The sequence below is a fragment of the Arthrobacter bussei genome (genome assembly GCF_009377195.2).
GTDB lineage: Bacteria > Actinomycetota > Actinomycetes > Actinomycetales > Micrococcaceae > Arthrobacter_D > Arthrobacter_D bussei.
This window is the reverse complement of the sequence record NZ_VJXX01000001.1, coordinates 1,471,266-1,525,523: the sequence shown is the minus strand read 5'-3', so window position 1 is coordinate 1,525,523 and position 54,258 is coordinate 1,471,266. Positions and strand designations below refer to the sequence as shown.

The window sequence follows — 54,258 nt, the reverse complement described above, 5'->3', positions numbered from 1 at the left end:
GCCTACGCCGTGGCGCCCGTCCTCAACAACTTCGCCCGGGTGATGCGGCCCGTGATCTGGCTGCTGTCCGTGTCCACCAATGCGGTGGTGCGCCTCCTCGGCGGGGACCCGACCCGCACGAGCGAGAGCATGACGGAGGAGGAACTCCGGGACATCGTCACGAGCCATGAGGGACTGCCCGAGGACGAACGCCGCATCCTCGACGACGTCCTGTCCCTCCGCGACCGGCAGATCAGCGAGGTCATGCGACCGCGCCCCGAGGTCGTCGCCATCACCGGTGCGGAATCCGTCGGCGATGCGGTGGCGCAGATCGCGGGCCTGCCGTTCTCCCGGTATCCCGTCGTGGACCAGTCGATCGACGACATCACGGGGTTCGTGCACGTACGCGATCTCTACGAGGCTGCGGCGCTGGATCCGGGCACACCGGTCACGGAGGTCATCCGCTCCATCCCCTATCTGCCGGCGACGGCCCGCGTCCTGCCGACGCTGACCATGCTGCGCGCCCGCAACACGCATATCGCCGTGGTCATCGACGAATACGGCGGCACGGACGGCATCGTCACCCTCGAGGACCTCGTGGAGGAGGTCGTCGGCGAGATCTTCGACGAGTACGACACCGATGCCGCGCCGGCGAAGATGGCGGAAGGCGGAGGGGTGGTCGATGGCCGGCTCAACCTGCAGGACTTCGAGGAGGCCACCGGCATCGAGCTTCCCCGCGGCACCTGGGACACCGTTGCCGGTTTCGTCCTCGAACGCCTGGGCCGGCTCGCCCGCCAGGGTGACGTCGTCGAGGTGGAGGGCGCGACCCTCCAGGTCACCGGGATGGATCGTCGCCGCATCGCCGAGATCCTCGTCCTCCCCGCGGACGATCCCTCCGACGAGGACCCTGCGTCCTGATCACGTCCCGGCGGACAGTGCGGGACCGGCCGCCGGCCGTGCCGACCTGTCCGCGGGGCGCGGGGGTCACGACGTCGTGAGGACGGTCTTCAACCAGCCCTCCTCGCGGCGGTCGAAGGTCAGGTAGGCGTCGACGACGTCCGAGATCGGCTCGTGCTGGGTGATGAACCTGGTGGGGTCGAAGACGCCGGAGGCCACGAGATCCAGAAGGGGTGGCGTGACCGAGCGGTGGTCGCAGTTGCCCATGCGGACGGTCAGGTTCTTGTTCATGGCCTGTCCGATGGGGTAGGACATCATCTGCGGGCTGTACACGCCGATGATGCCGATCCGCCCGTACTTCCGCACCGTCTCGACGCTCCACCGGGACACCTGTGACGGCGCGTTCCCCGGGACCCAGTTCTCGCCCTGCACGTTGGTCGAGGGCGCCACCTGCGCGACCTCCCGCGCGAACTCGTCGGCCTGCTGTTCGCCGTGGGCGGCCGCCGGTCCGGAGGAGGGGCGCTGCGCGTCGACGCCGACGGCATCGATCACGGCGTCCACCCCGATGCCGAGGGTCGCGTCCATCAGTGCCTGCACCGGGTCCTCGCGGTTGAAGTCGACGACGTCGGCGTTCTGGTCGAGTGCCTGCACGAGGCGGGTCTCGACGCCGTCGATCGCGAAGACGCGCGAGGCTCCCTGGCGGAAGGCGGACGCGATGGCGAACTGCCCGACGACGCCCGCTCCGTACACGGCGACGGTGTCACCGCGCTGGACCCCGGCCAATTCCGCCCCGAACCAGGCGGTGGGGAAGATGTCCGACAGCAGGATCGCCTGCTCGTCGCTGACGGTGTCGGGGAGCGCGGTCAGCGTGTTGGAGGCGTAGGGGATGCGGGCGTACTCGGCCTGCAGGCCGTTCACGGGGCCGGTGGTCTGCGGGCCGCCGAAGAAGCAGGTCCCGGCCTGGGGGCCGTTGGGATTCGCGGTGTCGCACTGCGCGGTGTGGCCGGCGCGGCACTGCCAGCAGACGCCACAGGACATGGTCGAGGACACGACGACACGGTCACCGGGGGCGAAGCGGCGCACGGCGGCGCCGACCGCGGTGACTTCACCGACCGCTTCGTGGCCGAGGATGGTGCCTTCCTTCATGCCGGACATGGTGCCCCGGATGAAGTGAAGATCGGTCCCGCAGATCGCGCTGCGCGTGATGCGCACGATCGCGTCGTTCGGGTCGAGGATGGTGGGATCGTCGACCGTGTCGAGGCGGATGTCACCTTCACCGTGCCAGACGAGAGCTCTCATGATCCGTACTCCTTCTGCCGTGCTGCGTGGGCGTGGCCTTCGATGGTCCTCACGCTAGGGACGGCTCTCGGCGTCACACAAGCACCCGTCCCTGCGGTCGGTCACCTTGACAGCCTCCAGCATCGCGGGCACCCGATCGCCGATGCCGCCGCGTGCCTGCGGCGGGAGTCAGCCGCGCGTCGGCTGATAACGGGGCCGGTCGAAGGGATCGAGGTCGATGGTCAGGCTCATGGTGTGGGGGACAGGGTCGGCGCACAGCAGGTCGTGCATCACGGCCAGCCACTGGAACGCGGCCGCCCTGTCCTCGAAGTACTCGGCCGGGTAGGCGGCGTGCGCGTACCCGGCGGCCATCATGCGGTCCACGGGCGTGCTGCCGAGCATCGAGGCGGCCAGGACGTGCCGTGCGGAAGCGAGGACGCGGCGTGCTCCGGGGAGGATCTCGACGACGTCGTTCAGGTCGACGAACACCACGTACGGTCGGTGGTCGGTGAGCTCGAATCCCCGGCGCAGCATCATGAGCGCATCGACCTCCGTCACGGAGACCGGTTCCCGGGCGCGGACGGTCACCGCGCACCTCTCCAACCGGCTGATCTCGTACGTGGTCTCGAAGGTATAGGCGGGTCTCATGCATCTCCGGCAGCAGTGATGGGCGGGACGCCATGGCGCGGACCCGGCGCGAACGCCGTGAGACCAGCCGAACCGAGGCACGTCTCCACAGGATAGGCCGTTCGGCTCCCCACCGCACAGCGTCGTCCTGCGGCGGCCGCCCTGGTCCCGCCGCGCCGTCGTCCCGCCCGTAGGGCGCCCGGCCGGATGCCGGTCCATCCCGCCTCGGCGCGTGGTCACGGTTCGGCGCTGATGCGGGGCGGGCCATGGCCGGAAGGGTGCGGGTCGTCGATCATGGGTGCATGACACGGTCGGTGCACGTCGGAGTGCTGGTCCTCGCAGCGGTACTGCTCAGCGGCTGTGGGGCGGATGGCGGCGCCGGTGCAGTCGTCGGCGGGCCGGCCACCTCACCGCGCGCCACCACCGGTCCATCGGATCCCGCCGACCCCTCGACGTCCCCGGTCCCCACACCCGCAGCCTTCGCGCCGCCGCCCGCCGACGGGCCCGTTGCCGGCCAGGGCACCGTCCTCCAGATCGGGGACGCTCCGCCGCAGCTCTGCCTCGGTGGTGTTGCCGAGTCCTACCCGCCGCAGTGCTCGGGTCCCGAGGTGGCGGGCTGGGACTGGGGGCTCGCGCAGCAGGCCGAGACGGCGTCGGGCGTGACCTGGGGCGCCTACGCGGTCACGGGGACGTGGGACGGGAGCGTCTTCACCCGCACCGGCATCCCCGTCCCGCTCTCCCTCTACGACGCCCTGCCCTTCGAGGATCCCCTCGCCGGACGCCAGGGCACCACCGACCGGCAGGAGCTCGACCGCATCCTTCCCGAGGTCTATACCGGTCACGAGGGCTACGCCGTGACCGCCGGCGTGGACCGCGGCTTCGTCAGCCTCATGGTGGTCTACGACGACGGCTCCTTCCAGGCGCGGATGGACGCCGAGTACGGGTCCGACGTCGTCGTCGTGCAGTCCGCCCTCCGCCCCACTGCCTGAGCAGGCGCGCTGCCTGGGCCGGCCCGCCACATGGGCAGGCCCGGGTGAACGAGCCGGTCCGCCCACCGCGCCCGCCCTTCACTGCCGGACGGAGCGCCGGCCTAGTGCGGGCCGAGGTGCATGGAGATCTGGTACCGATCGGAGCGGTAGGTGGAGATGGAGTACTCGATCGGCGTCCCGGGCTCGTTCCGGCCGCTGAAGGAGCGGCGATGGAACAGCAGGACGGGGGCGCCCGGCTCGACGTCGAGGAGCCGCGCGATCCTCTCGGGGGCGGCGGCTGCCTCCACGGTCTGCTCCACGCGCTCCACGGGGTAGCCGCTCGCGGCCAGGACCCGGTAGAGCGAGCCCGTGAGGTCGTGGTCGAGGAGGCCGGGCAGCAACGACGGCGGGAGCCAGGACTCGTCGACGCTGACCGGGGCCCCGTTGGCGAGGCGGAGGCGGGCCACGAGGTGCGCCTCCGCATGTGGTGGAAGGCCGAGATGATGGGCGGCCTCCCGTGGCGGTGCTGTGGTGGTTGCCGTGATGACCCTGGTGCTGGGCTCGAAGCCTGCGGCCCTCATGTCCTCGTTGAACGAGGCGAGGTGCAGGGTGGAGCGGACCATCCCGTGCGAGACGAACGTGCCCTTGCCCTTGACGCGGACCAGGGCGCCGTCCTGCACCAGGTCCGCGATGGCACGGCGCACCGTGATCCTCGAGACTCCGAACTCCTCCTCGAGTTGGCGCTCGCCGATCAGTGCATCGCCCGGGCGGAGGCTGCTCGCGGCAACGAGCTCCTGGATCTTCCGGCGCACCCATACGTGCTTGAGCTCACCGGCCCCGAGGTCGTCCACATCGGGCTCCATGGTCAGGCGGTCGCCGGCGGCAGGGTGAACAGCAGACCGCCCACGGCCACCGACGCGCCGGCGGCCGTGCCGGTCACAGCGCCGGCCGCTGTGTCGAGGACGACGACGGGGCAGCAGGGGTCGAGGCCCTTCGAGCGGATGAACGGGACGTCGACGCCGACCATGGCATCGCCGACGGCGACCACGTCGCCCTTCGCCGCGTGCACGGTGAAGCCCTCACCCTTCAGGTGCACCGTGTCGATCCCCACATGGACCAGGACGGCAGGGCCGCTCTCGTGCTGGACGATGAAGGCATGCGGCATGATCTTGACGACGCGGCCGGCCAGCGGCGCGACGGCGGTCAGCACCGCGGCGTCGTCGTGCGGTACGACGGCGACGCCGTCCCCCACGAGGGCTGAGGCGAAGACGGGGTCGGGGACGTCGGCCAGGGCGATCACGCGACCGGGCAGGGGTGACGCCACCCGCAGGGCCGCGGGAGCAGCCGAACTCACATCAGGTCCTGGATGTCCTCGGCCAGGTTCTCGGCCTCCGGCCCCACGACCACCTGCACCACAGTCCCGGCGACCATGACCCCGTGTGCGCCGGCTGCCTTGAGCGCGGCCTGGTCCACGAGCGAGGCATCCGCCACCTCGGTCCGCAGGCGCGTGATGCACCCCTCGATCTCCTCGACGTTCGCTGCTCCTCCGAGCGCCGCGAGGATGGTCTCTGCTTTGGACATGTCTGCTCCTTCGGTCCTGCGGTCAGGGCTCGTCGTGTGCGTGTGATCGTCCCCGTCCCCGTTGTTGACAGAGATGCGTTCGAGGCTTCAGAGTGATCACACTCACTGGTTATAACCAGCTGGAGCAGACTCTACTGAGTCGGCAGCACAGCCACAAGCAGGCACCACCAGACCAGCACTCAGCACCGACGCAACCCGTCCACCAGCTACACCGGCGTACCTGTCCCGGCGAGCCGTCGGACACCCCGCACACCGAATCGAGGAGCACGATGACCACCGACCAGACACCGATGCCCGGAGGTTCCGGCGCATCCTCCGCGTCAGCCCCCGGAAAGAAGAAGAGCGAGGGCAAGGCGCTCCAGAACCTCCAGCGGTTCGGGCGGAGCCTGATGCTCCCCATCGCCGCCCTCCCGGCTGCAGCCCTCCTGCTGCGCCTCGGCCAGGACGACCTCCTCGGCAGCTTCGAAGCGCTGACCACCGTGGCCGCCGTGATCGGCGCGGCGGGCAACGCCCTGTTCGCCAACCTCCCGCTCCTCTTCGCCGTCGGCATCTCCTTCGGCTTCGCCCGCAAGGGGGACGGCTCGACGGCGCTCGCGGCCGTTGTCGGCTACCTCGTCATGACCGGCGTCTTCGAAGCCATGGCACCCGTGGTGCTCGGGGCGCCCGCCGAGGGCGAGGACCCGCCCGTCATCAACTACGGCGTGCTCGCGGGCATCATCATGGGTCTCACCACCGCACTGCTCTGGCAGCGCTACCATCGCATCAAACTGCCGGACTGGCTCGGCTTCTTCGGCGGGCGACGCTTCGTCCCCATCATCACGTCCTTCGCCGCCATCATCATCGGTGTCCTTCTCGCGCTGGTGTACCCGATCTTCAACAACGGCCTGACGGCGGTCGGTGAGGCCGTCTCCGAGAACACCGTCGCGGGCAGCGGCGTGTACGGCTTCCTGAACCGCATGCTCATCCCGCTCGGCCTGCACCACATCCTGAACTCCTTCGTGTGGTTCATCCTCGGCGATTACGAGGGCACGAGCGGCGACCTCAACCGCTTCTTCGCAGGTGACCCGACCGCCGGGGTCTTCATGACCGGCTTCTTCCCGATCATGATGTTCGCCCTGCCCGCAGCGGCGCTCGCCATCTGGCAGGAGGCCCGGCCCGGCCAGCGGAAGATCGTCGGCGGCATCATGCTCTCCACCGGCCTCACGGCGTTCCTGACGGGGATCACCGAGCCCCTGGAGTTCTCCTTCATGTTCGTGGCCTGGCCCCTGTACGTCATCCACGCCGTCCTGACCGGCACCTCGATGGCACTCGTCAACGCCCTCGACATCCATCACGGATTCGGGTTCTCCGCCGGGGCCATCGACTACGTGCTGAACTTCGGGATCGCCGAGAAGCCGCTCTGGCTCATCCCGATCGGCCTCGGCTACGCGGCCGTCTACTACGTCCTGTTCCGGTTCGTCATCCGGCGCTGGAACCTGAAGACGCTCGGCAGGGAGGACGAGGGGGCGCCCTCGCTCGCCACCCCCGACGCCACCTGAGACCGACCGACCAGACGACGAAGGGACGGCCGTGCAGATCATCCTCTGCGAATCCGCGGCACAGGTAGGGCAGCGGGCCGCCGACATCATCGAGGCCCGGGTGCGGCAGGGGTCCGCCGTCCTCGGCCTCGCGACGGGAGGCTCGCCGTCGTCCACCTATGCCGAGCTGATCCGGCGGCACCGCGAGGAGGGCCTCGGCTTCGGCGACGTCACCGTGTTCACCCTCGACGAGTACGCAGGGCTCGCCGCCGGTCATCCGCAGTCCTACCACTCGACGATCCGGCGCGAGTTCGTGGACCACGTGGACGTCACACCGGCGCGGCTCCACACGCCGCGGGGTGACGCCACCGACCCCGTCGCGGAAGCTGCACGCTACGACGCCGCCATCGCGGCGGCGGGCGGTATCGACGTGCAGCTCCTCGGCCTGGGAGCCAACGGGCACATCGGCTTCAACGAGCCGACCTCGTCCCTGACGTCCAGGACGCGCGTCAAGACCCTCGCCGGAGCGACCCGTGCGGCCAACGCGCGCTTCTTCGAGGACGACGGCGAGGAGGTACCGAAGCTCTGCCTGACCCAGGGACTCGGCACCATCGGGGAGTCACACCAGGCGGTCCTCGTCGCCCTCGGGAGCGTGAAGGCGCACGCGGTGAAGGCCATGGTGGAGGGTCCGCTCAGCGCGTTCTGCCCGGGCTCCGTGCTCCAGTTGCACCCCAGGGCCGTCGTCGTGCTGGATCCCGAGGCGGCGTCGAAGCTGACGATGCTCGACTATTACCGCGAGGCCCAGGCACTGGCGGACGGCCTGGCATGACGGACTACTGCTGGTCCGTTCCGCGCTCCCTCTCCGTGCCGGGATCCCTGGTGAACGAGGACGCCCTCGCCGTATCGGGATCCTCGCTCGTGATGATCGACGGCGCCTCGGGGCTCGGCGCAGGGCGCATGACCGGCTGGCCGAGTGACCCCCACTGGTTCGCGCACTCGCTCGCGCCCCTGCTGGTCGAACGGCTGGCGGACGGCAGGCCGGTCGCCGTCGTCCTGGCCGCGTGCCTCGCCGAGCTGCGGGCGGAGTACGGCGAGGGGGACGACGGTGGACTCGGCCCCTCCGCGTCCGTCCTGGTCGCACGCATCACGGGGGCGGAGGTCGAGGTGTACTCCCTCGGGGACTGCCTGGCGCTCGTGGGGCTCACCGACGGCTCGGTCCACGCCGTCCGCGACGGCGCCGTCGGCGAGCTGGATGCCGTGGTGGTGGAGCGCCTGCAGGAGCTCCGGCGAGGCACGGCGCTCACGCCGGCCGATGCCCGTCCGCTCGTGCAGGACCTGCTGGTCGGCAATCGGAGGCTCCGCAACACGCCGGAGGGCTATTGGATCGCCGACCTCAGCGGCGCCGGGGCGCCCCACGCGCTCCGCAGGACCTATGCCGCCTCCGAGCTCCTCGACGTCGCCCTCATGACCGACGGCTTCGCCGCGGCCCTCGACCTCGCGGCCGTCGTGGCGACGCCGGAGACGTTCCTCCAGGACCTGCGGCTGCACGGGCCCGGACCGACGATGGACGCCCTCGTCGCGCGGTTGGCCGCCGACGCGGACTGCACCCGCTTCCCTCGCCTCAAGCCGATGGATGACAGCTCAGTGGTCGTCGCCGCGCTGCATGCAGGATCCGGGCTCCAGCGCCAGTGCTGAATCCGGCGCGTCGTCCGGCGCTCACGGGTGCCAGAATGGTGGCAGTGCGACGGCCCGGTACCCGGGTGGCCGCCCGTGGTCACGAAGCCGGCCGCGGGAGGTGCGCGCTCCGCTGCCCGGTGGCGGCAGCCCCATCCGGCTTCCGCAGAGGATCGCCGGAGGACACCGCCGCATGCAAGGACACCACACCCGTCTCGCGATGCAGCACGCGGGCCTCTCCCTCGCGACGGTCTGGGAGCATTTCCTCAACATGGGCGGGTGCATCGGCCATCTCGAGGTCGACGGCTATCTCCACGGCGTGATCACCCTGCCCGCCGACGACGGCGACTGCGTGACGCAGGCGGTCAACGAGTTGCTCGACGACCAGGCGAGGGTGGGCCTCCTGTCCTGCTGCCGCGCCCCGTACAGCCGGGCGGGAGTGCGCGGAGCAGTCGGAGCGCGCACGCTGTTCCGGGCCTGCACGGCTGCCGGACCGCATCCTGTCGCGGACGGGATGGCGGAGGCGGCGCCTACCGGGACTGCAGTGCGTCGAGCGCCACGGCCATCGCCGCTGCAACCCGTCCGTCGAGCCGTGCGCCGGGAACGGTGACCAGGTACCTGTCCCGCAGGGACTGACCGCGCTCGGAGACCAGGACCGTCTGCCCTGCCGCGTCGACGAAGTCGAAGTGGAACCGGAAGGGGGACGGAAGGGCGTCGACGATCGGGACCATCTCCCAGATCCGCCGCCCGATGGCGGTCGCCGCGCTCCGCTCGCTTCCCCTGGCTACGGCACCGGGCGCCTCGAGGTGCCACGTGGAGCGCAGCAGGGAGGCGCCGAAGTCCTTGCGGAAGCTGCCGATCGGCACACCCGCGGCGTCCAGCACGTCGTACGTGGCGCCCAGGTCGAGTCGCTGCCGCGCCCTGAAGGAGAAGAGGGCGGCGGAGCGCGACTCGTCCCGGTAGAACGTGACCTGTTCGCGGAAGGCGGTCCGCTTCTGCTGCGCGAAGGCCAGCAGGTCGCCGGGCGAACCGTCCCCGGCCGCCGTCCTGATCTCGTAGCGGTTGACCATCAGCGTGACCTTCTGCGTCACGGTGAAGCGTTCGACGCCCTGTGCCAGATCCATTGCCGTCCTGTCCTCGTCCATGTGCCGGTCCGCTGTCGCAGCCCGGCCCCTCGTCGAGCCTAGCCACAGGTGGGCACGGGGGCATCGTCCCCGTGGGGGACGCACGCGTCACTCGTTCGGACGAGTCTCCAGAGCGGAACGCATCTTCCGCAGGCCGTCCCGGATGCGTGTCTTCGCCGTCGGTACGGGGATGCCGAGGCGCACCGCGACCTCCGCGTAGGTGAGGTGTGAGAAGTAGGCCAGGGAGATGGCCTCGCGCTGGACGGCGGACAGGACGGCCATCCCGGCGTGCACCCGCGACGCCTCGTCCCGCCCGACGACGGCCTCCGACACCTCGTCGAAGGCACTCGACTGGTTCCGGCGTCCCCACTTCTCATCGCGCGCGCCCCGGGAGACCTCCGAGCGCAGGCGGTCGATCGCACGGCGATGCGTCAGGGTCTTCAGCCACGTCAGCGGGTGCCCGAGCTCGGGCCGGTAGCGGTCGCCCTGCTCCCAGACGAGCAGGAAGACCTCCTGCGTGACCTCCGCGCTGATGTCCGGGTCGAGGAGGATCCGGCGGGCCTGCCCGAAGACCCGGCGCGAGCACGCGGTGTACAGGTCGCGGAAGGCCGCCTCGTCCTTCGAGCCGGCGGACGTCAGCAATTCCACGAGGTCGGGCCCGGGCGCGTCCGGCCCGTCGTCGTCGGACAGGGTGGGACGGGCCCGGGGAGCTGCGGTCGCGGGGGGAGGGGAGGCGACCGCCTGGGGGAAGGAGGCGATGGTGACGCTTTCTGGCTGAGACCGGGGCAGAACCATCCCCACCGCGGGTGCGGGAGTCGTCGGGTCGGCGTGCCACCAGCGGCATTCCGGCCCTCCTGAGGACACAGGGCGCGGCCCTGTGCCCTGAATCTAACCTGTACTACCCCTCCGGTCCAGCCTCCCGCGGCATCCGTGGTCCGGCCGGCGGACGGATGCGCAGGGGATTGCGGCCCTGGGGTCTAATGGATGGAGCCCGAAAGGTGCCCCGATCGTGCGGGCACCACGGGAACGACGACCACAGGACGGCAGGGCGGATGACCGACGGACGGCCCCAGCGGGCGCTCATGATCGCCGCTGTCGGCCGTGTGGGCCTGGCTCCGGAGGATGTGTGGCGGACAGGTCTGCTGCTCGGAGGGACCCTGTCCCTCCCGGACGTCAGGGAGTACCTCCATCAGCGCCTCGATCTCCCTGCCCCCGAGAGTGACATCCTCGCCGCAGCCGTGAACACCCTGCTGCGGGGTACCGGGATGAACCTCGCGGTACCTCCCATGGCCGAGGATGCACCGGAGGGATCCGGCGGCGGCATCGGCGACCTCGGTGCCGATGCCGCCTTCCTGCTCACCGACGAGGAGCAGGAGCAGCAGCGGCTGGAGGCGGTCCGCCGAACGAGCCTGCTCGACACGGAGCCGGAGGAACGCTTCGACGCCATCACCCGGAGGGCGCACGAGCGCTTCAGGAGCAGCTCGGTGATCGTGACGCTCCTCGATGAACACCGGCAGTTCCTGAAGTCCGCGATCGGGCCCGTCGAGCAGAACATGCCCAGGACACGGTCCTTCTGCGACACCACCATCCGGGAGTCCGTCCCCGTCATCGTGGAGGACGCCTTCGACGATCCCCGGTTCCGGTGGAACCCGCTGGTGCTCGGCGATCCCTTCATCAGGTTCTACGCCGGGCACCCCCTCAGGAGTCCCGATGGATGGGCGGTCGGGACCCTCTGCGTGATCGACCAGGAGCCACGCACCTTCGACGCCGAGGACGAAGCGGACTTCCACGCCATGGCCCTCGAGGTGCAGGCCCAGCTGAACGCGTGAGACAGGGCCGGAGCGCCGGCCTCCCCGCGTCCAGCCCGTCCCTGCCCTGGTTCTGCCCCGTCTCCCCGTCTCCCCGTTCCCCCGGTATTCCTCCGGATGCGCTCTCGCAGTACTCCGGGCTGGACACGGCGTGGTGAACTAGTAAGTGGGCTTACTGGTTGGTCAAGGAGCGGCCGACACAGCAAACCCCCTGATGGTGCCCGCGCCCGGCTACGGCTGCTCGGGCACCATCTTGCTGTCCGCAGCGCCGCGAGGGGACTCCGGCCGCCGCCCTCACGGCGCATGCGGGGGCGCCTGGCCGATGGCGATGAGTGCTCCGACGTCGTCGTCCCACCGCGTCCACGCACGCAACCCGCCGGCAGCGAGGATGCCGAGGCAGGCCGCTTCCTGGTCCTCGCCGATCTCCACGAGCAGATGGCCCCCTGGCGCCAGCCACTCCCGCGCCTCCTGCACCACGCGCCGCTGGACCTCCAGGCCATCGCCGCCGCCGTCGAGGGCGGCCCGCGGCTCGTGGAGCCTGGCTTCCGGCGGCAGGTTCCTCACCTGGCCGCTCGGCACGTACGGGGTGTTGCAGAGCAGGGTGTCGACGGTGCCCCGGAGCGCAGCGGGCAGCGGCGCGAAGAGATCACCCTCGTAGCAGCGGGCGCCGTGTCGGGTGAGATTCCGGCGTGCGAGCGCGACGGCCGCGCCGGAGACGTCGGCCGCGTGGAGGCGGAGGCCCGGGACCAGGTGTGCGAGGGCCGCTGCGAGCGCTCCGCACCCGCAGCAGAGATCCAGCACCGTGGCACCCGGCGCCGTCAGGTCGGCCGCGGCCGTGACCAGGAGGGCGGACCGCTGCCGCGGCACGAAGACACCTGGTCCGACGAGGAGTCGGAGCCCGCAGAAATCCACCCAGCCGAGGATGTGCTCGAGCGGCAGGCCCGCCACCCGCTGTTCCAGCATCTCCAGCAGGCGCTCGTCGCCGGCCCCGCTCGCCGCGAGGAGTCGCGCCTCGTCCTCGGCGAAGACGCATCCGGCGGCGCGCAGGCGTGAGGTCATCGAGGCCTCGGTGGGCCGTGCGGAGTCAACGGGGTGCTGACGGTGCGGCATGGGACGGCCCTTCGGCGGGGGAGGCCTGGCACCACGAGGATAGCCGCGATCAGGTGTCGGTGGATCCGTGCGCCATGGCCACCGGCTTCGATTCCACGCTCCCCCGCTCCCGGAGATAGACCGAAGCGCCGATCATCAGCGCGATCACCATGAATTCGCTCTGCCAGTTCTGGAAGGACTCGAACCAGAACCGCGACGTGCCCAGGTACTCGAGGACCGTGGTCCCCGGGAGGCCGTGCGCCGCCTGCTCCTCGCTGTAGGCTGCGCTGCCACCCGCCGCATGCAGGAGGAAGGATGCGGCGAAGAGGACGAAGAACATGATCGACAGCGAATGTTCGTACAGTCGCATGACCACGCCCCCGCGGCGCACCGGCCACGGAGCATTGCTGTCTCCGGACGCGTCGCGCGGATCGTCGTCCTGCGGTTCGTGCCGGCCGGGCAGCTTCGATTCCGAGGACCCCCGCTGGAACAGGTACGCCGTCAGCACGACATACATGCCCATCTGGAGGAACTCGGATTCCCAGTTCTCGAACGTCGCCTCGACGAACTCGCCGGTTCCGAGGAAGCCGAGGACACCCACCGTCGTTCCCCCGTGGGCCTGCTGGTCCGCGTCGTAGCTCAATGCTCCGCTCAGCACCATGCCGGCGAAGGAGATGACGAAGAGGGCCCCGTTCACGAGCAGCAGGCCGTGGTCCCGGATCCAGTGCTTCATGTGCCTCCACCTTCGTGTATCGATCCGGCCCGGATGTTCCTCCTACGCTAGGAACCGGCGGCGGGAGCCCGCAACGGTGACGAAGCACGCGCAACGGGTTGCGCGTCGGCGGCGTCCATGTCCAGCGGGCGGCGGCGGCGGGCACGCGGCTCCGGGATAGCCTGAGGGGATGCAACGCGTGGCGGTGATCTCGGACCTGCACGGCAACGCCACCGCCTTCGAGGCGGTCCTGGCGGATCTCCGACGCCGGGGGGTCTCCACGATCGTCAACCTGGGCGATGTCGCCGGCAAGGGCCCACGCGGGTCGGAGTGCGTCCGGCTCAGCCGCCTGCACTGCGCCGTGACGGTGCGCGGCAACTGGGACGACTTCCTGCCGAGCGAGACGCCCGAGCGGCGCGACGATGCCGGCTGGTGGTGGCACAGCGAGCTCAGCCCGGAGGACCGTGTGTGGCTGCGGTCCCTCCCGCTCTCACACGACATCACCCTCAGCGGCCGCCGCATCCGGCTGTTCCATGCGTCCGCGAGGAGCGTGTACCACCGGGTGCACGCGCAGCACACGGACGAGGAGTTCGCGGGCATGTTCGCGGCGACGGAGCTCACGGGTGACGGGCCGCTGCCCGACGTCGTCTGTTACGGAGACATCCACGACGCCTTCATCTCCACCCATCGCAGCAGGACGCTCGTGAACGTGGGCAGTGTGGGTAACCCGCTCGACGAGCCGCAGGCGTCCTACGTGATCCTCGAGGGTGAGCCCGACGGCGACCGCTCGGCCCCGTTCGGCATCCAGTTCGTGCGGGTCGCGTACGACATCGACGCGGAGATCGCCCTCGCCACCGCGCTGGGGATGCCCGCGCTCGAGGCGTACGCGATCGAATTACGGACGGCGATCTACCGCGGACACCACGAGGCGGCGGGCCTGCTCGGGCAGGACGACGGCCAAGCGTCGGTCAGGAGCCGGCTGCTTGACCCCTGACCGACACCCCATGCCCGTGCAAGCACATCGATGTATTCATCGTCGGTCCGCGGACAGGTCCGGGCCGTCGTTGCGTGTCCCCAGTGTGCGCCCGGCTGCTCAAGGTGCGCAGTGACGCCGGTCAAGATCCCCTCAGCTTGACAGGACGATGCCGCGGGTCGGCGGGTCACGGCGTGTAGAGGCAGAAGGGGTGGCCCGCAGGGTCGAGGCAGACACGGACGTCCTCCTGCGGCTGGTGGTCCGCCAGATCCGCTCCGAGTGCGGTCGCCCGTTCGACGGCGGCCCCGAGGTCCTCGACGGCGATGTCGAGGTGGAGCATCATCTGCTGGCGCCCCGGTTCCTCGGGCCACACGGGACGGACGTAGGCGTCCTCGGTCTGGAAGGAGAGCCCGGCGCCACCGCCGGGCGCCGCCAGCACCACCCACCCTGGCTCGTCGGCGCGAACCGTCCACCCGAGGAGTGCCCGGTAGAACCGGGCGAGCTCCCGGGCGTCGGGCGCTCCCAGCACCGTCGATGTGAGCGCGAACCGCGGTGATTCTCCCATCGCACGAGCGTAGCCGCCCGGACGATCACCGTCCGCGGGCGTCTCCACCCGGCGGCAGAATTGGGTAATATCTCCTAGGTCGTTTAGCAGCAGGCGGCTCCTCACCTTCTCCTTGCCCAGCATCACGCGTGGTCGGCCAGGGGCGGATGCAAAGGTTCATCTGTTGTCCGAACATCCTTTTGACAAGGGCCGGGCTGTCTCGGGCCTCCTCCAGGACCTCGTCCTCGACAGCGACGACGTCGAGGAGTTCCTGACGAAGCTGGTCACCATCGCCGGGCACAGCCTGTCGCACGAGGATGACGAGGTGCTGTGCGGCGTGACGCTGCTGAGGGCACGCACGAAGACGACCGTCGCGAGCAACAGTCCCGAAGCCCAGAAGATGGACGAGGTGCAGTACGAGTTCAACGACGGCCCATGCCTGAGGGCCGCCCGCCTGGGAGTCGCCCACTATGTCAGCGACTTCGATGCGGAGGAGCGTTTCCCCGAGTACAGCCGGGCGATCGCGGGACACGGCATCAAGTCCGCGCTGGGTGTGCCCATCCGCCTCGAAGGCGACGCGACGGCTGCACTCAACTTCTATTCACCCCTCGTGGACGCGTTCAGCCCCGAGGCGGTCGAGGCGGCGGAGGGATTCGCCGCGAAGGTCTCGGCCTCGCTCCGCCTCGCCGTCCGGATCGCGAAGCTCACGGAGTCGAGTGCCGACATGCGGGCTGCGATGGAGAGCCGCACCACGATCGATCTCGCGGTCGGGGTGATCATGGGGCAGAACCGTTGCTCCCAGGATGCAGCCATGGCCATCCTCAAGACGGCCTCCAGCACCCGCAACGTGAAGCTGCGGGAGGTCGCCGCGTCCGTCCTGGAGTCGCTGGGCCAGGGTCCGGCCAGCACGCACTTCGAGTAGCAACACCTCCGGCGATCATGGAGCACTCGAACCAGCACGGCCGGCACCGGCACCTGGCAGAGGGGATGCGGCGGTCCGGGTTGTCCGTCACCCAGGCCTGGATCGGCTACTTCGCGCAGGGCGGCACCCTGTCGGAGGCCCGGGTGGCTGCCTATCTCGAGGGGCTCGGCGGTCTGCCCGCGGTCGAGTCCGATCTCCTCGCGGAGGTCGTGCATGGAGCGGCGGGGGAGGGGACGACGGCTACGGGCGCGGTCGTCGTCAGTCGTCCGGGCGACGGCCCGGCCGATCCACGGGAGGCCCTGCGGCCGCTGGGCGCCGCAGGGGCAGCGCTGCTCGACGAGGCGTCCGCCGAGCGCGAGCGCCTGCACTCCCTCGATCAGTTGAACCTCCTGGACACGCCGCCGGAGGAGCGGTTCGACAGGATCACCCGGCGGGCGGCCGAGCGATTCCGATGCGAACTCGCGACGCTCGCCCTGATCGGCGAGCATCGGCAGTTCATCAAGTCCGCCGTGGGCGACGCCGACCAGGATCTCGAGCGGACGCAGGCTTTCTGCAACGAGACCATCCGCGCGGCGAGTCCCCTCGTCCTGACGGACACGCTGCAGGACGAACGCTTCCGCGGGCACACCTTCGTGTCCGGTGCACCGTACATCCGCTTCTACGCCGGGTGTCCGCTGCGCGGGCCGGGTGGATGGCTGGTCGGGTCGCTGTGCGTGATGTCCACCTCGCCCCGCGCATTCAGCGACGAGGACCTCGAGGACCTCGAGGAACTGGCGCAGGACATGCAGCGGGAGGTGTACCCGGGCTGGAAGGCCTGGCGCCTGCTCTGACCGGCGGACCCAGGCTTCTGTGTCCGCGTGTGACGCATCCGGGAGAGTCGGTCGGGCGCCACACCTATCCTCTGAGCTACGGCCCGCCCGGGCCGGCAGCACATCGAGTGACACGTCGAGGAGTACGCCATGGCGCAGACCAGCATCGAGTCCGAGGTAGCCCGCTTCAACGAGGGCTTCGAGGCGCAGATCGGCCCGGACCTGGCGGGCACGTTCGCGCAGGAGCAGGCCGACCTCCGTTCGGTGGGCACCCCGAGCGGGGTCGTACGGGCGGGCGACGCACTGCCCGACGCCGCGCTGCTCACCGCCCGCGGCGACGCGGTCCGGCTGTCCACGGTGCTGGGTGGAGGTCCTGCGGTCCTCGTGTTCTACCGTGGTGCGTGGTGCCCCTACTGCAACATCACGCTGCGGACCTACCAGCGCGAGCTCCTGCCGCCCCTCGCCGGTCAGGGGGTCGCGCTCGTCGCCGTCAGCCCGCAGCACCCCGAGCGGAGCGGTGCGACGGCCGAGGGCGCCGAGCTGGGCTTCGACGTCCTGTCCGATCCTTCGAACACGCTTGCGGGAGCGCTCGGCATCGTCACCGAACCGAGCACGGAGGCACGGCGTGCCCACACGCAGCTGGGCTTCGAGGTGTCGGACAGCAATGCGGACGGTACGGCGGCAATCCCCTTCCCGACGGTCCTCGTCGTCGACGCCGGCGGGACGGTCCGCTTCGTCGACGTCCAGACGGACTACACACGGCGCACGGAGGTCACGGCGATCCTGGCGGCCGTCGCGCACCTCTGAGCCTCAGCGCCTCCCCGGTGCGAGGGCCGTCATGCGGCGGGAGGCCTGTGCGCGCCCGGCGCGGGACGGGTGGTGAACCGCCTCCGGTACGCGGTCGGCGTGGTGCCGAGCGACCCCGCGAAGTTCTGCCGCAGCGTGACCGCGTTGCCGAAGCCGCAGTCGGACGCGATGCGGTCGATGGGCAGGTCCGTCGTCTCGAGCAGCCGCCGGGCCGCGTCGAGACGCCGGGAGCGCACCCAGGCCGACGGCGTCGTCCCGGTCGTCGCGCGGAAGGCGCGGACGAACGTCCTGCGGCTCAGGTGTGCCTGCGCGGCGAGCCTGTCGATCCCCAGGGGCTCGCCGAGGCGCCCGAGCGCCCATTCCAGCAGGTGGGCGATGCGGTCGTCACCGGAACCCTCGGGCACCGGGTGCTCGATGTACTGGGCCTGCCCGCCGTCCCGGTGCGGGGCGACGACGAGGCTGCGTGCAACCCGGTTCGCCGCATCCGCGCCCAGCCGCGCGCGCACCACGTGGAGGCAGGCATCGAGCCCGGAGGCAGTTCCCGCACTGGTCAGGACGTCTCCGTGGTCGATGTACAGCACGGACTGGTCGATCGGGATGTCGGGATGCCGCGCCGCGAGGGTGTCGAAGGCCTGCCAGTGCGTCACCGCCTTCCTCCCGGCGAGCAGCCCCGCGTCCGCGACGGCGATCGCACCGAGGCACAGGCCGAGGACGGTCACCCTCCGCGCGTGCGCGTCACGTAGTGCGCCGAGAAGGGCGTCACCGAGTTCCCGCCCGTCGTCGAACCATGAGGGGATCACCAGGATGTCTGCCGAGGAGGCCGCGTCGGGTCCCTCGACCCTCGTGAGCCGGTAGCCCTCCGCCGTACGGACCGAGCCGGGGCGGTCGCCGAAGAGCACCGTCGTCCAGTCCGCGAGGCCCTGGCGTCGCACCTCGTCGAAGACCATCTGCGGGACGGCGAGATGGAACAGGGTCGCGTCATCGAACGCGTAGACCGCGATACGCATCGGACACCTTTCGTTGGCCCGAATCCATCGTATACCGGCCTTCGGGCCACTGGTGGGTCGGCACGGGAATCGGGAGGATGGACGTGATGCCGCATCGAGCGGTCCCCTACCTCCCAGGAGCAGCCACATCATGAACACCCCTCGCCGTGCCCTCGTCCTCGTCGACGTCCAGCAGCAGTACTTCGACGGACTCCTGGAGATCCAGTTCCCGCCCCACGGGCAGTCGCTGGGCCGGATCACGGCCGCCATCGACGCCGCGACCGCCGCGGGCCTCCCGATCGCCGCCTTGCAGCACTCGTCCGGTGAGGGCGCGCCCGTCTTCGCGCCCGGCACCCCGGAGTTCGAGCTCCACCCGGAGATCGAGAGCCGACGGACCGACGCCTGGAAGCTCATCACGAAGCAGTACGGCTCCGTCTACGCGGGTACAGACCTCGCCGCATGGCTGCGGGAGCATGACGTCGACACGATCACGCTCGTGGGCTACATGACCAACAACTGCATCCTCGCCTCGGCCGTGGAGGCGGAGGCCATCGGGTTCTCCACGGAGGTCCTCTCCGACGCCACCGGCGCCATCAACCTCGCCAACAGTGCCGGCTTCGCCGATGCCAGGACGGTCCACACCACGCTGATGGCCCTGCTGAACTCGAACTGGGCCGCCGTCGCGGAGACGGGTCAGTGGATCGCGGCCCTCGAGGCGGGCGAGGCCCTGGAGGGCAGCGACCTCGGAAGTTCGGCGGCGACGGGGTCCGAGCGCGCCGTCACGGTCTGACGGCGGCCCGGGACGCCGTCGGCGGAGGAGGTCCCGGTGCCGTCGTCGGTCGCGGGTGGCAGACCTCGCGTCAGCGGGCGGCCGTAGACCCAGCGGTCAGCGGTCGGCGGCGGGACGGTCCTCGAGTCCGACGTCGACGGTCCGGGTCCCGGACCCTCGACGGAGCTCGACCGAGACGGTCTGCCCCGGGTCCCGCTGCCGCAGTGCCGCGAGCAGGTCCTCGGGGGCTGCGAGTTCCTCGTCCTCGATGCGCGTGATGATGTCACCGGGCCGGATCCCGGCCTCGTCAGCGGGTCCTCCCTCGGACACCGAGAGGACGGCGACGCCCGCCGTGTCCTGCAGGTTCAGCTGCTCGGCGATCTGCGGCGTGATGGCGCCGGGCGCCAGCCCCATGAAGGCGTGCTCGGCGGTCCCGTCCTCCCGGAGTTCCTCGGCCACCTCCACGGCCGTGGGGGCCGGGATGGCGAACCCGAGCGCCACGGCTCCCTGCGCGGGCGGGATGTAGGCCTCGCTGATGCCGATGATCTCCCCACGGCCGTTGACCACCGCGCCGCCGGAGTTGCCCGGGCTGATGGCGGCGTCGGTCTGGATGAGGTCCACGAGCGACTGGCTCGACGACGCCGAGCCCGGGATCTCCCGGTGCAGGCCGGAGATGATGCCGGACGTCGCGGTGTTCTCGAACCCGAGCGGGGACCCCAGGACGACGGCGAGTTCGCCGATGCGTGGCAGCCCGGACTGGAAGGTGGCTGCCGGGAGGTCGGTCCGGTCCGCGCGGACCAGTGCGAGGTCGGAGACGGCGTCGGAGGCCTCGACGGTGCCGGAGACGCGCTGGCCGTCGGCGAAGGCCACCTCGACGTCCTCGTTGCCGCGGATGACGTGCTCGTTCGTGAGAATCAGGCCGTCCTCCGTGTAGATGACCCCGCTGCCCAGGCCCTCCTCGGTGAAGATGGTGACCACCGACGGTTCAACGGCCTCGACGATCTCGGGGATGCTCATGTCCGCGCCCTGCGCCGAGCGCGTCCCGCCGCCGGACGACGCCGGAGGGGCGGTGGCGGACGTCGACCCCTCCTGCGCCTGGGCCGGAGCGCTCGCCGTGGGATCGGACCCCCCGGTGGCGGTGCACCCCGTCGCGGCGAGCAGCAGGGCGAGAGCGACCGTGGGCGCCCGGAGGGGGCGGCGGGTGGTGGACGTCATGAGCGGGCGCTCCTCGGGTGGCCAGGGTGGATCGTCGGTGTCACCGGCGGACTCGCCGGCGCTCTTTCCCCTCGACGATACGATCGCGTCCGGCCGCGCAACAAGCGATGACGCGGAGGGTCGCGGATGTGGACAAACGTGGACAGGCGGCGGGCGACAGGGCGTGGCGCCGGGCCGATCGGAGGACAGGGGCGCATCATCGTCGGAAGGATCGGGCGGGTCACGCTCGCGCCCCCGACTCGACGGAAGAGCTCCGATGCCGCACTTCGCCGTTCTCATCTACGCCGACGAATCCCTCCATGCCCTGGATGCGGTCGACGCCGAGCTGGCGGAGAACGACCGGCACGCAGGCGACCTGCAGGATTCGGGGTCGCTGACCCTGGCGTATGCCCTCACACCCCGGGCGGCGGCCGTCTCCATCCGCCGGGACGGCACCGCCGAGGGACCGTTCCTGCAGGCCGATCAGTTCGTGGCGGGCTTCTACGTCCTCGACGCCCCCGACGTCGATGCGGCGGTGGCGCTCGCCCGCCTCAATCCCGCCGTCCGCACGGCCACCGGAGGTGTCGAGGTCCGGCCGGTGCACAGCGGCGGCGTCACCGCGGACTCCGCGTAGCCGGAACGTCCCGGCCCCTCCGTCGCGACCCGCCCGGTGAGGGAGCTGCGGTCCTCAGGCCCGTCCGTCGGGGTCGCGGCGGCGCAGCGGATTCTCCCGCCAGGACGCCTCCGTCGACGGGTCCGCCCCGTAGCCGGGGCGCAGGAGGGGCTCGTCCGGATCGTCCTCCGGATTCGCCGTACGGGCGCCGCCGACGCGGTGGGTGAGCCAGTAGCCCCAGCCGATGCACGCGGCGGCGGCGAGGATGATAAGCAGGCCGATCGCCAGGAGAAGAGGTGCCTCGGCGGGTACAGGGGTGTCCGTGGACTCGGCCCGTGCGAAGTCGGAGACGGCCTGCGGGACGAAGAGGGTACTGACGAACAGCAGGACGAGTCCTGCCAGGTACTGCTTGATACCGAGCTTCATGGCTCCCCTGGGCGTCGTCGCGACCGGGACGGACCCGTCACGGTTCGTTCCCAGCTTAGGCCGTGCCGCCCACACGCCTACGCTGGTCGGGTGCATGAGACCCTGCCCGGCAACCGCCGGCTCAGCCGCAGTATCCTCCGCCTCGCGGTGCCCGCCCTCGGCGCACTCATCGCCGAGCCGCTGTTCCTGCTCGCCGACTCGGCGATCGTCGGCCACCTCGGCGTGGACGAGCTCGCCGGCGTGGGGCTCGCGTCCACGGTGCTGCAGACCGCCGTCGGCCTCATGGTGTTCCTCGCCTACTCGACCACGCCCGCCGTGGCGCGCCTCCTCGGCGCCGGTCGGCTGCCCGAGGCGCTGGCGGCGGGGCGTGACGGCGTGGGCCTCGCGGTGCTCCTCGGCGTGGCGCTGTCCGCCGCCGGTTGGGCCACGGCGCCGCAGCTCGCGTCACTGCTGGGCGCCGAGGGTGCCGTCCACGCCTTCGCCGTCGACTACCTCCGCTGGTCGATGCCGGGGCTCACCGCCATGCTCGTGGTGCTCGCCGCGACCGGTGTGCTGCGCGGGCTGCAGGACACGCGGACCCCCCTCGTGGTGGCCGGCGCGGGGTTCGGTGTCAACATCGTGCTCAACTACCTCCTGGTGTACGGCGCCGGGATGTCGGTGGCGGGTTCGGCGCTCGGGACGAGCCTCGCCCAGTGGGGCATGGCTGCGGTGTACCTGGTGATGATCGTCCGGGCCGCCCGGCGGGAGCAGGTGACGCTCCGCCCGACGCTGCGCGGCATCCGCGGCACCGCAGGCGTGGGCTCCTGGCTCATGCTCCGCACGCTCTCCCTGCGCGCGGCCATCCTGGCCACGGTCTTCGTGGCGACCGCGCAGGGTCCGCTGAGTCTCGCGTCCCACCAGCTGGTCATGACGGTCTTCACCTTCCTGGCCTTCGCCCTCGACGCCCTGGCCATCGCCGCCCAGGCGCTCATCGGCAAGGAACTCGGCTCCGGGAATGCGCCCCTCGCCCGCGCCCTGACGCGGCGCATGCTCGTGTGGGGCGTGGGCTTCGGCGTCGTCACCGGTGCGTTGCTCGCCGCCGTCGCGCCCTTCGTCGGCTGGATCTTCACCACCGACCCCGCCGTGCAGGCCGCCTTCGCGGCCGGGCTCTGGGTCCTCGCCGCGTCGCAGCCCGTCTGCGGTTTCGTGTTCGTGCTCGACGGCGTCCTGATCGGTGCGGGAGACGCCCGCTACCTCGCGCTCGCGGGCCTCGTGAACCTCGTGGTCTACGTGCCGCTGCTGGTCCTCGTGGCCCGCGCGGACCTGACCGGCGGAACCGGGATCGTCTGGTTGTGGCTCGCCTTCGGCGTCGGCTACATGCTGGCGCGGGCCGCGACCCTCGGCTGGCGCGTGCGCGACGACCGCTGGATGGTCACGGGTGCCACACGCGGCGGGACCGCGTAGCACTCAGGAGGCCATGGGCTCCCGCGCCCGGTCGCCGCGGGGCACCACCGCGCAGGGATCGGCCGCACTGATCTCCGCCCACACGGCGTCGAGGGACAGCCCGACGACGACGGCGACGGCCGCGATGGTGGGGAAGGCCGGCGTCGCGACGCGACCCGATTCGATCTTCCGGAGCGTCTCCGGCGAGACGCCCGCATCGAGGGCGGTCTCCAGCACGGACCGTTCCCCGCGGGCGGCACGCAGGAGGGCGCCCAGGCGCTGGCCGCGTTCGACGTCGGCGGGCGTGAGTGGCAATCTGACCATGCCCCCGATGATAGCCCGGGATAGTATTACCGGGATAGTTATTGGAAGCAGCCGGAAGGTACCCCATGATCGAGATCCTGACTCCCGCCGAACTGGACCGGGCGCGCGTGACGGGCAGGCTCGTCGCCGACATCCTGCAGTCGCTGCGGCAGCGCGCCGTGGTCGGGACGAACCTGTTGCAGATCGACCGGTGGGCGCAGGAGATGATCGTGGCTGCGGGCGCCCAGTCCTGCTACGTCGACTACGCCCCGTCCTTCGGGCGCGGACCCTTCGGTCACTACATCTGCACCGCGGTGAACGACGCCGTGCTGCACGGCCTGCCGCACGACTACGCGCTGGCGGACGGCGACCTGCTGACGCTCGACCTCGCCGTCCTCAAGGGCGGGATCGCCGCGGACTCGGCCATCAGCTTCACCGTCGGGCGTGCACCGTCCCCGAAGGATACGGACATGATCGCGACGACCGAGCGTGCCCTCCGAGCGGGCATCGCCGCGGCGCGTCCCGGCGCCCGTATCGGGGACCTCTCGCACGCCATCGGGTCGGTCCTGAGCGCTGCCGGCTATCCGATCAACACCGACTTCGGCGGGCACGGCATCGGCTCCACCATGCACCAGGATCCGCACATCACGAACACGGGGCGCCCGGGCCGCGGCTACACGCTGCGGCCGGGCCTGCTGCTCGCCCTGGAACCATGGATCATGGCGGACACCGCGACGCTCGTGACCGATCCGGACGGCTGGACCCTCCGCAGCGCCACGGGTAGCCGGACGGCTCACAGTGAGCATACGATCGCGATCACGGAGACCGGCGCGGAGATCCTGACGTTGCCCACGTCCGCGGCACAGTAGGCCCGGCCGGCGGTTGCACCACCCGGGCGGGCGAGAGCGTGGAGGGAAGGAACCGATGACGGTCGACGAGGTACTCGCCGAACTCGCCGCGCTCGAGGACCCGCGCATGCGTGCGGTCAACGAGAGGCACGGTGACGACCACGGGGTGAACCTCGGCGCGCTCCGGGCACTGGCCAGGAGGTTGAAGACCCGGCAGGACCTGGCGCTCAGCCTGTGGACGGCGGACGACACCGCCGCGCAACTCCTCGCCCTGCTGATCTGCCGGCCCGGGGCCTTCGGGGCGGATGACCTGGACGCGATGATGCGGGAGGCGCGCTCGCCCAAGGTGCACGACTGGCTCGTGAACTACGTGGTGAAGAAGGGCCGTCACGCGGAGGAGCTGAGGGTCCGTTGGCTGGCGGACGCGGACCCGGTGGTGGCCTCGGCGGGCTGGGCGCTCACGTCGGACCGAGTGGCGAAGGGCCCCGAGGGGCTGGACCTGGACGCGTTGCTCGACACCGTCGAGGCGGAGATGAAGACTGCGCCGGAGCGCCTGCAGTGGGCCATGAACCACACCCTGGCCTTCATCGGCATCGAGGACGACGACCGGCGGGCTCGTGCACTCGACATCGGCGAGCGGTTGGAGGTCCTCAAGGACTACCCGACGCCGCCGAACTGCACCTCGCCGTTCGCGCCCCTGTGGATCCGGGAGATGGTGGGACGCAGGGAGGCCTGAGGTCAGGATTCGAGCGACCAGCCCGGCCTGGACCGCCGTGTCGGCGCCTGGACGAGGTCGGCGGACTCGTCGTCGTCGATCAGGCCGCAGCGCACGGCCAGCACCGCCAGTTCCACCCGGCCCGAGGCCCCCGTGACGCTCATGATGTGCGCGAGATCGGCCTTGATGGTCGCCACACTGAGGTGCAGGGGCAGGGCGATCTGCGCGTTGGTGCAGCCGCGGGCGAGTTCGCGCAGGACGATGGTCTCGCGGAGCGACAGCGACTTCACGCGGGCGGCCAGTTGCGGCGTGACGGAGAGATCCGCGCTGTCCGTGGTCACGGCCTGGTAGCCGGAGGTCACCCTGCCGCCGCGGTGCACGATCCGCAGGATGGCGCCGATGTCCTCGAGATAGTCACCGCCCCGGATGAGGACCGCCTCGAGACGGGTGGTGCTGGCGGCCATCAGCGAGATCGCCAGGTCCTCGTCGGTGAGGAGAACGATCTTGAGGTTCGGACAGGAGTCCCGCGCCGATCGGGCCAGGGCGTGGAGGCCGTCCTCCTCGCTGACGCTCAGGACGAGAACGTCCGGGCAGGTCGAGGCGAGGGCGGCGATGGTGGCGTCGTCCTCCGCGCTGGAACCCGTGACACTGATGAAGGCGCACGGGTGGAGGAGTTGCCGTAGACCGGCAATCGTCAGGACATCCCGTGCTGCCAGATGCACTGTGACGCTATTGAGAGACCGCACTGCTCGACGCATTCCTACATGCCCGCCCCCGGGTGGCCCCCCTTGGCCACTCGACCAGTGTGACTGACCTCTCGGCCATTCACCAGTGGAGAATCAGGCGACTTGGTGGCTGGGGAGATGGGGAGGAGTAGCCGCATGGTGATAGCGACGCCCGCCGCCCACGGATGCGCGCCGGTGCACCGCCCCAGCCGCTGGTCCAGACGGTGGACGGCGACGCCACAGGGGAAGAGGGCATGGTGGCCCGGGACTGGAACGCCGGAGCGTAGGGTTACGCGACCACCCCCGTTCGAAGGACCTCCGCCATGACCGTGTTCCATCCGGACCTCGCCCTCGGCCGCTGGATCCCTCCGTTCTCCTTCGGGCCGCGCCTCGCCGCCCTTGCGAACCGGCCACGTCCCCGACGGCGGGAGGCCCCGGAGGATCTGACCATCGACGACGTCGTCGTGCCCGGGCCTGCCGGTGCGGCCGGTGTGCCGCTGCGCATCATCCGTCCCCGGTCTGTGCGGGGTGCAGCCCCTGCGCTGCTGTGGCTCCACGGAGGCGGCATGATCCTGGGGGGCAACAGCCAGGACGACGCCACCAACATCGCCTTCGCCAGGACGCTCGGCATCACCGTCCTGTCCGTGGGGTACCGCCTCTCGCCGAATCATCCGGCGCCGGCGGCCCTCGAGGACGCTTTCGCCGCCCTGACCTGGTCGGCTGCCCACGCCGAGGAGCTGGGCATCGACCCCGACAGGATCGCCGTCGGCGGGCAGAGCGCGGGCGGGGGCCTGGCGGCCGGGTTGGTGCTGATGGCCCATGATCGCGGTGCAGTGCGTCCCGCATTCCAGCTCCTCGTCTACCCGATGATCGACGACCGCACCGTCACGCGCACGGACCTGGACACCCGGAACGTCCGCGTCTGGACGCCGGGCAGCAACCGCTTCGGCTGGAGTGCATACCTGGGGGAGCCGCCGGGAGGCGACGACGTCTCCGCCTACAAGGCTCCGGCCCGGCGACAGGACCTGCGTGGACTTCCTCCCGCCTGGATCGGTGTCGGCACGCTCGATCTCTTCCTCGACGAGGACACCACGTACGCGGAGCGGCTCCAGGCGGCGGGAGTCCCGTGCGACCTCCTGCTGGTCGAGGGAGCCTTCCACGGATTCGACACCCTGTTCGCACGCAAGCCGGTGTCCCGCGACTTCTGGCGCGCCCAGGCCGAGGCACTGCGAGGAGCGCTCTTCGCGGGCTCCGACGCCGGCGGTGAGCTGCGCGGCAAGCAGGACTAAACTGGACTCGCCGGAGATCGCCCGGCCACCGTTCTCCTCCCGAGAGGCCCCTGATGGTTGCTGCTCCGACCGCCTCCGGTCTCGGCCCCGACACCGCTGCGCCGGCCGTGTGGAAGCCGTTCCTCGCGCGCGCCGTGGTCGGCGCCGTGTTCGGGCTCGTCACGATCTTCTGGCGTGAGCCGTCCACTCTCGTCATGGCGATCGCCGGAGGCCTCTACCTCCTGCTCAGCGGTGCCGCCTACCTGTGGACGCATCGCCAGGCGCACTGGGGCGCCACGTCCCTCCTGACGGACATCGGCGGGGGGCTGCTGCTGGGCGCGGGAATCGCGAGCATCGCGTTCGTCGATGACCGCAGCTTCGCCTTCGCCGGGGCGGTCGCCCTCGTGGTCGCAGGCCTCGCCGAACTGGTCCGCGGTCTCGCCCTCGGAAGCCACCCCGCTGCCCGGGACCTCGTGATCGTCGGCATCGTGGGCATCGCCACCGGCGCGATCCTGCCGTTCGTCGAGCGACTGGGTGCCCACGCCCTCCTCGGCGTGACCGGGGGAGGGGCGCTGCTGTCCGCCGTCGTCCTCGCCATCGCTGCCCTCAGCTACCGGCACGATTCAGCGCTCAGCGCACCGGGCACTTCGGGCGCCCACGGTGGGTCGGACCCCGTAAACTAGAAGCTCTACGGCTCGTAGAAGACAACGCACCACCGGAAGGAGTGCCCGTGGCCAAGCGCCGACCGGGGAAACCCACCCAGGGGCGGTTCCGCCACGGCATCAAGGCTCCGCTCGTGTTCTCCGCCGTGCTGGCCGTGGTGGCCGGGACGGCGACGTCGATCTTCGCCACTGGCGGCGGGACCAAGGTGCTGCGGGTGGATCTGGGCTTCACCGCAGCCGGGATCGCCTTCATCGCGTCGCTGGTCATCTGCGCCATGCTCATGATGGCTGAGACGCCGAACGCCGAGCACCTCAGCAAGGGCTCGGGCGTCAACCGTTCCTCCGCGAAGCCGGACCCGAAGCCGGGTGCGGCCCGTCCGGCCACCGACCCGGAGCCGGACGGCGAACCCCGGTACGGCGAACGGTTGCCACGCCAGGACACCTAGGGGTCGTCGCACGGCGAGGAGTCGAGGTCAGATCACCCCGAGGCCTCGCGGGCTCGCGCTCCCGCTTGGTGGAACAGGTCGGGGGAAGTCCCGCGGCGGCGCCATGGCCTCCCCGAGAGCGGCGCAACAGGCAGGATCCCCATCGTGTCGACGATGACACCGCGTCGAACGCCGGCTCACGACGCTAACGCAACTCCCACCCCCGCTGCAGTGGTTCGGACCGTCTACTGGTGCACCCTCGCCTCCTGCAGCGGCATGTGCTCGGTCGGACCACCGCCGGGACGGATCGCGCGAGCCGCCAGCCACGTCGCCAGTGCGCCGAGGACGGCACCGGCAAGGACATCGACGAGGTAGTGCCACCCGAAGTACACGGTGGCGAGGGCGGTCAGCAGTGCGTAGGTCCAGAGGGCCGTCCGGAGGACCACCGGGAGGCGGACGAGGTGCGCCCCGAGGGCGGCGGTGACGACCACGGATACGTGCAGTGAGGCGAAGGCTGCGATGCCGTGCACCGACTGCGTGGCGTGCGGATCCTCGAGGACCCGCACGCGGTTGCGGTACAGGGACTCCTGCAGGCCGGTGACGGCGGTGTCAGGAAGATCGGTGAAGTGCTGCGGCTCGATGTAGATCCGGCCCAGGGACGGCAACACATAGTAGCTCGCCGCGATTCCAGCGGGCATGGCCTGCATCGGCGCTGCCTGCCAGCCACCGTATCGACGCCGTCGCACCGGATCGCACCGGACCCGGCACGAGCACGGCGCTGCCCTTGACGGCGCTGCTAACCTCCCCCCATGGGGGATGACACAGCACGTTTCGTCACGGAGTTCGGCACCATGGTGCGCCTAGTGCAGGAGGCCCAGCCGCGTTCGGCGCGCGGGAGGGAACTGCTCGACACGCTCACCGCTCATCTCGGCACGGACGCCGGTGGCGTGGCCGTGGTCCTCGAGGACGTGAGTGCGCACCGGTTCGTGGATGCGGACATCGTCCTCACCGGCCTCGTAGGTGAGGACGCCCGCCTCGTGGGCATCGGGGGCGGGGACCAGCGCAACCACATGTCATTGAGCGACATGCTCCAGCAGTCCCAGATGTACCCGAACTTCCCCCTCGCCCAGCCGGACTACGCGAACCTGCCGATCGGCCCGGACGAGCAGCGCCAGACCGTGGCCTTCGGACTCCGACTCTTCGAACGTGAGGGGGTCGCCGTCGCCCTCCTCCAGCGCAGGGCGGAGCCGCGCTTCGGCCGCCAGACGGCCACGCTCGAGGTGCTCTGCGCGGAGCCGACCGTGACGGCCGCGCTCCTCGCGGAGTTCCGCCGGCGAATGCAGACCGAGAGCGTCCTGAAGGGCCAGGTCCTCTCGCTCGCCGGCGACGACTTCGGCCAGCAGACCGCCGGCGTCACCTTCCACCATCGGCCCCGGATCACCGCCGCGGACGTCATCCTGCCCGAAGGGCTGCTGGCCAGGGTCACGGAGCACGCGCTGGGCATCGCTGCCCACCGGGAGGCGCTCGTCGCCGCGGGCCAGCATCTCAAGCGTGGGATTCTGCTCTACGGACCGCCCGGGACGGGTAAGACGCACACGGTCCGCTTCCTGCTCGGCGCGAGCGAGGGGACGACGGCGATCCTCCTGTCCGGCGGCACGCTCGCCCACGTGGGCGAGGCCGCGAGGATGGCGCGCGCGCTCCAGCCCTCGATCGTGGTGCTCGAGGACTGCGACCTCATCGCCGAGGACCGGAGTTTCGGCCACGGGCCGCAGCCCCTGCTCTTCGAGGTGCTCGACGCGATGGACGGGCTCGACGCCGACGCCGACGTCACCTTCGTCCTCACCACCAACCGTGTGGACATGCTCGAGCGGGCGCTCGCCCAGCGCCCGGGCCGCGTGGATCTCGCGATCGAGGTGCCCCTGCCTGCCGAGGCCGAGCGTGCGGCGCTGCTGCGCCTGTACGCAGCCGGGCTGCCGCTGACGGCGGCGGGGATCGGGTCGGCGGCCGGCCGGACCGAGGGTACGACGGCGTCCTTCACCCGCGAGCTCGTCCGCCGGACCGTCCTCGCGGCTGCCCTGCAGGGAGGTCCCGTCACGGACGGGCACCTTCTCGCCGCGGTCGAGGAACTCATGTCGGACGGAGCCGCCCTGACGAGGAGTCTTCTCGGCAGCGGCGGGCCCGGCGGGGAGGGTGACCCCGGAACCGGCAGACCGTATCCCGATGCACCGTTCCCCGCGGGACCGGGTCACCTCATGTATGCGGGGAGTTACACGCCAATCCCGACCACGACGGAGCAGGTCTTCACGGGCAGGCCGGCGTTCACCGACGGTGGGTACTCCGAGGACGGCTTCCCGGGCGAGGGCGTCGACGCCGTTGTGCCGCCCTCGGTGTCGGTGGAGGACGCGCCGCCGCCTGACGCGGGGCCCCGCACGGCCGGCTGACCCGCTCCCGCACCGCGGTCGGCGGTGATCGGGCTGGTGCCTCGAGCGGGGACGGATCGCCACCGCCCGTCTCCGCTCAAGGCAGGACGCCCAGGAAGAACGTCGTCGATCATGGAACCGGTGGGAGAGCTCAGCGACCGGTCCTGCGCTTGCTGTACACATCGAACGCCACGGCGAGCAGGAGGACCAGGCCCTTGATGACCTGCTGCCAAGCTGCGTCCACCGAGAGGATCGACAGTCCCTGGTTGAGGACGCCCATCACCAGGCCGCCGATCACGGCACCGATCACCGTCCCGACTCCACCCTGGACAGCGGCGCCACCGATGAAGACGGCCGCGATGGCGTCGAGCTCGAAGCTGCCGCCCGCGGAGGCGACGGCGCTGCCTGCGCGGGCGGTGCTGACCACCCCGGCGAGACCGGCGAGGAAACCCATGTTCACGAAGATGAAGAAGTTGACCCACTTCGTCTTCACGCCGGACATCATGGCTGCGTAGAGATTGCCTCCCATGGCATAGACGTGTCGTCCGAACACCGTGCGCGAGAGCAGGAACGAATAGAGGAGGACGAGCGTGGCCAGGATGATGAGGATGATCGGTGTGCCCCGGTTGTACGCCAGCAGGTAGCAGAGGTACATGATGGCGACCACGGCGATGGCGGTCTTCAGGACGAAGGACAGCGCCCGCTCCCGGGGGAGGTTGAGGCGGCGGAGGTCAGCGCGGCCCTTGAGCTGCTGGACGACCAGGGCGAGCGAGGCGAGGGCCCCGATGCCGAGTGTGATGAGATCCGGGGTGCCGGTCGAAGGGAGCGTACCGGAGCCGATGGAGTTGAAGGCCCGGGGCAGGCCGCTGATGGTGCCCCCCGTGAGCAGCACGAGCGCGACGCCGCGGAACACGAGCATGCCGGCGAGCGTCACGATGAAGGCGGGTATCCCCACGAAGGCGACCCAAAAGCCCTGCCACGCACCGATGAGTGCTCCGACGAGGAGTGACAGGGCGACCGCCGCGCCCCAGGGCAGGCCCCAGCTGTTCATCGAGAGCGCTGCCACTGCACCGACGGTCGCCACGATCGACCCCACGGACAGGTCGATATGCCCGGCGATGATGACGATCACCATCCCGATCGCGAGGATGAGCACGTAGGCGTTCTGCTGGATGAGGTTGCTGACGTTCCCGGGGTACAGGAGCCGTCCACCGGTGAGGACCTGGAACAGCACGATGATGACCGCGAGCGCGGCGAGGATGCCGTACTGGCGCATGTCGACCCGTCGCCGTTTCTTCCTCACCGGATCCGGGCGCGGTGGGACGGGAGCAGTGGCCTGCTCGGGAGTGGCGGTGGTCATGAGGCCTGTGCTCCTTCGTTCCTGGCGGCGGTCATGTAGCGCATGAGCTCCTCCTGCGTGGCATGGGCGCGATCCAGCTCGCCTGTGAGCTTGCCTTCCGCGATGGTGTAGATGCGATCCGAGAGGCCGATCAGCTCGGGTAGCTCACTGGAGATGACGATGACCGCCTTCCCCTGGGCCGCCATTTCGTTGATGATCCCGTAGATCTCGTACTTGGCGCCGACGTCGATTCCGCGCGTGGGTTCATCCAGGATGAGAACGTCCGGTCCTGAATAGATCCACTTGCTGAGCACGACCTTCTGCTGGTTCCCGCCTGACAGGTTGCCGACGACGGACGAGACGCTCGGCGTCTTGATGTTCATCTGCTTGCGGTACTCGTCCGCGACGGCGTACTCCCTGTTCCGGTCGATGATCCCCAGCCGGGCGAGCTTGCCGAGGGCAGCTGCCGAGACGTTGACCGTGATGCTGCCGATCAGGTTCAGGCCGTAGCGCTTGCGGTCCTCCGTGACATAGGCGATCCCGTTCCGGATGGCCTCCCCTACGGTCCGTGTCTGGATCTCCCTGCCGTCCTTGTAGACCCGCCCGGAGATGCCGGTTCCGTAGGACCGGCCGAAGAGACTCATGGCCAGTTCCGTGCGACCTGCACCCATGAGGCCTGCGAAGCCGACGATCTCGCCGGCCCGGACGTGGAAGGACGCCCGGTCTACGACGACGCGTTCCACGTCGATGGGGTGGTGCACCGACCAGTCCTCGACCCGGAACTTCTCCTCGCCGATATCCGGTGTCCTCGGGGGGAACTGATGGTCGAGGGGACGCCCAACCATCGCCCGGATGATCCGGGTCTCGATGTCATCGCTGTCCTTCACCGGGAAGGACTCGATCGTCTGTCCGTCACGGATGACGGTGACGGTGTCGGCGATCGCCCGGATCTCCTTGAGCTTGTGGGAGATGATGATCGAGGTGATGCCCTGGTTCCGCAGCTGGTCGATGAGGCCCAGCAGGTGGGCGGAGTCGTCGTCGTTGAGCGCCGCCGTCGGCTCGTCCAGGATGAGGATCCGCACTTCCTTCGACAGGGCCTTCGCGATTTCCACGAGCTGCTGCTTGCCCACGCCCAGTTCGAGCACCCTCGTGGCGGCGTTCTCCTGCAGGCCCACGCGCGCGAGCAGCTCGGTGGCCTGCAGGTTCGTCCTGTTCCAGTCGATCACCCCGCCCCGCTGGACCTCATTACCGAGGAAGATGTTCTCGGCGATCGACAGGTACGGACTGAGCGCCAGCTCCTGATGGATGATGACGACGCCGTCACGCTCGCTGTCATTGATGGAGCCGTACGCCACCGGCTCGCCATCGATCGTGATCGTGCCGTCGAAGCTGCCGTGCGCGTACACGCCGCTGAGCACCTTCATCAGGGTCGATTTCCCGGCGCCGTTCTCACCGCAGATGGCATGCACCTCGCCGCGCTCCACGCTCACCGAGACGCCGTCGAGGGCCCGGATGCCGTTGAATTCCTTCACGATGCCGTTCATCTCGAGGATGACGTTGCTCATGCTGTTCTCGCTTCGCTGTAGGGCAGGACGGGGCGCGGCTCGTCGCCGCGCCCCGTCCTGCCACCCGATGGTCAGAGACCGATGTCTGCTGCCTTCACGAAGCCGGACTCCACGAGCGTCGGTTCGACGTCGTCCTTCGCCACCACCACGGGATCAAGGAGGTAGGAGGGGACCACCTTGGTGCCGTTGTCGTAGGTCTCGGTGTCGTTGACCTCGACCTCCTCGCCGGCGACGATCGCCTGGATCATCGACTCGACCTGGCCGCCGAGCTCGCGGGTGTCCTTCCACACGGTCATCGACTGCTGGTCGGCCAGGATCGCCTTGACGTTGGCGACGTCGGCGTCCTGGCCCGTGATGAGCGGCCAGTCCGTACCCGGCGCATAGCCGGCGGCATCGAGGGACGCCTCGATACCGAGCGCGAGGCTGTCGTTGGGCGAGAGCACGACGTCGACCTTGTCGCCGCCGGTGTAGAACGACTGCAGGCGGTTGTCCATCTCGGCCTGGGCGTCGTCGGAGCCCCAGCCGAGGATTCCGATGGCCTTCCAGCCGTCGTTGTCCGCCGGCGACTTCCCGGAGGGGACGACCAGCTGGCCGGACTCGACGTAGGGCAGGAGGACGTCCCAGGCCCCGGCGAAGAAGAACGCGGCGTTGTTGTCGTCGGGGCTGCCCGCGAAGGGCTCGAGGTTGAAGGGACCCTTGCCGTCGGCGAGGCCGAGCTGCTCCTCGATGAACTGGCCCTGGAGCTGGCCCACCTTGTAGTTGTCGAAGGTGGCGTAGTAGTCCACGGCCTCGGTGCCGTTGATGAGGCGGTCGTAGGCGATGACCTTGACGTCCTGGGACGCGGCGTCCTCGAGGGCGGGCCCGAGGGTCTGGCCGTCGATGGCAGCGACGACGAGGATCTTCGCCCCGCCGGCCACCTGGTTCTGGATCTGGCTGATCTGCTGGTCCGTCTTGTTGTCCGCGTACTGGAGATCCACGGTGCAGTCCGCGGCCTCGAGCTTCTCCTTGAGTCCCTCACCGTCGTTGATCCAGCGCTCGAGGCTGCGGGTGGGCATGGAGATACCGACATTGCAGGTGGCGGCGGAATCGCCGTCGGCGGCCGGCGTGGATCCGGCGGGCGCGCAGGCCGACAGGCCTGCTGCTACGCCGACGGCCAGCAGGGCGGCGGAAACTTTCTTGATCGTGGTCATGGTCGAGCCTTCGAAAGGGATCCGGGCGTCGGCGGACCGGGTGCGGCCTTGACGGCGGCAGGCGGTCCGCTGTCCGGGCGGATCGAGCTGGTACAACGCTGTAGCGCCCCGTCGATGGGATGTCGACAATATGTAGGCGAAGACAACATATCCAGTGATGCGCGTTACATCAAGGCCGATGGCGATCGTTATGCAACTGAGATGGGGCCGGGGGTCAGGCGGAGCGCGCCCGCCGGGCCCGGTACGCCTTCACGTGGGTTCGGTTCGCGCAGTTGCCGGTGTCGCAGAACCGCTTCGAACGGTTGCGGCTGAGATCGAGCACCACGCCGTCGCAGTCCTCCGCCGCGCAGGATCGCAGGCGGTCGAGTTCGTGTCCGCGGATGACGTCGGCGAGGGCCATGGCCGCCTCGGTCGCCATGCGCTCCTCCAGCGGGGCTTCCGGTGCGGTGGCGTGCAGGTGCCAGTCCCACTCGTCGTGCCGGACGAGCTGGGGGAGCGCTCTCGCACGGCGGAGGATCGCGTTCACCAGGGTGACGGCGTCGTCCTCCTCCGCGAACCAGATCACCTCCAGCTCGGCGCGCAGGGTCCGCACCGAGGCGAGTTCGGCATCGGTGTGGGTGCGCGAGCCGGTGAACCGCTGCTCCGCCAGGAACCGGTCGAGGCCCTCGAGGGTGGCGAGGGGATCCGCGTCATCCTTCCCGGTGTTGATGAGCGCGGCGGCCGAGGAGAGCGCCACCTCCGTGTCATAGGTGAAAGACATGTTGACTCCTGACAGCGTGCACCTCTAATGTCACGACCATAACCACTCGTCAGTCCTGACACCAATCATCGACCCGAAGGGAGCGGACGTGACCCTGCGACCCGCCGCCGGCCTCTGGATAGCCCTCGTCTCGGCTGCGACGTTCGGCGTCTCCGGGCCCTTCGCCAAGTCCCTCCTCGAGATTGGCTGGAGCCCCGGCGCCGCCGTCGGCCTCCGCATCGGCGGGGCCGCCGTCGTGCTCCTCGTCCCGGCACTGATCGCCTTGCACGGCCGCTGGTCGACGGTGCGCGGCAACGCCCTCACCATCGCGATCTACGGCGCGACGGCGATCGCCCTCTGCCAGCTCTTCTACTTCAACGCCGTGCAGCGGATGTCCGTCGGGGTGTCGCTGCTCCTGGAGTACCTCGCGCCCGTGCTCCTCGTCGGGTTCCTCTGGCTGACCTCGCGGAAGGCGCCCCGGCCACTCACTATCATCGGGTCCGTCACGGCGATCCTGGGACTGCTCCTCGTGCTGGACCTCGCCGGGGACACGCGCCTCGATCCGGTCGGGATCCTCTTCGGGCTCGCGGCCGCCGTCTGCCTCGTGGTGTTCTTCCTGATGTCGGCCCGGGTGGACGAGTCCCTGCCGCCGATCGTCATGGCCGGGGGCGGGATGGTCGTCGCCTCCGGCGTGATCCTGGTGCTCGGGCTGACGAACATCATGCCCTTCCGGTTCGTCTTCTCCGATGTCCAGCTGGCCGGGCAGACCTACAGCTGGCTGGTCCCGGTGGCGGTCCTCGTGCTCGTCGCGACGGTCGCGGCCTATGTGACGGGCATCCTCGCCGCGCGGCGCCTCGGGTCGAAGGTGGCGAGCTTCGTGGCCCTGACCGAGGTGATGTTCGCCGTCATCGCGGCGTGGCTCATCCTCGGTGAGCTCCCCGCTGCCGTGCAGCTGCTCGGCGGACTGCTGATCGTCGTTGGTGTCGTGTGCGTGCGCCTCGACGAACTCCGGTCCGCATCCGTGGACGAGACAGTCGACGAGACAGTCGACGAGTCTGCCGTGGAACCCGGCGTTCCCAACCCGGTGGAGCCACTGCCGCGCGTCTGACGGGACGCTGATCCTGTGCTCGAGCCGTTCATGTCGGCTCAGGGGCAACTCCGTCGCGGTCACCAGTCGTAACCCCGAAGGCCATGCGGCGCCCCGTCAGATTCGGGCGGGGATCCTGCATCGGTCGATGGCGTCCAGGGCGTCAGCGATCATCGCGACACGATCGCTGACGTCGGCCGTCGGATACGGGAATCCCAGTTTCACGCCGGCCCACAGCAGAGGGCCCGCCGCGGCGAAAGCGCTGGTGACGCGGTCCTCCGTGAGGAGGGAGGTGCGTTCACCGTGAGGATGTCGGGCAGATTTTTCGAATGGATGATGCGCGTCCGTCCATCCGGGGCCGAAGACGCTCGGCTGGTTCGATGCGCCCGAGATGATGAGGCCGTGGAGAAGACCGGCGTCGGCTGCGTACGTGATGTGGTCCGTCACCCGGTCAGGATCGCGTAGCTCGATGGCCGACCGGCCCCAGTTCAACGAGATACCGACGTCGGTTCCGGATTGTTGAATGGCCGTAATTTCTGCAGAGAGGGATTGGTATCCCTTCTCAGGCCGCCGTTGAGGCACTTCCGCGTCGCAGTGCTCGATGACGAGTTTCGTTCCGTCCCAGTCCCACGTCGCGAGTTGTTCGAGGGAGTCAGCGAGTAGTTCCGGTCTGCCGGCGGAAGCACGGGGCGCAGAGTGCAGTTCGAGGACCTGGACCGTGGCTCTGCCCGTCCGATCGTTGAGTCTGTGGACGTCGTCACGGATACGGGCAAGGACGTCCAGCGCCTCTGCCCTGCCGCTCGTATCTGCTGAGGCGAGCCCGAACGAGGAGTTGTGAGCTAGGCGCCGTACTGTGCCCGGTATGTCGGTCAAGATGACATCCATGCCGACGGGGAGGTTCCTCAGGAGCCATTCGTCGTCGTGCGGGTGCAGTCCGTCGATCCAGGGGAGTTCGAGACCGGCGACGTGTGGCAGGGCCGCCAGAGCATGAAGATACTCGTGCTCGAGATCGGGTTGCCAGCGCTGGTGGGCCGGGGATGCTGCGTACGCGCCGACGAAGTAGCGCTCCATCACGTTGTGGCACCTGTTTGGTCGTGCGAGATCGAGCCTTTTGGAGGTCGGTCGAGCCAGTGTCCATGCCTCATCACTCTGACGGTTTCGAGGCTGTCATCGAGGATGAGTAGGTCCGCGGCACGGTCTGCCTGAAGGCGCCCGGCCCGGGAGCTGCTGCCGATGATGTCGGACGGTACTGCGGCGGCGGCGGTCACGGCGTCATCGAGGCTGACGCCGGCTTGCACCGAGTTCCTGACCAGCTCCAGCATGCTCGCTGTTCCGCCTGCAATGGCCCCGGACGTCGCGAGCCGGGCCACTCCCTCGTTCACGGTGACGTGGGCGGGCCCGAGACGGTACTGCCCATCGGTCAGCCCGGACGCCGCCATCGAGTCAGTCACGAGGGCTATGTTGCCGGCTCCGACCAGGTCGAACATCATCACCACGAGGTCTGGATGCAGGTGGGTGTTGTCTGCGATCAGTTCGACGACGGCGTTTCCTGCCTTCGCGGCTCGAAGGCAGGCCGCCAGAGCTCCGGGAGCTCGATGGTGCAGTGGATCCATGGCATTGAACAGATGCGTCACGGTCGGCCGGGACCGGCCCCGTCCGTGGGGTGAGGTCAGCAGCCCGTCCTGGGCAGACTGGAGCGATGCGGATGCTTCTGTTGTGGAGCAGGCCGTGTGGCCGAGGGACGGTACGACGCCGTGACTTGTGAGAAGCTCCAGCAGGTAGTCCGACCCCGGCAGCTCCGGTGCGTAGGTCATGGTGGTGAGATGGCCGCGCGCGCTGTCGATCAGGCGCTGCGTGACGCCGCTATCGGGTTCGCTGAGACAGCGAGGGTCCTGAGCTCCGCATCGGGCCCGGGCGAGAAAAGGTCCCTCCAGATGCAGTCCGGCCAGCAGGCCTTCGTCGACGAGCTCGGCCAGGAGTGTGAGCTGTCCTGCCAGTTCATCCGGAGATGCGGTGACCAGACTAGCCACGATCGACGTAGTGCCGAGGGCGTGCAGCTTCCGTAGGGCGATTCGTGCATCGTGTGCATTCGTCGTGGAGAAATCGACTCCGAACGCTCCGTGGCAGTGCAGGTCGATGAGGCCCGGAACGATGATCTGACCGGGGGTGAGAACGAGGATGTCATCATCGCTCTCAGCCACGAAATCCGCGGCTGTGCCGGCGAAGAGGATCGTCGAACCGGCGACCGCTATCGTTGCGTCGTCAATCATCCCGGATGCGGTGAGGGCTCGACCGCGCAGAACGGTGCGGGGTGAGGGGGCTGCCGGGACCGTCGATGAGAGATGGTGATGGGCTCGTTGTTGGGAGGCAGGGTGATGTGCGGCCAAGGTTTCCGTCCTGGTACGAAGAATGTCGCATGGGTCGGGCAGGGATACTAGATCAGGAGCGAGCCGGCTTCCTCGTCCACCAGGATCGTCACTCGGGGATGTAGCTGCAGGATCGAAGCGGGACACCCGGATGAGACCGGGCCAGTGAGCGCGTCGTGAACAGCCTCCGCTTTACCTCGGCCCTGGGCGAGAAGGAGGAGATGGCGTGCTTCGAGGATTGTGCCCAGGCCTTGCGTCAGGCAGTGGGTCGGGACGTCCGAGAGGGAGTCGAAGAAACGGCGGTTCGCCTCTCGGGTGTCATCGGTCAACCGTTCGACCCTGGTCCTGGAGTCCAGCGACGCGCCGGGCTCGTTGAAGGCGAGGTGGCCATTTCGTCCAATGCCAAGGATCTGCAGATCAACGCCTCCTGCGGAGGTGATGGCCTCTTCGTAGGCGACCGCTGAGCGGTCGAGATCATCGCTGTGGGGGTTGGGGACGTGGACCGTCGTCGGATCGAGGTGCAGCGGTTCGACGATCTCACGCCGCAGCACTTCTGAATAGCTTTGAGGATGGCCGGCAGGTAGCCCGATGTACTCGTCGAGGGCGAACCACGACGTCGCTTCAAAGGTATTGGGTGGGCGGTCGCGTCGTGCCAGGGTCCGATAGAGAGGCGAGGGCGAGGATCCCGTCGCGACACCGATAACCGGCTGAGGGACCGTCTCCACGGTCTCCATGAGGATATCGGCGGCAAACTCACCGATCGTTTCTGCATCGACCCGATGTACTTCGGGAGCCGACGGGTATCGCACGGTCCCGCTCACCGGGCGTCCCTGAGCTTGACCAGTTCAGCCCTGATGCCATCGAAGTGTCGCTTCAGACGTTCGGAGGCCTTCGCCTTGTCGTTGTCCTTGACCGCTTCGAAGATCCCACGGTGGATGGCTGCCGTCTCGACGAGGTCGATGAGGGGGTCGCCACCCAGTTCCGTATGAATCTTGCTGTAGACCTTCCAGAACACGGACATCAGGTTGGAGAGCAGTTCGTTGTTCAAGGGCTCGAAGAGCTGATAGTGGAATTGCTCGTCAACACTCGTGAAGATCTCACCCCTGGCTGCCAGAACCTCCATCTGACGCACGCTTGCTTCAATATCAGCAAGGTGATCGGCCGTCATGAGATCCATTGCCTCACCGATGAGGCCCGCCTCCAGGGCCTGGCGAACATCCACGAGTTGCAACGCTTCCTGGCCCTCATGGCGGAGCGAGAGTCTGCCGCGGAAGGTCAAACCATCGGTCAGAGCGTCGAAGTTCCGCGGGGCGACGAACATGCCGAAGCCGTGTCTGATCTCCACCACACCAAGAGCCTGCAGCACCTTCAGGGCTTCCCTCAAAGTATTTCGACCGATACCCAGCGCTGAGGCCAGTTCGTTCTCCGTCGGAAGCGGATCACCGGCCTTCAGGTCACGTTCCAAAATCAGTTCCATGATCTCGGCCTGTAGGGCACGAGAGCGATTCTGGGCACTGAAACGAGCCGGCGGCAAGGAGACGGTGGGCGAACTCATACGGGTCCTCCTGAGACGGTAGAAGTATGGAGGCGTCGCACAGGACCCCAACACCATCAAGATATCGGATGTCCCACGTCTAGGGAAGAAAGCGAGAAGCGCGGGTTCTTGCTCGGCTTGACTCGCGCTGTGATGAACCTTACAGTTTCGACACAACCGTTGGACATCCTACGTCCGATAAGTACTTGAAGGGTGAGGCGCATAGATGAGCAACACTTTCCATTCGAACGGTCTGGTCAACGACGCCAGCCGCCGAAACTTCCTCAAACTGGCCGGCGTCATGGGTGCCGCGGCTGCCTTCGCAGGATCGATCTCCGCCTGTAGCCCGGGCGGCAGCCCAGCACCGGCAGGCACTGCAGCAGCCGAAGGAACAGGCTCGATCGAAGCGGGTATCTCCTACCAGCTCTCCACGGGGTTCGACCCGATGCTGGCGACCGGAGCGACACCGCAGGCTGCAAATCTGCATGTCTTCGAGGGCCTCGTGGAGCTGCACCCCGCCACCCGGGAGCCCTACCTGGCCCTCGCTGCAGCCGATCCGACCAAGGTCGACGACACCACCTACGAGGTCGAGCTCCGCGACGGGGCCACCTTCCACAACGGTGAACCGGTGACGCCTGCCGACGTCGTCTTCTCCTTCACTCGGGTACTCGACCCGGCCAACAAGTCGCTGTTCGCCGGGTTCATCCCCTTCATCGACCAGGTAGCGGCGAAGGATGACACCACCGTCAGCTTCACCCTCAAGTACCCCTTCCCGGCCTTCAAGGAGCGCATCTCGGTCATCAAGATCGTGCCTGAAGCTGCTGTTACCGCCGATCCTGCCGGTTTCGATCTGGCACCGATCGGATCGGGACCTTACAGCCTGGTGTCCGCTGTGAAGGAAGACCGCATCGTCTTCAAGAAGTTCGACGCCTACAACGGCAAGTACCCGGCCAGGGTCCAGGACATGACCTGGCTGCTCCTGGCTGATCCTGCAGCGCGAGTGGCTGCCGTCCCGTCACGGACCCAGGCCATCGAGGACGTTCCCTACCTGGACGTCGACCAGCTCGCGGCGAAGGTCGATGTGGAGTCGGTCCAGTCCTTCGGGCTGCTGTTCCTCATGTTCAACTGCGCGTCCGAGAAGTTCTCCGACAAGCGGGTGCGTCAGGCACTGCATTACGCCATCGATACCGAGGCAGTGATCAGCAAGGCACTCCTTGGCAACGCCACGGCGGCCACCTCGTACTTCCAGAAGGGTCACCCGTCCTACTCGGAGGCGTCCACCGCCTACGGGTTCGACGCAGCGAAGGCGAAGTCACTCCTTCAGGAGGCCGGAATGCAGGACATGACGCTCACCCTCACCTCGACCGACACCGGCTGGGTGGCGCGGGTGGTCCCGCTCATCAAGGAGTACTGGGACGCGATCGGTGTCACCACCACCCTCGAGATCCTGCAGTCGGCCGCCGTCTACGCACCCGAGAAGGTCGGCGGAAAGAACTTCGACGTCCTCTGCGCACCCGGAGATCCATCGGTGTTCGGCAACGATGGTGACATCCTGTTGAGCTGGTTCTACCGCGGCGCCACCTGGATGGAGAACAGGGCGGGGTGGAACACCACGCCCGAATACGCCGAGGTGCAGAAGAAGCTGGACCAGGCCGTTCAGCTCGACTCCGAGGACGCCAAGAGCATCCACGCCGACGTCGTCGACATCGTGTCCGAGGAAGTACCGCTCTATCCTCTCTTCCACCGGAAGCTCCCCACCGCGTGGGACGGTGCAGCGCTCGATGGATTCCAGCCGCTGCCGACCACCGGCGTGTCCTTCATCGGTGTCGGTCGCAAGTAGCACTACAGCACACGGCAGGGCGCCGTGATCGGCGCCCTGCCAGCAGGTCCAGCACCGGAATAGCCGGAACAACCGGAGTAATCGGAGTTATTGAGTGAGCACGTTCATCCGCCTTCTAGGACGCCGACTGGCGGTCCTGCCGATCATGCTGCTCGGCGTCACCGTCATGGTGTTCGTCGTGTTGTCCGTCATCCCCGCAGACCGCGCCACAGCTGTCCTGGGCGAGAATGCCAGCGAGGAAGCCAAGGAGGCCTGGCGTGAGCAACGCGGGCTCAACGACTCCCTGTTCGTCCAGTTCTTCCGCTACCTCGCCGGCGTCATCCGTTTGGACTTCGGCGTCACCAATCCGCCGGAAGAATCGGTTGCCACGAAGATCGCCTCGGCGTTTCCCGTCACCCTGCAGCTGACATTCCTCGGCATCCTTCTCGCGGTCGTCCTGTCACTGACCCTTGGAATCGCCGGTGCCCTGTACCGCGACCGGTGGCCGGATCAGGCCATTCGCATCTTCTCCATCGCAGCCATCGCCACACCGTCATTCTGGCTGGCCATCCTGCTCATCCAGTGGTTCGCCCTTCCCGAAGGCTCCATCTTCCCGACCGGAGGGCTGGCCTGGGCAGACCAGTACGGATTCGTCGGATGGCTCTACTCCATGGCCCTTCCAGCCCTTGCCCTCGGCATCCCCGTCTCGGCCTCCCTCATCCGGGTCGTGCGCACCTCGATGGTGGAGGAACTGGATCGCGACTACGTCCGCACCGCCATCGGCAACGGGGTGCCCTACCGCACCGTCGTCGCCCGCAACGTCCTGCGGAACGCTCTCGTCACGCCCGTGACCGTCCTTGGCTTGCGCGTCGGCTACCTGCTCGGAGGCGCCGTCGTGATCGAGAAGATCTTCAGCCTCAACGGGATGGGCGACCTGATCGTCGTCGGCCTCACGACGTCCGACACCAACCTCGTCCAGGGAGCGGTCCTGACGATCGCCGTCGCCTTCGTCCTGGTCAACATCGTCGTCGACCTCCTCTACCTGCTCATCAACCCCAGAATCCGGACGGTGTAATCATGCGCAACGGACTAGCCGAACGACTCAGCAGCACCGGCGCCCGGTTCACCGCCCTGAACCTCAGTTCGCGGTTCGCGCTCGGATTCCTGGCCTTCATCGTCCTGATCGCCGTCATAGGGCCCTATATCGCCCCCTTCGGCGAGAACGAATCCACCGCACCCGTACTCGCCCCGACAGGCGAGCACCCCTTCGGCACGGACGGTTCGAGCTACGACGTCTTCTCCCGCATGCTCTACGGCGCACGCGTATCGATCAGCATCGGGCTCGGCGCAGTGGCCCTGGCGCTCATCCTGGGTTCGGTTCTCGGTGCAATCGCAGCAACCTCACGCAAATTCGTCAGCGAGAGCGTGATGCGGATCCTCGACATCATGATGGCATTCCCCGGTATCGCTCTGGCCGCGGCCCTGCTCTTCGCCCTGCGAGAGCACTCGCTCAACCTCTTCGGGTCGACCGTGCCCGTCATCATTCTCGCCATCGCCGTCGTGTACACCCCGCAGCTCGCACGCGTCGTCCGGGCGAATGTCCTCGCCCAGTACGGCGAGGACTATGTCCGCGCCGAACGCGTCATCGGAGCCGGACGCACCTACATCCTGCTCAAGCACATCGCGCGGAACTGCGCCGCCCCGATTCTCGTGTTCGCGACCGTCATGGTCGCCGACGCCATCATCCTCGAGGCCTCCCTGTCCTTCCTCGGCGCCGGGGTGCAGCAGCCTGCGGCGTCCTGGGGAAACGTCATGTCGGACGGCCGGAATGTCGTCTTCAGCGGTGCCTGGTGGCCCACCACGTTCGGCGGTATCACCATCCTGCTCACCGTCCTGGCACTGAACATCCTGGCCGAAGGGCTCACCGATGCCATGGTCAACCCCGGGGGTGGCCGCCGGCGGAAGGGCAAGCAGGTACCGGCCGTCGTGAACGCCGTCCCAACGGCCGCGCAGCCCTCGGCCCTGGACTCCGCGGGAACCTCGCTCACGCAGCAGGACGGATTGGACCTCATCGAGGAAGATGCGGTTCCGCCCTCTGCCGCCGGCACGAACATCCACAAGCCCGGATCCCTGGAAGCTCTCGCCGTCGAACTGGACATGCTCGCTGCCGTCGAGCGACGCCGCACCGATCGGCTCCCCGCGATCGCCGGTGACGCTCCGGTCATCCTGGAGGTCAAGGATCTGTCCATCCGCTTCCCCGACCGATACGGGCAGACCGCCATCGTCGACCGGGTGAGCTTCTCCGTCCGAGAGGGAGAAACCATGGGGCTCGTCGGCGAGTCCGGATGCGGCAAGTCCATCACCTCACTGGCGATCATGGGTCTCCTGCCGCGAACCGCCGAACTCTCCGGGTCCATCCGGTTCAACGGCAAGGAACTGTTGACCAATGACCCCCGGGACAGGGACCGCCTCTACCGCGGCCTGCGCGGCGAGCAGATCGCCATGGTCTACCAGGACGCTCTCAGCTCCCTGAACCCCTCGATGCTCATCAAGGACCAGATGCGCCAGCTCACGCAGCGCAATGGTCGAAAGAGTCCCCGCGAGCTGCTCGAACTCGTCAAACTCGATCCTGACCGCACCCTGAAGAGCTACCCGCATGAACTCTCGGGCGGGCAACGTCAGCGGGTACTGATCGCCATGGCGCTCTCGAGGTCACCGAAGATCGTCGTCGCCGACGAACCAACGACGGCGCTGGACGTGACCGTGCAGAAGCAGGTTGTCGACCTCCTCAACGACCTGCGCGAGCAACTCGGCTTCGCCATGGTGTTCGTCAGCCATGACCTGGCCCTGGTGGCCTCCCTCGCGCACCGGGTGACCGTCATGTATGCGGGCCAGGTCGTCGAATCAGCCGACGTGCCCGAACTGCTGTCCAATCCGCGCCACGAGTACACGCGAGGCCTTCTCGGCGCGGTGCTCTCGATCGAGGCAGGCGCCGAACGTCTTCACCAGATCCAGGGAACAGTGCCCTCACCGAGGGAATTCGCCGCCGGCGACCGATTTGCCGAGCGATCCTTGCGTCCCGACGCCGACCCGGACCAGGTTCTCACCCTGGTACGCGTCGGTGATGGGGACCACTACTGGGCAAGTCATGAGGATCATCACCAGGACGAGCTCGTCGATATCAGCAGGACAGCGAGGCAGCAGCCATGACCGACACCAACCCCGTCCTCGAGCTCAAAGACATCAAGGTCCATCACCGGGCCCGGTCCGGCTCGCTCTTCCGCCCGAACATCGTCAAGGCCGTCGACGGCATCGACTTCATCATCCGACGCGGAGAGACAGTAGGGATCGTGGGGGAGTCCGGTTGCGGCAAGTCCACCCTGGCCTCCGTTCTCGTCGGACTGCAGGAGCCGACCTCAGGTGAAGTGCTCTTCCGCGGCGCACGGGTCAACACCCGCACCTCGTCGTCGAAAAAGCTTTTCGGCCGTGAGGTGGGGGTGGTGTTCCAGGACCCCTCCACCGCCCTCAACCCGAGAATGACGATCCACGACATCCTCACCGACCCGCTGCAGGTCCACGGCATAGGCAACCCACGGACCCGTGATGCCAAAGTGAAGGACCTCCTGCGCCTGGTCGGACTCCCGCAATCCGCAGCGGAAGTCACCCCTCATCAGGTCTCCGGCGGGCAACGACAGCGCGTGGCCATCGCGCGGGCCCTCAGCCTGGATCCGTCGGTCATCGTCGCCGACGAACCGACATCCGCCCTTGACGTGTCCGTGCGGGCCCAGGTTCTCAACCTGCTGGCCGACCTGAAGAAAGACCTGAACCTGGGCATGGTGTTCATCTCGCACGACATCCAGACGGTCCGCTACGTCTCGGACCGCATCTGCGTCATGTACTACGGGCGCATCGTCGAACAGGGCCCCGCCCGCGACGTCTTCGACAACCCCACCGACGACTACACCAAGAGCCTCCTCGGAGCAGCTCCAAGCCTTCTGCACATCTGAACCCGAACTGGAGATCACCTTGACCAACGCACTGACAACACGCTTCCACGGCGTCATTCCTCCCGTCGTCACCCCCCGCACCGCTGACGGGGCGGTCGACACCGCTTCCCTGGAACGACTGACGAAATATCTGCTCGAGGGCGGGGTAAGCGGTCTCTTCGTCCTCGGCTCCTCCGCAGAAGTGCCCTACCTCACCACCGAGGAACGGGACCAGGTCGTACGCACGATCGCAGGCGTCAACGCCGGCGAGGTGCCCCTGATCGCCGGCGCCAACGAACAGACCACCGCCCGCGTCATCGACGAGGGACGCCGCCTGGTCGATCTCGGTGCCGACGCCATCGTCGCCACGTCCCAGTTCTATGCGATCTCCGACGCCCGGGAGACCGACACCCATTTCCGAGCGATCCACGCGGCCCTCGATGTCCCCCTCTTCGCCTACGACGTCCCGGTCCGGACCCACTTCAAACTTCCCCTGGACCTGCTGACCACTCTGGCCCACGACGGAGTCATCGCCGGAGTCAAGGACTCCTCCGGCGATGACGTGTCCTTCCGCCAGCTCCTCCTCGCCACCCGTAACATCCCTGACTTCGCCGTCTTCACCGGCCACGAAGTCGTCGTCGATGGCGCACTGCTCGGCGGTGCCCACGGCGTCGTTCCTGGCCTCGGTAATGTCGATCCTGCCGGTTATGCTTCGCTCTACGCAGCGAGCCAGCGGGGAGACCACGCTGCGGCAGCCCGCGAACAGGACCGGCTCGCGAACCTCTTCAACATCGTCTACGCACCCACTCCCGGGCGCGTCTCGCCCGGCGCCGGCGGACTGGGAGCCTTCAAGACCGCCCTGATGCTGCTGGGCATCATCGACACCAATGTGATGTCTGCCCCCATGGTGAAGCTCGACGACACCGAAACCCGCGCAATCCGGTCGGTCCTCGAGCACAACGGTCTGCTCTGATCGCTATGCCATACGTCATCGGCGTCGATGTAGGAGGCACGAAGATCGCCGGCGCGATCGTTGCTGCACAAGGGACGACATCACCTCCGTGTACGGTTCCCACACCGTCCCGCGAGGGCTCCGAAGCCGTGGTCTCCACGCTGGCCTCCCTGATCAACCAGCTGCGAAGAGACGCCGAGCGGACCGGTCACACCATCGATGCGGTCGGTATCGGGTCGGCCGGGGTCATCGATTCCAGCCGGGGAGTCGTCGTTTCAGCGACGGACTCGATCAGGGGATGGACGGGAACCCAGCTCACGACCGAGGTCACACGACGGACCGGCCTGCAGAGCACCGCCATCAATGATGTCCATGCGCACGCCCTCGGTGAAAGCTGGCTGGGCGCCGGTTCTGGTGCGGACACCGTCCTGTTCATCGGGATGGGAACCGGCGTCGGCGGCGGATACGTCCTTCAAGGACAGTGTCTTCAGGGAGCGACTTTCACAGCAGGACATGTCGGTCATTACGCTGCGCCACTGGCATACGACCACGGCGTCCCCCTGCCTTGCAGTTGCGGCGGGGCAGGACACGTCGAAGCCATAGCGTCCGGCCCCGCTATCCTCAGCGCCTATCAGCGGCTTGGTGGTGACATTGCCAGGGACACCCGAGCGGTATACCGACTCGCAGCGCAAGGGGATCTCCTGGCCGCCAAAGCACTCGACCGCGGTGCGATCGCCGCCGGCCAAGCCATCGGCGGGCTGGCCAACATCTTCGACCCACACGTGGTCGTCGTCGGAGGAGGGCTCGCCGGTGCAGGTCCGCTCTGGTGGGACGCGATGGAGCAGGCAGCACGCACGGAACTACTTCACCCTCTCGCAGCCCTACCGATCCTCCCTGCCCGCCTGGGGGAAACCGCCGCGATCCGCGGCGCCGCACGCAGGGCCCTTGAGCTCACCACCTCGACCGAAAGACATCATGTTCACTCTTGATACCCTCCGGTCCACCCTGATCGTGTCCTGTCAGGCATACTCAGGAGAACCAATGCGCGACCCCCGGACGATGGCGCAGATCGCGCAGTCCGCCGTGATCGGCGGCGCAGCAGCAGTGCGCGTCCAAGGGCTGGCGGACATCCAGGCCGTCCGCTCGGCAGTAGAGGTACCGGTCATCGGTCTGTGGAAGGACGGCCACGACGGTGTCTTCATCACGCCGACCCTGCATCACGCACTGGCATGCGCGCAGGCCGGAGCCCACGTCGTTGCGCTCGACGGTACCCGCCGGACCCGACCGGATGGACTGTCCCTGAAAGAGACGATCAACGGCGTGCATGAGCGAACCAGTGCCCTGGTCATGGCCGACTGCGGATCAGTAGACGACGTCCTTTCCGCAGTGGAGGCCGGAGCAGACATTGTGGGAACGACACTGGCCGGCTACACCGATGAACGAGCCAAGACGGTCGGCCCTGACCTCGAACTGCTCAGCGAGATCGCGGCCCTGAACCTGGGTGTGCCCGTCATCGCCGAAGGCCGCATCCATACCCCAGAGCAGGGACAGCAGGCACTTCATGCCGGCGCGTTCGCCGTCGTCGTCGGAACGGCCATCACCCACCCCACAACCATCACACGTTGGTTCGCCGAAGCACTGTCAGCATGAGCACCTTCATCGACAGGGTCGATCCCGAGCTCCTACCCGGGCTCGCCTACTCGCAGGACTTCCCGCCGCCCACCACCATCGAGGAACTCCTCGCCTTCCGGGAACTCACCTGCGCCCCCGCACCCAAAACGGTCACCACAACCACTCCAGCGGCAGTTGCCACGTACACGGCGTCCGGTGTTCCCCTGCTCATCCACGCCGCCGCCCCAGGACCCGCACCGGCGATCCTCTGGATTCACGGTGGCGGAATGATCGCCGGCGAGGCAGCGGCCGACACCGACTACTGCTGGAACCTGAGCCAGGCCACGGGCGCCACGGTGATCGCCGTCGACTACCGGCTCGCACCTGAACATCCCTATCCCGCCGCGCTCGAGGACGTCCTGGAAGCCCTCGACTGGTTATTCACCTCTGCCGACAGCCTCCTTATTGACCTCAACCGCATTGCAATCGCGGGATCGAGCGCGGGTGCCGGACTGGCGGCCGCAGCGAGCAGGGTGGACCGCGACCGACACGGTCCCCGACTGGTCTTCCAGTACCTCATGTACCCCATGCTCGACGACAGCCACTCCACACCTTCGAGCCTGGAGTTCCACAACATCCCGACATGGAACCGCCACCACAGTCTTTTTGCTTGGCAGAGCTACCTGGCACACTTTCCGGCCTCGCCCCTGGCAGCTCCCGCCCGCGCGACACGCCTACAGGGATTGCCGCCCACCCTCATTCAGGTCGGCGAGCTGGACCTCTTCCGTGACGAGGACATCGACTACGCGCAGCGTCTCCTGGCGGCCGGGGTGCCCGTCGAACTCCACGTCTATCCCGGCGCCTACCACGGGTACGAACTCACGGTCCCGGAAGCACGTGTCTCACGGCAAACCCTCCAGGACCGCGACCGTGCCTTCAACCGAGCCCTCAGTACGAGAGCTTCGGGCGGCCCCCCTTCAACCCCCGCTGCATCGGATGCCGTGTCAGATGCCGCATCAGATGCAGCCTCGGTGATGCCCACCCCGTCCATCGGGACAGCCCCGCCGTGATGGGGATCAACGCCCTCGAAGCTGCTGCGCTGTGCATCCTGCTCCTGCTGGTCATCGGCCCGGCGAAGCTGCCCGACTATGCTGCCGGACTAGGCCGGCTCGTCCGGACGACCAAGGTGCTCGTGTCTTCTGCCCGGCTTCGCCTCGACGAGGAACTCGGAGAGGAGCTCAAGGACATCGAGTGGCAAAGCCTTGACCCTCGACGCTATGACCCGCGAGTGATCGTTCGTGAAGCGTTGCTCGACGAATTACCGACAGCACTCCCAGCAGCAGGCCGCCCCGTAGACCCTGCACCGCAACGTATACCTAAAGGAACCTCCTCATGAAGCTCGAAGGCTGGCACATCGTCATCATCATCGTTCTTGCGATCGTTCTCTTCGGTGCGCCGAAGCTTCCCGGGCTGGCCCGGAGCGTCGGCCAGTCGCTGCGGATCTTCAAGTCCGAGGTGAAGCAGATGAAGGACGAGAACAACACCGGTGGAGCCGGCACGGATCCCGTCGAGGGACGTGTCGTGAACCCGGCACCGCAGACTTACACACCGACCTACCAGGCACCCGCAGCGGCCACCCATGCCCAGCAGCCCGGTCAGCACCCGGCACAGCAGGCGGGTCAGTCCCACCAGCAGCCCGGTCAGCAGCACGTCCCGGCACCCCACCAGGGCGAGGGCTTCGTGGAGGGCCGGTCCCAGGCGGGACCGTCCCAGCAGAGCGGTACCTCGCACACCAGCCAGTAGCCGGCGCCCGCTCCTGTGACGACCGAAAAGGCTCCTGCGCGCGGCAGGAAGACGAACCCCGAGGGCCGGATGGCCCTGAAGGAACACCTCCGCGAGGCTCGTAACCGGCTGTTCAAGTCCGCCCTGGCCGTCCTGGCCGGGACGGTGGCCGGTTTCTTCCTGTACGAGCCGGTCCTGGAGGCCCTCGGCGCCCCGATCGTGGCGATCAACGACCAGGACGGCCGGACCGCGTCGCTGAACTTCGACACCGCGGCCTCGCCCTTCGACCTGCTCATCCAGGTCTCGATCTTCCTCGGCGTCGTCATCTCCAGCCCGGTGTGGCTGTACCAGCTCTGGGCGTTCATCACCCCGGGGCTGAAGACGAAGGAGCGCCGCACGGCGCTGGGGTTCATCGTGGTCGCGGTCCCGTTGTTCCTGACCGGGATCTATCTGGCGTGGCTGATCCTGCCGAACGCGGTGCGTGTCCTGACGGACTTCACGCCGGACCAGTTCTCGAACCTGATCAGCGTGACCGTGTATTTCGCGTTCGTGCTGCGGTTGATGCTGGCGTTCGGCATCGCGTTCCTGCTGCCGGTGGTCCTGTTCGGGCTGAACATGGTGGGCCTGGTCTCGGGTAGGCAGATCCTCAAGGCCTGGCGGATTACCGTGTTCCTGGTGTGCCTGTTCGCGGCGATGGCCGCCCCCGGCGGGGATGCGCTGAGCATGTTCTACCTCGCGGTGCCCCTGCTGCTGCTGTTCTTCGTCGCGATCGGTCTGTGCCTGCTCAACGACAAGCGCCGGGCCAGCCGGAACGCGGCACGAGACGCGGACGTGGAAACACACGCGGACCGGGCGACGCCCCTGAATGACCTCTAGACCACACCGAGACCGTCGTCCCCGCCTACCTGCGAAGCGGTTGTCGGGAATTCACGCCCGTCCACATTTCTTGATCGTCGACGCGAGAAACGAGGCCTGACGCCCTGATCCCAATCCTCCAGCAGCGCCGTGTCATCGGTCATGAGCAGACCCTGCCACAGGACGCCGCCGGCAGGGCGGAACCGGGCACGGCTCCGGCTGCCGGCTACCGCCGGAGCAACCGCTCGGAACCTCTGTCTGCGGGCTACCGCCCGAAGCGGCGGAGCCTGAGCGAGTTGAGGACCACGAGGACGGAACTGGCGGCCATCGCGGCCCCGGCGAGCATCGGATTCAGCAGGCCGAATGCCGCCACGGGGATGCCGACCGCGTTGTAGAAGAACGCCCAGAAGAGGTTCCCCTTGATGGTGCCGAGCGTGCGCCGTGAGAGTTCGATGGCCTGCGCCACCTGCTCGAGGCTGTTGCCCATCACCGTGAGGTCGGCGGCCTCGATGGCGACGTCGGTGCCGGAGCCCATCGCGATACCCAGGTCGGCCTGTGCCAGGGCCGCGGCGTCGTTCACGCCGTCCCCGGCCATCGCGACCGTGGCCCCTGCCGCCTGAAGATCCCGAACCACGTCCACCTTGCCCTCCGGCGTGACGCCGGCATGCACGTCGGTGGCGTCGATACCCACGGCCGCTGCGACCTGGAGCGCGACGGCGCGGTTGTCGCCCGTCAGCAGGACCGGGCGCAGCCCAAGGTCCCGCAGCCGCAGGATCGCGGCAGCGGAGCCGTCCTTCACGGTGTCGGACAGGGCGATGAATCCGGCCACGGCGTCGTCGACGGCGATCCACACCGCCGTCGTGCCCGTCCCTTCCGCCGCGGCGAACGCTGCGAGGTGGCCGGCGGTCGGGCGGATGCCGTTGCGCTCGAGCCAGGAGGCGCGCCCGGCGGTGACGGTCACGCCGTCGACCGTCCCGCGGACGCCTCCACCGGGTGCGCTCGCGAAGGCCGTGGCCTCGGGGAGGCGGCCTTCCCGGGCGGCGTGCCGGGCTATCGCCTGGGCGATCGGATGCTCGCTCTGCGCCTCGACCGCTCCGGCAAGTCGGAGCAGGGCGGCGGCGGGCAGGTCCGCCAGCACGACGACGTCGTCCACGGCCATGGTGCCCGTAGTGACGGTACCGGTCTTGTCGAGCACGATGGTGTCCACGGTGCGGGTGTCCTCGAGGACTTGGGGGCCGCGGATGAGGATACCGAGCTGGGCGCCGCGCCCTGTGCCGGTGAGGAGCGCCGTCGGGGTCGCGAGTCCGAGGGCGCACGGGCAGGCGATGACGAGCACGGTCACGGACGCGGTGAAGGCCGCATCCAGGTCCCCGGTCAGCACGAGCCACAGGACGAAGGTCAGGACGGCGATCACGAGTACCACGGGCACGAAGACGGCGCTGATGCGGTCCGCGAGGCGGGCGATCCGCGCCTTGCCGCTCTGCGCCTGGCTCACCAGGCGCCCCATGTGGGAGAGGACGGTGTCCGAGCCGACGCGCGTGGCGCGGACCACGAGCCTGCCGGACGTGTTGATGGTGGCGCCCGTGACGGCGTCACCGGGAGCCACCTCCACCGGGATGCTCTCGCCCGTCAGGAGTGCGGTGTCCACGGCGCTGTGGCCCTCGGACACCACGCCGTCGGTCGCGATCTTCTCGCCCGGGCGGACCACGAACTCGTCCCCGGGAATCAGCGCGTGGACGGGGAGGGTGACCTCGGTGCGCTCGCCGTCCACCGTGCGGAGCACGTGTGCTTCCTTGGCGCCGAGGCTCAGCAGGGACTTCAGGGCGTTCCCGGCCCGCTGCTTGGCGGACGCCTCGAGGAAGCGGCCGAGCAGCAGGAAGGTCACGACGACGGCGGCCACCTCGAAGTAGAGCGAGTGTTCCGTCATGTCCATACCGGCCATGCCGGCGTGCTGCGTCAGCGTCGGGTCGGCGAGGAGCTGCCAGGCGGAGAAGAGGAATGCGGCGGTGACGCCGATGGACACGAGCGTGTCCATCGTGGAGGCGAAGTGGCGCGCGTTCACCGCGGCCGCACGGTGGAACGGCCATGCCGACCACGTCACGACGGGCAGGGAGAGGGCGAACACCACCCAGCCCCAGTTCGCGAACTGCAGTGCGGGCACCATCGAGATCAGCAGGACGGGCACGGAGAGCACGGCCGCGAGGGTCAGGCGGACGCCCAGCAGCGACGGCGTGTGGTCGTGATCGTGACCGCCCTCGCCGTCGTGCTCGGGCCGCACCACCCGGGCGCCGTACCCGGTGGCGACCACCGTGTCGATCAGGTCCTGGTCGCTGACGGTCGGGGGGACCCGGACGACGGCGGATTCGAGCGGCAGGTTCACGCTCGCCTCGACGCCGTCGAGCTTGCCCAGCTTGCGCTCGACGCGGCCCACGCAGGAGGCGCAGGTCATGCCCTGGATGGCGAGTTCGACGACGCGCTGTTCCCCGGCGATGCCCGCCCCTGCCGATCCCGGGTTCCGGAGCGGGGCCTGCTGCGCGGCCATCTCAGGCCTCCGACGGCACCACGGTATAGCCGGCTTCGGCGACGGCGGCGTCGATCGAGTCGGCACCGAGCGGTGCGGAGGAGGAGATGGTGGCGGTGGACGTACCGCCGTTGACGAGGTCCACGTCGACGGTCTCGACGCCGGGGAGCCCCCCGAGTTCGCTCTTCACGGCACTGACGCAGTGGCCGCAGGTCATCCCGGTGATGCCGATGGTGGTCGTTGTCATGGTGTTCTCCTTGAGTCGGGTGGAGTGCCGGGTTCTTCCGGCGGGTGGGGTGTCAGCGGAGGAGACGGCCGATGGCGGCCGTCGCTTCCTGGACCTTGTCCTGGACGGCGGTGTCGTCACCGGAGGACTGCGCCTCCTGTGCCGCGCCGACGACACAGTGCGAGATGTGTTCCTCGAGCAGGCCCATGGAGACCGCGTGCAGCGCCTTGTTGACTGCAGCGACCTGCGTCAGGATGTCGATGCAGTACTTGTCCTCGTCGACCATCCGGGCGATACCGCGCACCTGGCCCTCGATCCGGCGCAGGCGTTTGAGATAGGCCTCCTTGTCGGCGGTGTAGCCGTGGGGTGCGGTGTTCTCCGCACGGGTCTCCGTGGTCATCGTGGTCCTCGCATGCTCTCGACTATACCCTCGGGGGGTATAACCGGACCAGTGACGATTTCATTCCGCTGCCGCGGCGGTCGTTCTGCGGGAACGTCCAGCAGCATGACGTACGGTGGTCAACCGGCACCCCACCGATCCAAGGACACCATGAACATCTCGCTGTCGGGCTGGCAGAAACGCGTTCTCCTCGCCCTGTCC

General features: G+C 68.7%; 59 protein-coding genes and 1 pseudogene (2 of these 60 running past the window's edge). 33 read left to right on the top strand and 27 right to left on the bottom strand.

The window, feature by feature from the left end; genetic code table 11:
- Nucleotides 1-897: the 3' portion of a hemolysin family protein gene (locus FNH21_RS07270; protein ID WP_152813423.1), read on the top strand. The gene continues 408 nt to the left of window position 1, outside the view; the window shows 897 of its 1,305 coding nt (coding positions 409-1,305); its start codon lies off the left edge, out of view; the stop codon is at nt 895-897.
- Between the two features lie 66 nt (nt 898-963).
- Here the strand turns inward: FNH21_RS07270 and FNH21_RS07265 are convergent, their stop codons facing one another.
- The gene (locus tag FNH21_RS07265) at nt 964-2,175 is read right to left on the bottom strand and encodes an alcohol dehydrogenase catalytic domain-containing protein (RefSeq protein WP_152813421.1); all 1,212 of its coding nucleotides are present in this window, start codon (nt 2,173-2,175) and stop codon (nt 964-966) included.
- Nucleotides 2,176-2,343: 168 nt separating this feature from the next.
- Nucleotides 2,344-2,802, bottom strand: a complete 459-nt coding sequence (locus tag FNH21_RS07260; protein ID WP_152813419.1) for a DUF7793 family protein — start codon at nt 2,800-2,802, stop codon at nt 2,344-2,346.
- 281 nt (nt 2,803-3,083) lie between these two features.
- On the opposite strand from FNH21_RS07260, the gene FNH21_RS07255 reads away from it, so the two are divergent.
- Nucleotides 3,084-3,770, top strand: a complete 687-nt coding sequence (locus FNH21_RS07255; protein WP_152813417.1) for a hypothetical protein — start codon at nt 3,084-3,086, stop codon at nt 3,768-3,770.
- Nucleotides 3,771-3,871: 101 nt separating this feature from the next.
- Here the strand turns inward: FNH21_RS07255 and FNH21_RS07250 are convergent, their stop codons facing one another.
- Genes FNH21_RS07250 through FNH21_RS07240 form a run of 3 tightly spaced genes read right to left on the bottom strand, consistent with a single transcriptional unit; the run spans nt 3,872 to nt 5,330 of the window.
- Nucleotides 3,872-4,612: a GntR family transcriptional regulator gene (locus FNH21_RS07250; RefSeq protein ID WP_152813415.1), complete on the bottom strand. Its 741-nt coding sequence runs from the start codon at nt 4,610-4,612 to the stop codon at nt 3,872-3,874.
- A gap of 2 nt (nt 4,613-4,614) precedes the next feature.
- Nucleotides 4,615-5,103 (bottom strand): glucose PTS transporter subunit IIA, encoded by a 489-nt coding sequence (locus FNH21_RS07245; RefSeq protein ID WP_191931689.1) that lies wholly within the window; start codon nt 5,101-5,103, stop codon nt 4,615-4,617.
- Entirely contained in the window at nt 5,100-5,330 is a 231-nt protein-coding gene (locus FNH21_RS07240) for a PTS sugar transporter subunit IIB (RefSeq protein ID WP_152813413.1), read from the bottom strand. The genes FNH21_RS07245 and FNH21_RS07240 overlap by 4 nt, the downstream gene beginning before the upstream one ends.
- A 269-nt stretch (nt 5,331-5,599) precedes the next feature.
- On the opposite strand from FNH21_RS07240, the gene FNH21_RS07235 reads away from it, so the two are divergent.
- The 4 genes from FNH21_RS07235 (at nt 5,600) to FNH21_RS07220 (ending at nt 9,131) form a co-directional block, all read left to right on the top strand.
- Nucleotides 5,600-6,868 carry a PTS transporter subunit EIIC gene (locus tag FNH21_RS07235; RefSeq protein WP_191931688.1) on the top strand — a complete coding sequence of 423 codons (1,269 nt, stop codon included), beginning with the start codon at nt 5,600-5,602 and terminating at the stop codon, nt 6,866-6,868.
- A 31-nt stretch (nt 6,869-6,899) separates the two neighbouring features.
- Nucleotides 6,900-7,676: a glucosamine-6-phosphate deaminase gene (nagB, locus tag FNH21_RS07230; protein WP_191931687.1), complete on the top strand. Its 777-nt coding sequence runs from the start codon at nt 6,900-6,902 to the stop codon at nt 7,674-7,676.
- Complete coding sequence (locus tag FNH21_RS07225) at nt 7,673-8,542, top strand: protein phosphatase 2C domain-containing protein (RefSeq protein ID WP_152813411.1); 870 nt, start codon at nt 7,673-7,675, stop codon at nt 8,540-8,542. The genes nagB and FNH21_RS07225 overlap by 4 nt, the downstream gene beginning before the upstream one ends.
- A 172-nt stretch (nt 8,543-8,714) precedes the next feature.
- The gene (locus FNH21_RS07220) at nt 8,715-9,131 is read left to right on the top strand and encodes a hypothetical protein (protein WP_152813409.1); all 417 of its coding nucleotides are present in this window, start codon (nt 8,715-8,717) and stop codon (nt 9,129-9,131) included.
- Here the strand turns inward: FNH21_RS07220 and FNH21_RS07215 are convergent.
- Entirely contained in the window at nt 9,052-9,645 is a 594-nt protein-coding gene (locus tag FNH21_RS07215; RefSeq protein WP_152813407.1) for an LURP-one-related family protein, read from the bottom strand. The two genes, FNH21_RS07220 and FNH21_RS07215, sit on opposite strands and share 80 nt — an antisense overlap.
- Nucleotides 9,646-9,753: 108 nt before the next feature.
- Nucleotides 9,754-10,440: a sigma-70 family RNA polymerase sigma factor gene (locus tag FNH21_RS07210; protein ID WP_152813405.1), complete on the bottom strand. Its 687-nt coding sequence runs from the start codon at nt 10,438-10,440 to the stop codon at nt 9,754-9,756.
- 257 nt (nt 10,441-10,697) lie between these two features.
- Between FNH21_RS07210 and FNH21_RS07205 the strand changes: the two genes are divergently transcribed.
- Nucleotides 10,698-11,474: a GAF domain-containing protein gene (locus FNH21_RS07205; RefSeq protein WP_152813403.1), complete on the top strand. Its 777-nt coding sequence runs from the start codon at nt 10,698-10,700 to the stop codon at nt 11,472-11,474.
- Between the two features lie 273 nt (nt 11,475-11,747).
- Here the strand turns inward: FNH21_RS07205 and FNH21_RS07200 are convergent, their stop codons facing one another.
- Nucleotides 11,748-12,512 (bottom strand): putative protein N(5)-glutamine methyltransferase, encoded by a 765-nt coding sequence (locus FNH21_RS07200; RefSeq protein WP_241742750.1) that lies wholly within the window; start codon nt 12,510-12,512, stop codon nt 11,748-11,750.
- A gap of 100 nt (nt 12,513-12,612) precedes the next feature.
- On the bottom strand, nt 12,613-13,275 hold the full coding sequence (locus tag FNH21_RS07195; RefSeq protein WP_152813399.1) for a DUF6766 family protein: 663 nt from the start codon (nt 13,273-13,275) through the stop codon (nt 12,613-12,615).
- A gap of 169 nt (nt 13,276-13,444) precedes the next feature.
- On the opposite strand from FNH21_RS07195, the gene FNH21_RS07190 reads away from it, so the two are divergent.
- Complete coding sequence (locus FNH21_RS07190) at nt 13,445-14,248, top strand: metallophosphoesterase family protein (protein WP_152813397.1); 804 nt, start codon at nt 13,445-13,447, stop codon at nt 14,246-14,248.
- Between the two features lie 166 nt (nt 14,249-14,414).
- On the opposite strand, the gene FNH21_RS07185 is transcribed toward FNH21_RS07190, so the two are convergent.
- Nucleotides 14,415-14,792, bottom strand: coding sequence for a VOC family protein (locus tag FNH21_RS07185; protein WP_152813395.1), 378 nt, complete (start codon nt 14,790-14,792; stop codon nt 14,415-14,417).
- A 163-nt stretch (nt 14,793-14,955) separates the two neighbouring features.
- Between FNH21_RS07185 and FNH21_RS07180 the strand changes: the two genes are divergently transcribed.
- From FNH21_RS07180 to FNH21_RS07170, 3 genes are all read left to right on the top strand, one after another.
- Nucleotides 14,956-15,693, top strand: coding sequence for a GAF and ANTAR domain-containing protein (locus tag FNH21_RS07180; protein WP_152813393.1), 738 nt, complete (start codon nt 14,956-14,958; stop codon nt 15,691-15,693).
- A gap of 17 nt (nt 15,694-15,710) precedes the next feature.
- Nucleotides 15,711-16,523, top strand: coding sequence for a GAF domain-containing protein (locus FNH21_RS07175; RefSeq protein ID WP_152813390.1), 813 nt, complete (start codon nt 15,711-15,713; stop codon nt 16,521-16,523).
- A 129-nt stretch (nt 16,524-16,652) separates the two neighbouring features.
- On the top strand, nt 16,653-17,309 hold the full coding sequence (locus FNH21_RS07170; RefSeq protein ID WP_152813388.1) for a peroxiredoxin-like family protein: 657 nt from the start codon (nt 16,653-16,655) through the stop codon (nt 17,307-17,309).
- Nucleotides 17,310-17,338: 29 nt separating this feature from the next.
- On the opposite strand, the gene FNH21_RS07165 is transcribed toward FNH21_RS07170, so the two are convergent.
- Nucleotides 17,339-18,316 carry a GlxA family transcriptional regulator gene (locus tag FNH21_RS07165; RefSeq protein WP_152813386.1) on the bottom strand — a complete coding sequence of 326 codons (978 nt, stop codon included), beginning with the start codon at nt 18,314-18,316 and terminating at the stop codon, nt 17,339-17,341.
- A gap of 130 nt (nt 18,317-18,446) precedes the next feature.
- Between FNH21_RS07165 and FNH21_RS07160 the strand changes: the two genes are divergently transcribed.
- Nucleotides 18,447-19,085 carry an isochorismatase family protein gene (locus FNH21_RS07160; RefSeq protein WP_152813384.1) on the top strand — a complete coding sequence of 213 codons (639 nt, stop codon included), beginning with the start codon at nt 18,447-18,449 and terminating at the stop codon, nt 19,083-19,085.
- 96 nt (nt 19,086-19,181) lie between these two features.
- Here FNH21_RS07160 and FNH21_RS07155 read toward each other — a convergent pair whose 3' ends face one another.
- Nucleotides 19,182-20,279 carry a S1C family serine protease gene (locus tag FNH21_RS07155; RefSeq protein ID WP_152813382.1) on the bottom strand — a complete coding sequence of 366 codons (1,098 nt, stop codon included), beginning with the start codon at nt 20,277-20,279 and terminating at the stop codon, nt 19,182-19,184.
- A gap of 256 nt (nt 20,280-20,535) precedes the next feature.
- Here FNH21_RS07155 and FNH21_RS07150 point away from each other — a divergent pair, with 256 nt between their 5' ends.
- Nucleotides 20,536-20,892, top strand: a complete 357-nt coding sequence (locus FNH21_RS07150) for a YciI family protein (protein ID WP_152813380.1) — start codon at nt 20,536-20,538, stop codon at nt 20,890-20,892.
- 54 nt (nt 20,893-20,946) lie between these two features.
- Here the strand turns inward: FNH21_RS07150 and FNH21_RS07145 are convergent, their stop codons facing one another.
- Nucleotides 20,947-21,297 (bottom strand): hypothetical protein, encoded by a 351-nt coding sequence (locus FNH21_RS07145; RefSeq protein ID WP_152813378.1) that lies wholly within the window; start codon nt 21,295-21,297, stop codon nt 20,947-20,949.
- A 90-nt stretch (nt 21,298-21,387) separates the two neighbouring features.
- Here FNH21_RS07145 and FNH21_RS07140 point away from each other — a divergent pair, with 90 nt between their 5' ends.
- Nucleotides 21,388-22,740 carry an MATE family efflux transporter gene (locus FNH21_RS07140; RefSeq protein WP_338403181.1) on the top strand — a complete coding sequence of 451 codons (1,353 nt, stop codon included), beginning with the start codon at nt 21,388-21,390 and terminating at the stop codon, nt 22,738-22,740.
- A gap of 3 nt (nt 22,741-22,743) precedes the next feature.
- Here FNH21_RS07140 and FNH21_RS07135 read toward each other — a convergent pair whose 3' ends face one another.
- Complete coding sequence (locus tag FNH21_RS07135) at nt 22,744-23,043, bottom strand: helix-turn-helix domain-containing protein (RefSeq protein WP_152813376.1); 300 nt, start codon at nt 23,041-23,043, stop codon at nt 22,744-22,746.
- A 65-nt stretch (nt 23,044-23,108) separates the two neighbouring features.
- Here FNH21_RS07135 and map point away from each other — a divergent pair, with 65 nt between their 5' ends.
- Nucleotides 23,109-23,891, top strand: coding sequence for a type I methionyl aminopeptidase (map, locus tag FNH21_RS07130; protein WP_152813374.1), 783 nt, complete (start codon nt 23,109-23,111; stop codon nt 23,889-23,891).
- Nucleotides 23,892-23,946: 55 nt separating this feature from the next.
- On the top strand, nt 23,947-24,606 hold the full coding sequence (locus tag FNH21_RS07125; protein ID WP_152813372.1) for a DNA alkylation repair protein: 660 nt from the start codon (nt 23,947-23,949) through the stop codon (nt 24,604-24,606).
- 2 nt (nt 24,607-24,608) lie between these two features.
- On the opposite strand, the gene FNH21_RS07120 is transcribed toward FNH21_RS07125, so the two are convergent.
- The gene (locus FNH21_RS07120) at nt 24,609-25,307 is read right to left on the bottom strand and encodes a LuxR C-terminal-related transcriptional regulator (protein WP_191931686.1); all 699 of its coding nucleotides are present in this window, start codon (nt 25,305-25,307) and stop codon (nt 24,609-24,611) included.
- Nucleotides 25,308-25,633: 326 nt separating this feature from the next.
- Between FNH21_RS07120 and FNH21_RS07115 the strand changes: the two genes are divergently transcribed.
- From FNH21_RS07115 to FNH21_RS07105, 3 genes are read left to right on the top strand one after another with little or no spacing between them, the layout of a single operon-like run.
- A complete protein-coding gene (locus tag FNH21_RS07115; RefSeq protein ID WP_152813369.1) occupies nt 25,634-26,599 on the top strand; it encodes an alpha/beta hydrolase in 966 nt (321 codons plus the stop codon).
- A 53-nt stretch (nt 26,600-26,652) separates the two neighbouring features.
- On the top strand, nt 26,653-27,261 hold the full coding sequence (locus FNH21_RS07110; protein ID WP_152813367.1) for a hypothetical protein: 609 nt from the start codon (nt 26,653-26,655) through the stop codon (nt 27,259-27,261).
- 47 nt (nt 27,262-27,308) lie between these two features.
- Nucleotides 27,309-27,686 (top strand): hypothetical protein, encoded by a 378-nt coding sequence (locus FNH21_RS07105; protein ID WP_194718415.1) that lies wholly within the window; start codon nt 27,309-27,311, stop codon nt 27,684-27,686.
- Nucleotides 27,687-27,910: 224 nt separating this feature from the next.
- Here FNH21_RS07105 and FNH21_RS07100 read toward each other — a convergent pair whose 3' ends face one another.
- A complete protein-coding gene (locus FNH21_RS07100; RefSeq protein ID WP_191931684.1) occupies nt 27,911-28,363 on the bottom strand; it encodes a phosphatase PAP2 family protein in 453 nt (150 codons plus the stop codon).
- Nucleotides 28,364-28,474: 111 nt separating this feature from the next.
- On the opposite strand from FNH21_RS07100, the gene FNH21_RS07095 reads away from it, so the two are divergent.
- A complete protein-coding gene (locus FNH21_RS07095; RefSeq protein WP_152813363.1) occupies nt 28,475-30,106 on the top strand; it encodes an AAA family ATPase in 1,632 nt (543 codons plus the stop codon).
- A 130-nt stretch (nt 30,107-30,236) separates the two neighbouring features.
- On the opposite strand, the gene mmsB is transcribed toward FNH21_RS07095, so the two are convergent.
- The 4 genes from mmsB to FNH21_RS07075 form a co-directional block, all read right to left on the bottom strand.
- Nucleotides 30,237-31,445, bottom strand: coding sequence for a multiple monosaccharide ABC transporter permease (gene mmsB, locus FNH21_RS07090; protein ID WP_152813361.1), 1,209 nt, complete (start codon nt 31,443-31,445; stop codon nt 30,237-30,239).
- Nucleotides 31,442-32,989, bottom strand: a complete 1,548-nt coding sequence (gene mmsA, locus FNH21_RS07085) for a multiple monosaccharide ABC transporter ATP-binding protein (protein WP_152813359.1) — start codon at nt 32,987-32,989, stop codon at nt 31,442-31,444. The genes mmsB and mmsA overlap by 4 nt, the downstream gene beginning before the upstream one ends.
- Nucleotides 32,990-33,060: 71 nt before the next feature.
- The gene (gene chvE / locus FNH21_RS07080) at nt 33,061-34,179 is read right to left on the bottom strand and encodes a multiple monosaccharide ABC transporter substrate-binding protein (protein ID WP_152813357.1); all 1,119 of its coding nucleotides are present in this window, start codon (nt 34,177-34,179) and stop codon (nt 33,061-33,063) included.
- 214 nt (nt 34,180-34,393) lie between these two features.
- On the bottom strand, nt 34,394-34,939 hold the full coding sequence (locus FNH21_RS07075) for a CGNR zinc finger domain-containing protein (protein WP_152813355.1): 546 nt from the start codon (nt 34,937-34,939) through the stop codon (nt 34,394-34,396).
- Nucleotides 34,940-35,027: 88 nt separating this feature from the next.
- Between FNH21_RS07075 and FNH21_RS07070 the strand changes: the two genes are divergently transcribed.
- On the top strand, nt 35,028-36,026 hold the full coding sequence (locus FNH21_RS07070) for an EamA family transporter (RefSeq protein WP_191931683.1): 999 nt from the start codon (nt 35,028-35,030) through the stop codon (nt 36,024-36,026).
- A gap of 96 nt (nt 36,027-36,122) precedes the next feature.
- Here the strand turns inward: FNH21_RS07070 and FNH21_RS07065 are convergent, their stop codons facing one another.
- From FNH21_RS07065 to FNH21_RS07050, 4 genes are all read right to left on the bottom strand, one after another.
- Nucleotides 36,123-37,076, bottom strand: a complete 954-nt coding sequence (locus FNH21_RS07065) for a DUF4862 family protein (RefSeq protein WP_152813353.1) — start codon at nt 37,074-37,076, stop codon at nt 36,123-36,125.
- Nucleotides 37,076-38,275: an N-acetylglucosamine-6-phosphate deacetylase gene (locus FNH21_RS07060; RefSeq protein WP_152814179.1), complete on the bottom strand. Its 1,200-nt coding sequence runs from the start codon at nt 38,273-38,275 to the stop codon at nt 37,076-37,078. The genes FNH21_RS07065 and FNH21_RS07060 overlap by 1 nt, the downstream gene beginning before the upstream one ends.
- Nucleotides 38,276-38,439: 164 nt before the next feature.
- Complete coding sequence (locus FNH21_RS07055) at nt 38,440-39,192, bottom strand: glucosamine-6-phosphate deaminase (RefSeq protein ID WP_338403180.1); 753 nt, start codon at nt 39,190-39,192, stop codon at nt 38,440-38,442.
- Entirely contained in the window at nt 39,189-39,926 is a 738-nt protein-coding gene (locus tag FNH21_RS07050; protein WP_152813351.1) for a FadR/GntR family transcriptional regulator, read from the bottom strand. The genes FNH21_RS07055 and FNH21_RS07050 overlap by 4 nt, the downstream gene beginning before the upstream one ends.
- Before the next feature lie 205 nt (nt 39,927-40,131).
- On the opposite strand from FNH21_RS07050, the gene FNH21_RS07045 reads away from it, so the two are divergent.
- From FNH21_RS07045 to tatC, 11 genes and pseudogenes are all read left to right on the top strand, one after another.
- On the top strand, nt 40,132-41,745 hold the full coding sequence (locus tag FNH21_RS07045; protein WP_152813349.1) for an ABC transporter substrate-binding protein: 1,614 nt from the start codon (nt 40,132-40,134) through the stop codon (nt 41,743-41,745).
- 94 nt (nt 41,746-41,839) lie between these two features.
- On the top strand, nt 41,840-42,799 hold the full coding sequence (locus tag FNH21_RS07040) for an ABC transporter permease subunit (protein WP_191931682.1): 960 nt from the start codon (nt 41,840-41,842) through the stop codon (nt 42,797-42,799).
- 2 nt (nt 42,800-42,801) lie between these two features.
- A complete protein-coding gene (locus FNH21_RS07035; protein ID WP_152813347.1) occupies nt 42,802-44,934 on the top strand; it encodes a dipeptide/oligopeptide/nickel ABC transporter permease/ATP-binding protein in 2,133 nt (710 codons plus the stop codon).
- Nucleotides 44,931-45,731, top strand: coding sequence for an ATP-binding cassette domain-containing protein (locus tag FNH21_RS07030; RefSeq protein WP_152813345.1), 801 nt, complete (start codon nt 44,931-44,933; stop codon nt 45,729-45,731). Before FNH21_RS07035 ends, FNH21_RS07030 begins: the two co-directional genes overlap by 4 nt.
- Before the next feature lie 31 nt (nt 45,732-45,762).
- The gene (locus tag FNH21_RS07025) at nt 45,763-46,683 is read left to right on the top strand and encodes a dihydrodipicolinate synthase family protein (RefSeq protein WP_152814173.1); all 921 of its coding nucleotides are present in this window, start codon (nt 45,763-45,765) and stop codon (nt 46,681-46,683) included.
- A 5-nt stretch (nt 46,684-46,688) separates the two neighbouring features.
- Nucleotides 46,689-47,651, top strand: coding sequence for an ROK family protein (locus tag FNH21_RS07020; protein WP_152813343.1), 963 nt, complete (start codon nt 46,689-46,691; stop codon nt 47,649-47,651).
- Nucleotides 47,638-48,312: an N-acetylmannosamine-6-phosphate 2-epimerase gene (locus FNH21_RS07015; protein ID WP_152813341.1), complete on the top strand. Its 675-nt coding sequence runs from the start codon at nt 47,638-47,640 to the stop codon at nt 48,310-48,312. Before FNH21_RS07020 ends, FNH21_RS07015 begins: the two co-directional genes overlap by 14 nt.
- Nucleotides 48,309-49,343, top strand: coding sequence for an alpha/beta hydrolase (locus FNH21_RS07010; protein ID WP_152813339.1), 1,035 nt, complete (start codon nt 48,309-48,311; stop codon nt 49,341-49,343). The genes FNH21_RS07015 and FNH21_RS07010 overlap by 4 nt, the downstream gene beginning before the upstream one ends.
- A complete protein-coding gene (locus FNH21_RS07005; RefSeq protein WP_241743108.1) occupies nt 49,343-49,669 on the top strand; it encodes a twin-arginine translocase TatA/TatE family subunit in 327 nt (108 codons plus the stop codon). Before FNH21_RS07010 ends, FNH21_RS07005 begins: the two co-directional genes overlap by 1 nt.
- Nucleotides 49,666-49,884, top strand: a pseudogene (gene tatA / locus FNH21_RS17500) (Sec-independent protein translocase subunit TatA); the annotation flags it as partial. The gene FNH21_RS07005 and the pseudogene tatA, both read left to right, overlap by 4 nt.
- Nucleotides 49,885-50,145: 261 nt before the next feature.
- Nucleotides 50,146-50,931, top strand: coding sequence for a twin-arginine translocase subunit TatC (gene tatC / locus FNH21_RS06995; protein ID WP_152814172.1), 786 nt, complete (start codon nt 50,146-50,148; stop codon nt 50,929-50,931).
- Nucleotides 50,932-51,175: 244 nt separating this feature from the next.
- On the opposite strand, the gene FNH21_RS06990 is transcribed toward tatC, so the two are convergent.
- The 3 genes from FNH21_RS06990 to FNH21_RS06980 are packed head-to-tail and all read right to left on the bottom strand — an operon-like array spanning nt 51,176 to nt 54,057.
- A complete protein-coding gene (locus FNH21_RS06990) occupies nt 51,176-53,452 on the bottom strand; it encodes a heavy metal translocating P-type ATPase (RefSeq protein WP_152813332.1) in 2,277 nt (758 codons plus the stop codon).
- Nucleotide 53,453: 1 nt separating this feature from the next.
- Nucleotides 53,454-53,678, bottom strand: coding sequence for a heavy-metal-associated domain-containing protein (locus tag FNH21_RS06985; RefSeq protein WP_055766500.1), 225 nt, complete (start codon nt 53,676-53,678; stop codon nt 53,454-53,456).
- Nucleotides 53,679-53,730: 52 nt separating this feature from the next.
- Nucleotides 53,731-54,057 (bottom strand): metal-sensitive transcriptional regulator, encoded by a 327-nt coding sequence (locus FNH21_RS06980; RefSeq protein ID WP_055766504.1) that lies wholly within the window; start codon nt 54,055-54,057, stop codon nt 53,731-53,733.
- A 150-nt stretch (nt 54,058-54,207) separates the two neighbouring features.
- Between FNH21_RS06980 and FNH21_RS06975 the strand changes: the two genes are divergently transcribed.
- Nucleotides 54,208-54,258: the beginning of a DUF305 domain-containing protein gene (locus tag FNH21_RS06975; protein ID WP_152813330.1), read on the top strand. The gene runs 612 nt beyond the window's last position; only the first 51 of its 663 coding nucleotides appear in the window; it begins with the start codon at nt 54,208-54,210; its stop codon lies off the right edge, out of view.

Excerpts from the sequence above, each read along its gene's own strand:
- FNH21_RS07265 (WP_152813421.1), bottom strand. The coding sequence starts at position 2,175 with ATGAGAGCTCTCGTCTGGCACGGTGAAGGTGACATCCGCCTCGACACG.
- FNH21_RS07260 (WP_152813419.1), bottom strand. The coding sequence starts at position 2,802 with ATGAGACCCGCCTATACCTTCGAGACCACGTACGAGATCAGCCGGTTG.
- FNH21_RS07255 (WP_152813417.1), top strand. The coding sequence starts at position 3,084 with ATGACACGGTCGGTGCACGTCGGAGTGCTGGTCCTCGCAGCGGTACTG.
- FNH21_RS07250 (WP_152813415.1), bottom strand. The coding sequence starts at position 4,612 with ATGGAGCCCGATGTGGACGACCTCGGGGCCGGTGAGCTCAAGCACGTA.
- FNH21_RS07240 (WP_152813413.1), bottom strand. The coding sequence starts at position 5,330 with ATGTCCAAAGCAGAGACCATCCTCGCGGCGCTCGGAGGAGCAGCGAAC.
- FNH21_RS07235 (WP_191931688.1), top strand. The coding sequence starts at position 5,600 with ATGACCACCGACCAGACACCGATGCCCGGAGGTTCCGGCGCATCCTCC.
- FNH21_RS07225 (WP_152813411.1), top strand. The coding sequence starts at position 7,673 with ATGACGGACTACTGCTGGTCCGTTCCGCGCTCCCTCTCCGTGCCGGGA.
- FNH21_RS07220 (WP_152813409.1), top strand. The coding sequence starts at position 8,715 with ATGCAAGGACACCACACCCGTCTCGCGATGCAGCACGCGGGCCTCTCC.
- FNH21_RS07215 (WP_152813407.1), bottom strand. The coding sequence starts at position 9,645 with ATGGATCTGGCACAGGGCGTCGAACGCTTCACCGTGACGCAGAAGGTC.
- FNH21_RS07210 (WP_152813405.1), bottom strand. The coding sequence starts at position 10,440 with ATGGTTCTGCCCCGGTCTCAGCCAGAAAGCGTCACCATCGCCTCCTTC.
- FNH21_RS07205 (WP_152813403.1), top strand. The coding sequence starts at position 10,698 with ATGACCGACGGACGGCCCCAGCGGGCGCTCATGATCGCCGCTGTCGGC.
- FNH21_RS07200 (WP_241742750.1), bottom strand. The coding sequence starts at position 12,512 with ATGACCTCACGCCTGCGCGCCGCCGGATGCGTCTTCGCCGAGGACGAG.
- FNH21_RS07195 (WP_152813399.1), bottom strand. The coding sequence starts at position 13,275 with ATGAAGCACTGGATCCGGGACCACGGCCTGCTGCTCGTGAACGGGGCC.
- FNH21_RS07190 (WP_152813397.1), top strand. The coding sequence starts at position 13,445 with ATGCAACGCGTGGCGGTGATCTCGGACCTGCACGGCAACGCCACCGCC.
- FNH21_RS07185 (WP_152813395.1), bottom strand. The coding sequence starts at position 14,792 with ATGGGAGAATCACCGCGGTTCGCGCTCACATCGACGGTGCTGGGAGCG.
- FNH21_RS07175 (WP_152813390.1), top strand. The coding sequence starts at position 15,711 with ATGGAGCACTCGAACCAGCACGGCCGGCACCGGCACCTGGCAGAGGGG.
- FNH21_RS07170 (WP_152813388.1), top strand. The coding sequence starts at position 16,653 with ATGGCGCAGACCAGCATCGAGTCCGAGGTAGCCCGCTTCAACGAGGGC.
- FNH21_RS07165 (WP_152813386.1), bottom strand. The coding sequence starts at position 18,316 with ATGCGTATCGCGGTCTACGCGTTCGATGACGCGACCCTGTTCCATCTC.
- FNH21_RS07160 (WP_152813384.1), top strand. The coding sequence starts at position 18,447 with ATGAACACCCCTCGCCGTGCCCTCGTCCTCGTCGACGTCCAGCAGCAG.
- FNH21_RS07155 (WP_152813382.1), bottom strand. The coding sequence starts at position 20,279 with ATGACGTCCACCACCCGCCGCCCCCTCCGGGCGCCCACGGTCGCTCTC.
- FNH21_RS07150 (WP_152813380.1), top strand. The coding sequence starts at position 20,536 with ATGCCGCACTTCGCCGTTCTCATCTACGCCGACGAATCCCTCCATGCC.
- FNH21_RS07145 (WP_152813378.1), bottom strand. The coding sequence starts at position 21,297 with ATGAAGCTCGGTATCAAGCAGTACCTGGCAGGACTCGTCCTGCTGTTC.
- FNH21_RS07135 (WP_152813376.1), bottom strand. The coding sequence starts at position 23,043 with ATGGTCAGATTGCCACTCACGCCCGCCGACGTCGAACGCGGCCAGCGC.
- map (WP_152813374.1), top strand. The coding sequence starts at position 23,109 with ATGATCGAGATCCTGACTCCCGCCGAACTGGACCGGGCGCGCGTGACG.
- FNH21_RS07125 (WP_152813372.1), top strand. The coding sequence starts at position 23,947 with ATGACGGTCGACGAGGTACTCGCCGAACTCGCCGCGCTCGAGGACCCG.
- FNH21_RS07115 (WP_152813369.1), top strand. The coding sequence starts at position 25,634 with ATGACCGTGTTCCATCCGGACCTCGCCCTCGGCCGCTGGATCCCTCCG.
- FNH21_RS07110 (WP_152813367.1), top strand. The coding sequence starts at position 26,653 with ATGGTTGCTGCTCCGACCGCCTCCGGTCTCGGCCCCGACACCGCTGCG.
- FNH21_RS07100 (WP_191931684.1), bottom strand. The coding sequence starts at position 28,363 with ATGCCCGCTGGAATCGCGGCGAGCTACTATGTGTTGCCGTCCCTGGGC.
- FNH21_RS07095 (WP_152813363.1), top strand. The coding sequence starts at position 28,475 with ATGGGGGATGACACAGCACGTTTCGTCACGGAGTTCGGCACCATGGTG.
- mmsB (WP_152813361.1), bottom strand. The coding sequence starts at position 31,445 with ATGACCACCGCCACTCCCGAGCAGGCCACTGCTCCCGTCCCACCGCGC.
- mmsA (WP_152813359.1), bottom strand. The coding sequence starts at position 32,989 with ATGAGCAACGTCATCCTCGAGATGAACGGCATCGTGAAGGAATTCAAC.
- chvE (WP_152813357.1), bottom strand. The coding sequence starts at position 34,179 with ATGACCACGATCAAGAAAGTTTCCGCCGCCCTGCTGGCCGTCGGCGTA.
- FNH21_RS07075 (WP_152813355.1), bottom strand. The coding sequence starts at position 34,939 with ATGTCTTTCACCTATGACACGGAGGTGGCGCTCTCCTCGGCCGCCGCG.
- FNH21_RS07065 (WP_152813353.1), bottom strand. The coding sequence starts at position 37,076 with ATGGAGCGCTACTTCGTCGGCGCGTACGCAGCATCCCCGGCCCACCAG.
- FNH21_RS07060 (WP_152814179.1), bottom strand. The coding sequence starts at position 38,275 with ATGATTGACGACGCAACGATAGCGGTCGCCGGTTCGACGATCCTCTTC.
- FNH21_RS07050 (WP_152813351.1), bottom strand. The coding sequence starts at position 39,926 with ATGAGTTCGCCCACCGTCTCCTTGCCGCCGGCTCGTTTCAGTGCCCAG.
- FNH21_RS07045 (WP_152813349.1), top strand. The coding sequence starts at position 40,132 with ATGAGCAACACTTTCCATTCGAACGGTCTGGTCAACGACGCCAGCCGC.
- FNH21_RS07035 (WP_152813347.1), top strand. The coding sequence starts at position 42,802 with ATGCGCAACGGACTAGCCGAACGACTCAGCAGCACCGGCGCCCGGTTC.
- FNH21_RS07030 (WP_152813345.1), top strand. The coding sequence starts at position 44,931 with ATGACCGACACCAACCCCGTCCTCGAGCTCAAAGACATCAAGGTCCAT.
- FNH21_RS07020 (WP_152813343.1), top strand. The coding sequence starts at position 46,689 with ATGCCATACGTCATCGGCGTCGATGTAGGAGGCACGAAGATCGCCGGC.
- FNH21_RS07015 (WP_152813341.1), top strand. The coding sequence starts at position 47,638 with ATGTTCACTCTTGATACCCTCCGGTCCACCCTGATCGTGTCCTGTCAG.
- FNH21_RS07010 (WP_152813339.1), top strand. The coding sequence starts at position 48,309 with ATGAGCACCTTCATCGACAGGGTCGATCCCGAGCTCCTACCCGGGCTC.
- FNH21_RS07005 (WP_241743108.1), top strand. The coding sequence starts at position 49,343 with ATGGGGATCAACGCCCTCGAAGCTGCTGCGCTGTGCATCCTGCTCCTG.
- tatC (WP_152814172.1), top strand. The coding sequence starts at position 50,146 with ATGGCCCTGAAGGAACACCTCCGCGAGGCTCGTAACCGGCTGTTCAAG.
- FNH21_RS06990 (WP_152813332.1), bottom strand. The coding sequence starts at position 53,452 with ATGGCCGCGCAGCAGGCCCCGCTCCGGAACCCGGGATCGGCAGGGGCG.
- FNH21_RS06985 (WP_055766500.1), bottom strand. The coding sequence starts at position 53,678 with ATGACAACGACCACCATCGGCATCACCGGGATGACCTGCGGCCACTGC.
- FNH21_RS06980 (WP_055766504.1), bottom strand. The coding sequence starts at position 54,057 with ATGACCACGGAGACCCGTGCGGAGAACACCGCACCCCACGGCTACACC.